The organism is Nocardia sp. XZ_19_369 (assembly GCF_015355715.1).
Taxonomy (GTDB): Bacteria; Actinomycetota; Actinomycetes; order Mycobacteriales; family Mycobacteriaceae; genus Nocardia.
In genome coordinates this window covers 1-56,244 of record NZ_JACVED010000001.1, presented here as the reverse complement: position 1 = coordinate 56,244, position 56,244 = coordinate 1, and the positions used below count along the sequence as shown (strand labels likewise).

The following is a 56,244-nucleotide window of genomic DNA, read 5'->3' as shown; positions in this document are numbered from 1 at the left end:
CCTGCGGCGACCGCGGCGACCGCGGCACGTCCCTTGAGTGCGGCGGGCGGTGCGGGAAGCCGGTGTGCGCCACCGCGCTTGGCGGCGCGCCGGCCGGGGATGACGGTGGGGGCGGCCGGGTTCTCCGGCTCGGTGTCGGGCGCCCAGGACTCTTCCGGGGCCCAGCTGCTGTCCTCGGGCGCCTGGTAAGGCTCTTCGCCCCAGGCTTCGCCCGCGTTCCAAGCAGCGCCGTCGGACCATGCGTCCTGCGGAGCCCACGAATCCTGCTGCGACCACGAGTCGTTCGCGGTCCAGGAGTTCTCGCGGTATCCGTCGTCCGGCGTGCCAGCGGCGCGGAAGTTGTAGTCCCCCTGCGGGGCTGCGCCATAGGACGGTGCGGCGTTGTAATCCGCCTGCGGCGCGGCGCTCCCGTAGGGCGCCCGCGACGCGGAGTTGTAGTCGTCCCGGGCCGGCGCCGCATTGAACAAGGAGTTCCGCTGCCGGTCCACCGAGGGCCTGCCGTGGGAAGCCTGGGCTCCGAACGGTTCGTCATCGTTGCGATAACGATGTCCGTACTGAGCGCGATCTTCAGGTTTAAGGGCGGAGCGATGGTTCATCGGCGGTGCCACATCGTGGTGAAGCGGGAGATGTTCGCGGGGCCGAGGTGCCTGCTGATCAGCGGCGTCGACGAGTCGTTTGCGGAACGGCTCTCCATCTGCGGAGTGCTGTGCTGCATCAAGCTTGCCGTCCTCCTAGTCGTGACCGTGCTGTGACATCGACCGCAATGACGGTAACGAAACGATTGCAGGGTCCGCAAGCGCTGCGGCCTTTCTGTCCGAACATGTGAGATTCATCACGGTAACACCACGGAATATCTATCTGTGCATTGGGCACGCGAGCGAGCTCGTTCGACGACGGTTTGTAGTAGACCACGCCGTCGCCCCGGGTTCGGCGGTTCTACCTGGCGTGGTGTCAACTACCTACTCGCGAGTAGCCTTGGCCAGGGGTTTTCCCGCCGCGCTTATCGGCCCGTGACCTGCGCCACTTAGGATGAACGTGGCCGATTGGCCGTCCATGTGACTGATTAGAGTCCGACCCGACCCGCTTCCGACGTCGGGCCGCCAACAAAGACGTTGTCATCACAACGCAGACGAGACGGTGAGTACATGGATCTCTTCGAATATCAGGCGAAGGAGCTCTTCGTTAAGCACGGAGTGCCTTCGTCCGAGGGCCGCGTCACGGACACGGCCGAGGACGCCCGCGCCATCGCGGCGGAAATCGGCAAGCCGGTGATGGTCAAGGCCCAGGTGAAGGCCGGTGGCCGCGGCAAGGCGGGTGGCGTCAAGTACGCCGCCACCCCGGACGACGCGTTCACGCATGCGCAGAACATCCTCGGCCTGGATATCAAGGGCCACATCACCAAGAAGATCCTTGTCGCCGAAGCCAAGGACATCGCGGAGGAGTACTACATCTCCTTCCTGCTCGACCGGTCCAACCGCACCTACCTGGCCATGTGCTCGGTGGAAGGCGGCATGGAGATCGAAGAGGTCGCCGCGACCAAGCCGGAGCGCCTCGCCAAGGTCGCCGTCGACGCCGTCAAGGGTGTCGACCTCGCTTTCGCCCGCTCGATCGCCGAGCAGGGCCACCTGCCCGCGGAGGTGCTCGACGCCGCGGCCGTGACCATCCAGAAGCTGTGGGAGGTGTTCGTCAAGGAGGACGCCACCCTGGTGGAGGTCAACCCGCTCGTGCGCACCCCGCAGGACGAGATCCTCGCGCTGGACGGCAAGGTCACCCTGGACGAGAACGCCGAGTTCCGCCACGCGGATCACGAGGCCTTCGCGGACAAGGACGCGACCGATCCCTTGGAGCTCAAGGCCAAGGAGAACGACCTCAACTACGTCAAGCTCGACGGTGAGGTCGGCATCATCGGCAACGGCGCCGGTCTGGTCATGTCCACCCTCGACGTGGTCGCCTACGCGGGCGAGCACCACGGCGGCGTCAAGCCCGCCAACTTCCTCGACATCGGTGGTGGCGCCTCGGCCGAGGTGATGGCCGCGGGTCTCGATGTCATCCTGGGCGACTCCCAGGTCAAGAGCGTGTTCGTGAACGTCTTCGGTGGCATCACCGCCTGTGACGCGGTCGCCAACGGCATCGTCAAGGCGCTGGAGATCCTCGGCGCCGAGGCGAACAAGCCGCTGGTCGTCCGTCTCGACGGCAACAAGGTGGACGAGGGTCGCCAGATCCTCGCCGATGCCGCGCACCCGCTGATCACGCTTGCGCAGACAATGGACGAAGGCGCCGACAAGGCCGCCGAACTGGCAGCGGCCAAGTAAGGAACCCGGAAATGTCTATCTTCCTCAACAAGGATTCGAAGGTCATCGTCCAGGGCATCACCGGCGGCGAGGGCACCAAGCACACCGCACTGATGCTGAAGGCAGGCACCCAGGTCGTCGGCGGTGTCAACGCGCGCAAGGCGGGCACCACCGTCGCGCACACCGACAAGGACGGCAACGCGGTCGAGCTGCCGGTGTACGGCACCGTCGCCGAGGCCATCAAGGAAACCGGCGCCGACGTCTCCATCGCGTTCGTGCCGCCGAAGTTCGCCAAGGACGCCATCATCGAGGCCATCGACGCGGAGATCCCGCTGCTCGTGGTCATCACCGAGGGCATCCCGGTGCAGGACACCGCGTACGCGTGGGCCTACAACGTCGAGAAGGGCAACAAGACCCGGATCATCGGCCCGAACTGCCCCGGCATCATCACCCCCGGCGAGGCGCTGGTCGGCATCACCCCGGCCAACATCACCGGCAAGGGCCCGGTCGGCCTGGTCTCCAAGTCGGGCACCCTGACCTACCAGATGATGTACGAACTGCGTGACTTCGGCTTCTCCACCGCCATCGGCATCGGCGGCGACCCGGTCATCGGCACCACCCACATCGACGCCATCGAGGCGTTCGAGAAGGATCCCGAGACCAAGCTGATCGTGATGATCGGCGAGATCGGTGGCGACGCCGAGGAGCGGGCCGCGGCCTACATCAAGGCCAACGTCACCAAGCCGGTCGTCGGCTACGTCGCGGGCTTCACCGCCCCCGAGGGCAAGACCATGGGCCACGCCGGCGCCATCGTCTCCGGCTCGGCTGGCACCGCCCAGGCGAAGAAGGACGCGCTGGAGGCGGCGGGCGTGAAGGTCGGCAAGACGCCGTCCGAGACCGCCGCGCTGGCTCGCGAAATCCTGGAGAAGGCAAGCGTCACCGCCTGATCCGTTCGTATGACCGAGGCCGCCTCTCCGAATCGGAGGGCGGCCTTCGTCATGCGCGGAGTACGCGGGAGACACGGGCATACCGGACGGTGCATGCTTGTCGGCGTGGATGTGCTGGTGTTGGGTCCAGTGCAGGTGTGGGCCGACGGTGTCGCGGTGACCGTCGATCGACCGCTGGAGCGGGCGGTGCTGGTGCGGTTGGCGTTGGCGAACCGCGTCCCGGTGCCGGATGGGCGACTGGCCGAGGATCTGTGGGGCGCGGAGGTCGAGCGGCCGGTTCAGCGACTGCGGGTAGTTGTTTCGCGATTGCGCGCCGCGCTCGGGCCGTTGGCGGAGGTCATCGGGCGAACGCCCGCGGGGTATCAGGTGACGGTCGCCGCGACGGATCTGCTCGCGGCCGAGGCGGCGGCGCAGCGGCTGCATACCGCGCGGCGCGCCGGCGACTACGGTGCCGTCGCGGCGGCGGCCGAGGCGGCGCTCGGATTGTGGCGGGGGCCCGCGCTGGCCGATCTGCGCACGGTGCCGTTCGCGGCCGCCGAAGGGGAGCGGCTCGATGATTGGCGGCTTTCGCTGACCGTCGCGGCGTTGGAGGCGAACCTGGAACTCGGTGCGGCAGGCGAGGTGGTGACCGAGCTGACCGGTCTGGTCGCCCGGCATCCGCTGCACGAGCCGTTGTCGTGTCTGTTGGGGCTGGCGTTGTACCGGACGGGACGCCAGGCCGACGCGCTGGACCGGCTGACACGGCTGCGGCGGGCGTTGTCCGAGGAGCTGGGTATCGACCCTTCGCCGGACACGGATGCGCTGGAACTCCGTATCCTGGAACATGATCCGGCGTTGCGTGCTTCGGCGGTCGTGTCGAGTGGTGAGTTGTCCTCGGTCGATCAGGTGACTTCCGCACCGGGCGGTACGGCTGCCGGCGCAAGCGAGTCCGCGACGGAACCGCGGCCGAGGCATAGCCCCGCGCCGGTGCTGGCGGCGCCGATGACGAGCTTCGTCGGCCGTGGTCGTGAATTCGCCACGCTCACAACGCGTCTCGCGCAACCCGGCCTGACGACGGTGGTCGGTGACGCGGGCAGCGGAAAGTCGCGCCTCGCCGCCGAACTCACGCGCTCGGTCGATCGGTCCGGCCGACCGGTCGTCCTGGTCGAGCTGGCACCGCTCGACCGCGCTGACGATGTGTTGCCCGCGGTGGCAGCGGCATTGGCGGCAGGCGAGCTGGCCGCCGACGGGTCGATCGACCCGAATGCCCCGTTGCCCGGGATCATCGACGCACTCGCCGGGGTCGGCGCGCTACTGGTTCTCGACAATGCGGAGCATGTTCTCGAATCAGTGACCGAATTGGTCATGGCAGCAGCAGGTTTCAGCATTCTGGTGACCTCGCAGCGGTCGTTGGCAGTACCCGGTGAGTCGGTATATCCGTTGGGCCCGCTGGATCGCAGTGTCGCCGTGGCGCTCTTCATCGAGCGAGCCGGACTGCACGGACTGGTGACGGCGGCGGAGCGGGACAGTCTGGTAGCCATCTGTGCGGCGGTGGACTGGCTGCCGCTGGGCATCGAGCTGGCCGCCGGTCTCACCAGGACGCTGACGATTTCCCAACTGGCCCAACGGATCGACGATCGGGTCCGGCTGCTGGTCGGCGGCGTGCGGGGTGTTGCAGGCGGTCGGCACACCAGCCTGCGGGTGGCGCTGGACTGGAGCTATGAGCTGCTCGCCGACCGGGAACAGAAGGTATTGCGCAGGCTCGGCGTCTTCGCCGGCGGCTGCACCCTGGAGGCCGCCGAGGCGGTGGTGCCGGCCGGCGACCTCGAGCAAGGCGATATCGCACCGGCCATGGTGGACCTGGTGAATCGAAACCTCGTCACGGTCCAGACAGACGGTGCGGCACGACGTTTCCTGCTGTTGGAGACCGTCCGCGACTACGCGCTGGCCCGGTTGGCGGAGGCGCACGAGGTCGAGCAGTTGCGCGCCGGACACCTGCGCTGGTGCCTGAACCTGGTGCGCGCGATCGGTGCACCCGACGGGTTCGCCGCCGCCGAGTCGGTCGCCGCGGTGTTCGCGGAGTGGCCGAACATCCTGGCCGCACTGGAGCGCGCGCCCGTAACGCCAAGGGCCACAGATGGTTTGCGGCTCGCGGTGGAGATGCATGTGCCCTGGCTCACCAGGGCCTGGTTCCACGAGGCGCAGCGCCACTACGCCGCGCTCACCGAGTCGGCCGAGGTCACCCCGCACGAGCTGGCACAGGCCTTGAGCCACTACGGTTTTCATACGCTGATGACCGGCGACCTGGAGGCCGCGGCGGTACAGCTGGCCAAGGCGGGCGAGCTGGCCGCGCCACTCTACGATGCCGAACTCGCCCAGACCGTCCGCTATTACCAGGGCATCGTCGATATCGAACGGTGCAGGCTGCCGGAGGCCGTCGCCCGGCTGCGCGAAGGGGAGCGGCTTGCCGTCCGCGACACCCAGGGCGCCTCGTTCGCCGACGCGCTCGGCACGGCACTGTTGTATTCGGGACAGCCCGCCGAGGCGCTCGCCGCCTACACCCGATCCAGTGCGGTCGACGCGGCGCACCAGGACGAGCACGGACTCTCCCGCGGCCTGAGCAACCGGGCCAAGGCGCTGCTCGGGCTCGGCCGACTGGACGAGGCACTGGCCACCGCCGGGGAATCCGACCGCTACGCCCGCCGTTTGGACGACCGGCAGATCCTGCCGCTGAACGATCTGACCCGCGCCGCCGCCGCGCTCACCGCGGGCAACCTCGACGCGGCGGAGTCGTACTGCCGCGCCGCCCTCGCCCACGAGGCGGACGCGACCGGCCTGGCCCGCGTCGACCTGGCCGACGTGCTGCTGGCCAAGGGCGAAACCGGCGCGGCGAGAACGCTGCTCGACGAGGTCTTCGCGGCCGCGCCCGGCGGCGTGCCGCTGCTGGCCGCCCGCGCCGTCTCGGTCGCGCTGCTGTTCGCCGAAGGCGACGACGCGGCCGCACGGTCGTTGCTCGCCGACGTCCGTGCCGAGTGCGCCGCGGCGGGCTTCGGCTGGCAGCGCTACACGGACCGGCTGTTCCACACCGGCTGTACCGGTGAGACGTGGCGGAACCCCTGCTGAGCGGGGCTGAGGGCGCTGCTAGCGGTTGGCAAACGGCCCGCGACCTGGCCGAACCGGGCTGATCAGGTCGTCCGCCACGTCTGTTGAGGGTGACCCGGACGGGCGAGTGCAGTAGCGTCAGGTGCAGATCCAGCAGTTGAAGACCACGTATGACTCGACCTAGGAGACGACGACATGTCATACCCGTCCGGGGGCTCCGGGTACAACACACCCGCGCCCTCCACCCCACCCAGCTCCGGTTCGACGGCGACCGGCGCCACTTCCGCCGAGACTGCGTCCGGTGCCGAGGCCAAGGGGCTGCCGTTCTTCCTGGTGGTCGGTGTCGCAGCGCTCGGCGTGCTGAACTTCCTGCTCGGTTTCCTGCCCTATGTCGGCACCAAGGCGGTCGATTTCGGCGGCGCCCGGGTGGCGAACAGTGAGACCGCGAGCCTGTTCGAGGCGGGTGGCGCGGCCCTGCTCGGCCTGCTGCTGCTCGGCGGCCTGCTCGCCGCGCTGTCGGTGCTGCCCAAGCAGAGCTGGACCGGTGCGGCCGCGGCGGCGTCCGTCGCGGGCTTCCTCGCGCTGGCGCTGCACTCGTTCACCCTCTCCGACGGCATCGAGCTGAAGTGGGGCGCGTTCGCTCTGCTCGTGCTCGCCTTCGTGCAGGCCGCGCTCGCGGTCGGCGCGGTGCTGTTCGAGTCGGGCATCGTCAAGGCGCCCGCACCTCGGCCGGCCAGCCAGCCGGGCTTCAACCAGGGCGGCTACGGCCAGCAGCAACAGTCCTCGTTCTCCGCGTTCGGGCAGAACCAGCCCGGCTACGGCCAGGGCCAGCCGGGTCAGCCGGGGCAGCCCTACGGCCAGCAGCAGTCGCCCTACGGCCAGCAGCCCGGTTACGGTGCGGGGCAGCAGGCTTCGCCGTACGGCCAGAGCCAGCCGAGTCAGCCCACCTACGGTCAGCAGGGCCAGGCCTACGGTCAGCCCGGGTACGGCCAGCAGCCGCCGACCACGGCTTTCGGTGGGCCGCAGCAGGGTTCGCCGTACGGTGCGCCGAGCCCGGCGCAGCAGCCGCGCCCGGACGAGAACGCCACCCAGCACTTCGGCTCCGCGCAGCAGCCTGCCCAGCAGTCGCCGTACGGTTCGTCGAACTACGCGCAGCCGGGCCAGCAGAGCGCCCAGCAGCAGCCGGGCCAGCCGTTCGGCGGCGAGCAGAGCGGCGACCCGTCCGCCGACGCCACCCAGGCCTTCCGCCCGTCCGACGACAACAAGTAGCAGTAGCTCCCCGGCGCGGGCCATCCGGCGCGCCTGACCCGCTCGTGCCGGGGGAGCTGCCACGCTGAATTGTCATGAGTGAGCGTCAGCGAGTGAATCAGGGATGCAGCGCGCCTGAGCGCACGATGCAGCCGAGCGGTCCCGAGGCGGCCTCGTGAATTCGTCCAGAAACTCCCTCGTCCGCCGGACCGGTGGCTCGCGCCAGGTGCCCGAGCCGCCCGAGCCCGACGAGGCCGGGTTTCTGTCGCTGACCCCCGAGCGCGCCAGGGTGCTCGTCCTGGTCGCCGGGCGTCCGACGACCTATGCGCTCGCCACCATCATCGTGCTCGTGCTCGCCACGCTGCTGACCTCGGGCAGCAACCTCGCCGGTACCTCGGGGGCGATCGCCGCGGGATGGCTTGGCGTGCACCAGGTTCCGCTGGTGATCGGCAAGACCTCGCTCGGCCTGCTGCCGCTGTTGCCGACCGCGCTGGTGCTGTGGCTGGCCGGGCGGGAATGCGCCCGCGCCGTCGAACCCGACTGCACGCGGGCCGATCTCGGCTGGATAGTCGGCGCGGCACTGGGCGGTCCACTGCTGATCACGGCCATCTGTCTCGCGGTCGCCGAGGACGCGTCCGGTGTCGTCGCGCTGCAACCGCCGAACACTCTCGCCGCGTTCGCCTGGGTATTCGGGTTGTATCTGATCGCCGCGGTGGGCGGTATCGCGACCAGGAACCGGCGTGAGCTGTTCGTCCTGCTTCGCCTGCCCGAGTGGGCGATCTCCGGTGTGTACGGCGCGGGCCGGGCCATGCTGCGGCTGCTCGGCTGCGCCGCGGCGCTGGTCGTTCTCTCGTTCCTGGTGCACATTCCGCGAGTCGGGGACACCTATCAAGGGGCGGGCAATTTCGCCGGGGTGCTCGGCCTGACCCTGCTCTCGCTGGCCTACCTGCCGAACCTGGTGGTGCAGGCGGTCGGCGTGCTCGTCGGCTCCAGCGCGCAGATCGGTGCCGCCTCGTTCGGCGTGTTTTCCGTTGTCGGCGGCCCGATTCCGGCCGTGCCGCTGATGGCGGCGGTGCCGACCGGACCGGCCGCTGGCTGGTGGCCGGTGCTGTTGCTGATCCCGGCGGCGGTCGGCGTGCTCGGCGGGCTCGACCTCGCCCGGAGCTCCACCGACCGGATCGACGCGCCCTGGGCGACCCTGTGCTCGGCGGCGCTGGCCACCGTCGGCTTGCTGCTGCTCGGCGTCGTTGCGGGCGGTGACCTCGGCACCTTCGGCCGGATCGGACTCGATCTGCCCATCTTCGCCGTGGTCACCTTCGCGTGGCTGGCCATTCCCGGCTACGTCGGGCTGGCGTTCGCGCGCTGGTTCCTCGTCCCGGTCGGTACCGCCCCCGACGGCTACGCCGACCCGTACGACGAAGACGACGACTACTACGCCGACGACAATTACGCGGACGACTACTACACCGACGACGAGTACACCGACCACCGCGACTACTTCGAGGACGGCTACGCCGACTACGACGGCGCGGACCTGGAAGTCGAGTTGGACGGCGAACTCGTCGATGAGCAAACCGCGATCGACACCGTGCGTGCGCCCGGTGCGAATACCACACCGGACATCGTCGATGCCGAGGTGGTCGAGGCGGACCTGCCGGAAAGTGGCCGGGTCGAGGGTCGTTAGGCTCTATCGCGGCGGAGCTCTTCCGTCCGCCATCCGGATCGACTCGCAGGAGTAGAGCCCTGAGCTCACCCACCGCGCCGGCCTCGCCGGCTGCCGACCCCAGCCCGTCGCCGCTCGCCGCGTGGACACCCGCCGCGGCCCCGGCGACCGTGGTCGTGCTCGCCTCGGGCACCGGTTCGCTGTTGCGCGCGCTGCTCGATGCGGCCGCCGCCGCGGACTTTCCGGCGAAGATCGTCGCGGTCGGCGTCGACCGCGGGTGCGCGGCCACCGAGCACGCCGACGCCGCGGGTGTGCCGCACTTCAAGGTGGCGCTGAAGGACTTTCCCGATCGCGCCGCCTGGGATGTCGCGCTGACCGACGCGGTCGCGAGCTACACACCCGACCTGGTGGTCTCCGCCGGGTTCATGAAGATCCTCGGCCCGACCTTCCTCGGCCGGTTCGGCGGCCGGATCATCAACACCCACCCCGCGCTGCTGCCCGCTTTCCCCGGCGCGCACGGGGTGCGTGACGCGCTCGCCTACGGGGTGCGGGTCACCGGCTCGACCGTGCACCTGGTGGACGCGGGCGTCGACACCGGGCCGATCCTCGCGCAGGAGGCGGTGCCGGTGCTGCCCGAGGACGACGAGGCGAGCTTGCACGAGCGCATCAAGGTTGTCGAGAGGCGGTTGCTGGCGCAGGTCGTCGCCGCCGTCGCGACGCGGGGCATTGTTTCCGACGGACGAAAGGCAGTTATCCCGAATGAGCGAGTTCTCCGGTGAGTGAGCGCAAGGCGATCAAAAGGGCGCTGGTGAGCGTCTACGACAAGACCGGCCTCATCGAGCTGGCGACCGGCCTGCACGCCGCGGGCATCGAGCTGGTGTCCACCGGCTCGACCGCGGGCAAGATCGCCGACGCGGGCATCCCGGTGACCAAGGTCGAGGATCTCACCGGTTTCCCGGAGACCCTGGACGGCCGGGTGAAGACGCTGCACCCCAGGGTGCACGCCGGCATTCTCGCCGACACCCGCAAGCCGGAGCACGTCGAACAGCTGGTGGAGCTGGGCGTCGAGGCGTTCCAGCTGGTGGTGGTGAACCTGTACCCGTTCACCGAGACCGTGGCCACCGGCGCGAGCCCGGACGAGTGCGTCGAGCAGATCGACATCGGCGGCCCGTCGATGGTGCGCGCCGCGGCGAAGAACCACCCCTCGGTGGCGGTGGTCGTCGACAGCGGTGACTACGACGAGGTGCTCGGCGCGGTGAAGTCCGGCGGCTTCACGCTGGCGGAGCGGACCACGTTGGCGGCCAAGGCTTTTCAGCACACCGCGAGCTATGACGTCGCGGTCGCGAGCTGGCTGACGAACACGCTGGTGCCCAGGGTGACCGAGCGTGAGCAGGCGGCCGACGAGCTGTTCCCGGCCTGGCTCGGTGGCACCTGGGAGCGCGCCGCGGTGCTGCGCTACGGCGAGAACCCGCACCAGGCGGCGGCGCTGTACACCAACAACGACGGTGGTCTCGGCCTCGCGCAGGCCCAGCAGTTGCACGGCAAGGAGATGTCGTACAACAACTACACCGATGCCGACGCGGCCTGGCGGGCCGCCTATGACCACACCGCGCCGACGGTGGCGATCATCAAGCACGCCAACCCCTGTGGCATCGCGATCGGCGCCGACATCGCCGAGGCGCACCGCAAGGCGCACGCCTGCGATCCGGTGAGCGCGTTCGGCGGCGTGATCGCGGCCAACCGCACGGTCACCGTGGAGATGGCCGAGCAGGTCGCGGAGATCTTCACCGAGGTGATCGTGGCCCCGGCCTACGCCGACGGCGCGGTAGAAGTGTTGCAGCGCAAGAAGAATGTGCGCATCCTGATCGCCGAGCCGCCGCGGCGCGCCGGCGCCGAGCTGCGCCCGATCAGCGGCGGCGCACTGTTGCAGCAGCGCGACATCCTCGACGCCGCGGGCGACGACCCGGCCAACTGGACGCTGGCCGCGGGCGAGGCAGCCGATGTCGAAACCCTCGCCGATCTCGAATTCGCCTGGCGCGCTTGCCGTGCCGTGAAGTCCAACGCGATCCTGCTCGCGCACGACGGTGCCTCGGTCGGCGTCGGCATGGGTCAGGTCAACCGGGTGGACGCGGTGCAGCTCGCCGTGCAGCGCGCCGGTGACCGCGCCAAGGGTTCGGTCGCGGCCTCCGACGCGTTCTTCCCGTTCCCGGACGGCCCGCAGCAGCTCGTTCAGGCGGGTGTCCGCGCGATCGTGCAGCCCGGCGGCTCGGTCCGTGATCAGGAAACCATCGACCTGGCTCGGGAAGCCGGAGTGACGCTGTACCTGACTGGGTCTCGCCACTTCGCGCACTGACCCCGCCCAGCCTCGAACGCCACGTCGGTTCGCCGATGTGGCGTTCGGCGTTTGGGGGGCCTGCAATCCGACTCCCGCACACCTTTTGATTTCCCGCATACGGAATGGCATGCGAATCCGTATGCGGGAAATCAAAAGGTGTGCGCCTGCATGGCAGCGGTGCGGCCGGGCGCCGGTCGGCTGGTCGGCGGCGCGGTTGTCGACGAGGCGGCTGGCGGTGGCGAATCGCGGATGGGCGTGCTGTCGGCGCTGGGTTTCGTACAGTGACCGCATGTCGATTCGTGCGGTGGCTGCCGGAGTGGTCGCGATGGTCGCTGCGGTAGCGATGTCACTCAGTGGACAGCATTCGGCCGGGGCGCAGCCGGGAGCGCCGCAGACGCTGCCTACGCTGAAAGCGTGGGAGCCCGGCAGGGGAGCGTTCTCCCTCGGCGCGCAAACGCGGGTGGTCTACACGCACGATGGTTTGCGCGACACCGCAACAGATTTCGCCGCCGGGTTGCAATCGTTCACGGGCAATACTGTTGTCGCGCAGGCAGGTTCAACCGGCAGCGCCGGTGACATCGTGCTGAGCATCGGACCGGTACCGGGCGCACCGGAAACCCCTGAGGCCTACCGCATTTCGATCGGCGAAACCCTCGACCTGCGCGGTGCCGACCTCGCCGGCGCGTTCTACGCCACCACCTCGACCCTGCAACTGCTGCGGCAGCGCAACGAGCTGCCCGGTGGCACCGTGACGGATTGGCCGCAGTACCGCGAACGCAGCCTGATGCTGGACGTCGGCCGCGAGTTCATGCCGATCGACCTGCTGCGCGCGCAGATCCGCCGCATGGGCTACCTCAAGCTGAACCTGCTGCACCTGCACCTCTCGGACACCTACGGCTTCCGCCTGGAAAGCGAACGGCATCCGGAAATCACTGCCGCGCAGCACTACTCGAAGCAAGACATCCGCGACCTGATCGAGTACGCGGCGCGATATCAGGTCGAGATCGTGCCGGAGGTCGACTTCCCCGGCCACATGAACGGCATCTTGGCCGCGCACCCCGACCTGAAACTCCGCAGCGCGAACGGGCGGGTCTCCGACGCGGCCATCGACATCGCGAATCCGCGCGCCTATGACCTGATGCGCGACATCCTCGAGGAGTTCCTGCCGCTGTTCCCCGGCCGCTACTGGCATCTGGGCGCGGACGAGTTCCTGCTCGACGGTGCCCGGGTCGCGAGCTTCGACGAATACCCGCAGATCGGCGCGTACGCGCGCGCCACCTACGGTCCGCAGGCGCAGCCGGTGGACGCCTTCCTCGGCCTGATCAACTGGGGCGCGGATATCGTCCGCGCGCACGGCAAGCGGCCGCGCGTGTGGAACGACGGATTGCACGCCGGCGCGGGCACCCTCGCCATCGGCGCCGACATCGTCGTCGACTACTGGAGCCGGGCGGGCGTCCCGCAGCTGCCCCTGCCGTACTTCGGAAACGCGCGCAGTCCAGCCGATCTCATCGCCGCGGGCCACGAGATCAGGAATACCGCGTTCACGCCGACCTACTACGTGACCGGCGGGCCGACGGCGGTGGGCAACGTGCCACCGCCCATCGCCTACCAGTTATGGGATCCCACCCTGTTCGTGGACGGCACCCGCCTGACGCCGGCCCAGAACACCCGCAACCTCGGCTCGGGTCTGTTCGTCTGGTGCGACGACCCGACGGTGCAGACACCGGACGAGATCGCCGCCTCCATCGCGATGCCGCTGCGGGTGACGGCACAGCAGACCTGGGGTCCACCGCAAGCGATCAGCTATCCCGAATTCGCGGCCCTGGCCGATGCGGTGGGCGAACCCGCGTCGTAGCGTGCTCGCCGCCTACACCGCGCTCAGGACTTGCCGGTTGCCCAAAGGTGCCTTCAGCGGAAGCTCGAGCGTGCCGAACACCGCGTTCATGGTGCACATCCGGCCGACCGCGTCGGCGCGGGTGCCGGAGCGCAGCTCGACGGTGACCGTCGAATCAGTCTCGCGCACAGTGGCGTCCACGCCGTAGCATTCGGGCGTGCCGGTCTGGAAGTTGACCGCGATCCGGTCGTCTGCCAGCCGCGTCCAGGAGTCGAACGCAATCGGGCGCGCGTTCACGATGGTCGGGTCGGCGGTGAACGGGCGGCCGCTGTTGCCGCCGGTGTCCTGGGTGGGGGTGCTCGGCGCGGCACTCGTCGTCGTACCGGTTTTCGGTTGTGGCGCAGCGTCATCCGCACCTCCGCACCCCGCCGCGGCGAGGCACCCGAGCACAACGGCAACAGCTGCGGCGGCGCGCCCGCCCGACATCCGAGTCATGCCGACAACACTAGTGGGCGCGGCCGCCGCCATCTCACACAGAACATGACACGGCAATAGGACACACCCCACAGTGAACTTTCGGCGAACCGTGCGCGTAATCCCTACGTAACCCGCGTCAGAGCAGTATCTTCGGCCTAGATGCCCGCCTGTGTTTGCGGCGCGCATCGATTGTCGGATGCTCTTCAGAATCTTCGAAAGGAAGTACCGTGGGCGACACACTGCGCGTAGGCGAAGAACTCGGACTGGGGCAGTCCCTGCAGGGTGGTGCTTACACCCTTACGTTGCAGGACGACGGCAACCTGGTGCTCGTCGAGCCGGGCGGAAATGTGGTGTGGTCCACCCTGACTCACAACCAGGGTGTTGAGCGCGCGACCCTGCAGGACGACGGCAACTTCGTGCTGTACAAGGGCGAGGGTTCGGCCTGGTCCACCGAGACCAATGGCAAGGACGCGGACCGGCTGGTCGTGCAGGCCGACCGCAACCTGGTGCTGTACGGCAAGGACGGCAGCGCGCTGTGGGCCTCCGACACCAAGACCGACAACCCGCTGCAGGCCCCGGAGCCGGAGCCGGTCGCCGAGGCCCCTGCCGCCGAAGAGGTTCCGCCGCCGCCCGCGGCCCCCGCCGCGCAGACCTACACGGTCGAGCCGGGTGACACCCTGTGGGCGATCGCCGAGCGCTTCTACGGTGACGGCAACCGCTACCAGGAGATCGCGAACGCCAGCGGCATCGACAACCCGGACGCGATCAACCCGGGCCAGGTGCTGACCATCCCGTAACTCGTTGCGGCGCAAGACAAAAGTGGGACCCCGAGCGATCGGGGTCCCACTTTTTCGTGCGGCGGCGTGACTACCGGCTGGTGAAGGGCAGCAACGCCATTTCGCGGGCGTTCTTCACCGCGACGGCGACCTGCCGCTGCTGCTGTGGGGTGAGCCCGGTGACCCGGCGGCTGCGAATCTTGCCGCGATCGGAGATGAACGTCCGCAGCAGGTTGACGTCCTTGTAGTCGACCTTCTCGATGCCTGCGGCAATGAGCGGGTTCTTCTTCGGACGGCGGGCCTGTTCGGCGCGAACCTTCTTCGACGGTGCTCGCTTGACTGCCATATAGGGATCCTTCGTACGAGAACGGTGGTTGTCTACCAGCTCGATTTGCGCACACCGGGCAACTCGCCCCGGTGGGCCATCTCGCGCACACGCACACGGGACAATCCGAACTTCCGGAGGTGACCGCGCGGTCGTCCGTCAGCGGCGTCCCGATTGCGCAATCGTACCGGACTGGCGTCCCGCGGCTGTCGTTGCAGCTCAGCGAGGGCGTCGGCCCGGTCGGCGTCGGACGTGGCCGGCTTGCGGATGAGCTCCTTCAGCTCGGCCCGGCGCTCGGCGTAGCGCGCGACGACGGCGGCTCGCTGCTCGTTGCGGGCTATCTTCGACTTCTTCGCCATGTCAGCGCTCCTCCGGAAAGACGTTGTGCGGCATTGTGTTCACCGCTCCTCGCGGAAATCGACGTGCTTGCGTACGACGGGGTCGTATTTGCGCAGCACCATCCTGTCCGGATCGTTGCGGCGGTTCTTCCTGGTCACATACGTGTAGCCGGTGCCCGCGGTGGACTTCAGTTTGACGATCGGCCTGAGCTCGGTCGATTTGGACGCCATCGGTTTCTCCTCGTCAGATCTTGTCGCCGCGGGCGCGGATCCGGGCCACCACGGCCTCGATCCCGTCCCGGTCGATCGTCTTGATGCCCTTGGCCGAGACGGTCAGCGTGATGCGCCTGCCCTCGCTGGGCAGGAAGTAGGTCTTGCGCTGGATGTTGGGGTTCCAGCGGCGGTTGGTCCGCCTGTGTGAGTGCGAGACGGACTTGCCGAACCCGGGCTTACGCCCGGTGACCTGGCAGTGGGCCGACATACGGGCTCCCTCCGGTAGATGACAATCATTTTCGACAACGATTGATCGACAATGTACCGTTGCCCTGACGCAAATGAAAATCGTTATCGAAAGGGGTGCTGTCCGTGGTCCCATCGGAGACCGACCGGCGAACACCGGTCGTGGTGCTCGCGGGATTCGCCGGGCCCGCCGCGGCGGGCGCCGAGTACGCGGCGACCGCGCTGTGCCAGGAAGCGCCCGGCACCGTGGTCGTCCATCACGACCTGAAACAACTGAACGAGGGGATCGTGCACCGCACGGTGCGCAGCGCGACCTACGAGACGTCCGACGTGCTCGAACTCGCGCACGGCTGTGTCTCCTGCACCCTGCGGATCGACCTGCTGCCGCTGCTGCGCACGCTGGCCGCGCGGGATTCGGTCGACCGCATCGTGCTGGCGCTGGATCCGGCCTTCGAGGCCGAGGCGGTCTGCCACGCCATCGAACACGTTGTGGTGGAAGGCATTCTGAGCCGGGTGGACGGACCGGCCGGCCGGGACGTGCGCATCGACGCGGTGCTGACGTTCCTGGACGCGAGCGCGTGGCTGGCCGACGCCACCGGCGAGGACACCCTCGCCGAGCGCGGTCTCGCCCGCGCCGACGACGAGCGGACGGTGGCGCAACTGGCCGTCGGTCAGGTCGAATTCGCCGACGCGGTCATCTCAGTGGGGCCCGCGGCGGCGGGGACCGAGGTCGAGCGCGGCAAGCTCGGCGCGGTGCTGGCCAGGCTGGTCCCCGACGCGCCGGTGGCCTGGGTGGACGACCCGCAGACGCTCACCGCGGCCCGGATCGAGGAGCTGCTGACCCGCATTCCCGCGCACTCGCGCCGCGGCCGGATGTTCGACGCACATGCTCCGCTGCTGCGCGGCCAGCCGCCGCTCACCAGCGATTACGGTGTCGCCCTGCTGGAATTCGCGGCAAGCAGGCCGTTCCATCCCGGCCGCCTGCACGAGGCGATCGACGTGCTGTTCGACGGCGTGGTGACCGCCCGCGGCCGGATGTGGCTGGCCACCCAGCCCGATGAGGTGGCCTGGCTGGAGTCCGCGGGCGGCGGCCTGCGCGTCGGCAGCGCGGGCCGCTGGCTGGCGGCGATGTCGGAAGCCGAACTCGCGCAGGCGGATCCGGACCGGCGGGCGATGGCCGCGCTGCGCTGGGACGACCAGTTCGGCGACCGGGACATCTCGCTGGTGATCCTGGTGCACGACGCCGACCCCAACGAGATCCGGGAGGCGCTGCACTGGGCGCTGGTGGAGGACGACGAGCTGCGCCTGGTCGAACGCGCGCCCGAACGAGTCGCGCAGTGGGAGGACCCGTTCGGCGCCTGGCATGCCGATCCGTGCGAGAGCACCGAGTCGACGCTGCCGATCGAAGACGTGAAAAGCCCGAGAGGAGAGGCGAAATGAAATCAGGAATCCATCCGGACTACCACCCGGTGGTGTTCGAGGACGCGGGCACCGGCAAGCAGTTCCTCACCCGGTCGACCGCGACCAGCACGCGCACCGTGCAGTGGTCGGACGGCAACACCTATCCGCTGCTGATGGTCGACGTGACCTCGGACTCGCACCCGTTCTGGACCGGCGCGCACCGCGTGCTGGACAGCCAGGGGCGGGTGGAGAAGTTCGAGCGCAAGTACGGCAAGCGCACGCGCCGCGGGGAGGGCTGAGATGGCGGTTCCGAAGCGGAAGATGTCGCGGTCCAATACTCGCAGTAGGCGCGCGCAGTGGAAGGCGACGCCGCCGGATCTGGTGCCGGTGACCGTCGCCGGTGTGGTGCACAAGGTGCCGCGCCGACTGGTCGCGGCGGTGCGCAGGGGACTGATCGACCTCGATCGACTCTGATACCTGAACAACAGCGGGCCCCGCAGGAAATCCTGCGGGGCCCGCTGTCGGTGTGTCCGAGCTCGCTCACCCCTCCTTGTCGGCGAGGTCCGCGAGGGTCGCGGCGAGCCGGAAGTACTTGTTGTTGGCCAGGTCGGCGATCGTCTTGATCTTGAGCGCTTCCAGCAACTGCTTGTCGTGCGCTTCGGTGAGACCGGCGAGGGCCGAGGGCGGAGCGGAGAGGATTTCGTTCAGCGACTTGTTCTCGTACGCCTTGTCGAGAGCCTTGTCGAGCACCACGTTGACGGCCATGCGAACTCCTTCGAACGAACCTGGATGTGCGGCGCTCAGTGAACGCCATGTGCCAGCCGACGATAACTCGGACGGTGCTGTTGTGGGTGACGAACGCGCCGGGCCGGGGTGGAACGGCCGATCCGGCCGTCGCGCCGGGTTGATGGCCGACTTTCGTTAGGTACCCTGAACAAATGGCAATCCGACAGCTACCGGCCTGTTCGGAGCTACGTTGCAACCTCGTGCACGATCAGATTGCGACCCGATAGCTAGCAGGTGAAATACGTACTGTTGGTTGGTTTTTGGGCGGCGGAAAAGTCTCCCGGAAGTGATGCGGTCGTGTCCTGGCCCCGGTACCCTCGTGCACGAGGGCGGGTTCTCCCGGTTTCCGAGAGAACCCGCTCATCGCCAACATTCCGGCCGCGGCACCGCCACTCCGCCCCTGCGGAACAACAGCCCGCACGAGCCGACTCACCGCTTGGCCCGCGAATCCAGCTCATCACTACTGGATGTGTGCTGCGTACCCCCACCCTGCCCCGGCAAACCGGGCAGATCGGGCAACATCGACTCCAGTCGCGCCAACTGCTCACCCACCAAGTTCGCGGGCCCCTCGACCAACGACAGCGGCCACGGCCACCGTCGGCCGCACGATCGTTCCACCTGCTCGGTCAGATCGGCGGTGGTCGCCTCCAATTCGCTGATCTCGGTGCGCAATTCACCGACCTCGCCCTCCAGCTCGCTGATCCGGGCCAGCGCGGCGGCCACGCCGTCCACCAGCGTGCGATTACGGCCCTGCTCGTCGGTGCCCAACTGCGGCCAGCCCGACAGGCCCGGCCCGCGCAACTGGATCTGGATATCGCGCAGAACTGCATCTTGCTCGGGCGTCACGTCCGCCTCCTCGGCAAAATCCCACTGACCGAAATCGGTTGTCTCGGCCACGTTCAGATCGCAGACCACGCCACCGACCACCGGCTGGCGCAACGTCTGATGAATATTGCGCCGCGTCTCGACATTGCCGCCCGACCAGGCGTCGGTCTGCCAAGCCCAGGTCGCGCTCCCCGAATCCAGCGCGCGGCTCACCGACCAATACCCGCCGTAGATACCGACATTCGCGCGACCGAGCACGGTCGCGGCGCCGTCGAGATAGGCATTGATCCGCTGCTGATCCTGCGGTGTCGCGTCGAAATCGGCGGAAAAGTAGATGGGGCGATCCTGCCTGCCACCGCAGCGCAGCACCTGCGCCAAGCCCGCCCGCGCATCGACGACCCCGGCACCGTAGCCGTCCAGCATCCTGGCCGCGGTGGTCTCCCAGTTCGACGCGATCGACACACCATGTGCGCGCAGATCATCCGCCTCGGCCGGGGTCAGCAATTTGCCTGGCAGGGTGGGACCACCGTCGGACAGATACCGGACCACGAAGTCGAAACCCGCCGCGCGGATCGCCGCACCCCCCGGCCGACCCCCGGCGTAGTCGAGACCGAAACGCATATCTCTCACTGTAAATCGGGTCGACGGGGAATTCGGCGGCATTGCCGAACCCTGGCCACCCGAATCAGCTCAGAACGCGGAACTCGGCGCGGGCGCCCGCACGGGAATCGAGGTACGCCGATCTGGCGCGATCAGGATCGCACTGATCGGGACGGCCAGCGACAGCATGCCGACCACGAACGCGGGCACGAAGAACCCGAACAGATCCTCACCGGGCGGCGTCGCGCTGGTCGTCGCGAGATCGACCTCCAGCCCGAGCAGATCGGTGTAGTGCATGCCGGTGATTCCGGCCGCGAACACCACCGCCGCGCCGATCAGCAGCGACAACGGCCGCCTCGGCTGGGTGAACCACAGGGTGGCCGCCGAGACCGCCACCGCGATCGCCACCGCGCCGGCGAACAGCAGCGGAGCCATCGTGGTCGAACCCTGAATGTGCATGGAGTCCAAGGCCAGGAAGTGCATCAGGCCGAAACCACCGCCCATGATCGCCGCGGCACCGATCAGGCGCGCGACGTTCAGTGTCCGGCCCATGATGGCCAGCGCGGCCCACACCGCGAGCACCGAGATCACCGCTCCCGAAGCGACACTCCACACGTCGTAGCGGACCAGGCTGCCCGGCACCGTGACACCGAGCATCGAGACGAACACCGGTAGCCAGACGCCGACCCCGCCGATCGAGATCGCCGCGGACGCCTGCCACACCACCCGGAACTTCGAGGTCACCGAGCGGGTCGAATGCTGGATGCAACTGAAGCCGACCAGCGCACCGACCACGGAAACCGCAACGGACAGACCGATAATCCAGTAACCCATGCTGAAATAGGTCACGACTGCACCTCGCTGACGCTCGGCTCCGTCGTGCCCAAGGGCCTGTGCCTCTGGTTCGCTCGCTGACGCTCCCTCACGACTGAGCCTCGCTCACAGCACCGCCTGTTCCTGTTCGCGCTCCTGCGCGGCGAGGCGTTGGATGGCGTACTCGGTCACCGCGGCCAGCGACTGGCGCACCTCGTTGGCGTTGCGCGCGTCGATATCGACGATCGGCACACTCTCGCGCACCGCGAGCGCCTCGCGCAGTTCGGCGATCGGGAAGCGGGGTGCGTTCGGAAAACGGTTGACCGCGACCAGGAACGGCAGCTGACGCGCCTCGAAGAAGTCGACCGCCGCGAAGCTGTCTTCCAGCCTGCGGGTATCGATCAGCACCACGGCGCCGATCGCACCGCGGATCAGGTCGTCCCACATGAACCAGAAGCGCCGCTGGCCGGGCGTGCCGAACAGGTACAGCGCCAGGTTGCCCGGCAGGATGATCCGGCCGAAATCCATGGCCACCGTGGTGGTTTCCTTCTCCGGCGTATCGGCGAGGTCGTCGATGCCGTCGGAGAACCGGGTCACCATGGCCTCGGTGCGCAACGGAACGATCTCGGACACCGCGCCGACAAATGTTGTCTTACCTACCCCGAAACCACCCGCCACCACGATCTTCGTGGACGCGGTCCGATTGTCCCCGTCGGCCTGGCCGGGGTTGGTGTCGGGCCCGATCTTCTTATAGGGCACGGAGTCCACGCAAAGTCCTCTCCATCAAAGAACGGCGCTCGTCGAAACTCGCCTCGTCAGTCAGTGTCGAATGCAGACGCACAATGCCGTCTACCACGAGGTCACCGATCATCACCCGGATCATGCCGAGCGGACGATCCAAGTGAGCGGCGATCTCGGCGACGGAAAGCCGGTGTGTCCCGAGCCGAAGGATATCCGTGCGGACATCACCGGTGGGCCAGTCGAGATGCGCAGTGTAGGACAGGGTCTCGATGACCGCTTCCAGCGGCAGGTCGACCGCGGGCTCGGTACGCCCGGAGGTCAGGGCATAGGGTCGGACGCGCGTGGTCGGTCGGGGTCCAGGTCCGTAGGGATTGGACATCTCCTGCTCAAACCGCAGTACGCGCGGTGGCGGTGACCACCGTGCCGACGCGGTCGACCAGCAGCGCCATCTCGTAGCCGATCCGCCCGATATCGTGCGACTTGTTGGCGAGCACGGCCAGGTGCGAGCCGTTGCCCACGCTCATCACCAGCAGATAGCCGCGCTGCATCTCGACGATCGACTGCATCACCTTGCCGCCGTCGAACAGCGACGCCGCGCCCATCGACAAGCTGGCCAGACCCGCGGTGACGGCCGCGAGCTGCTCGGCCCGGTCCGACGGCAGGTGTGGGCTGGTCGCCTGCAGCAGGCCATCGGCCGACACCAGCACCGCGTGGGACACGCCGGGTACGTCCCGGGTGAATCTGGCGACCAGCCAGTTCAGGTTCTCATCCGTGGTGCTGTTCGCGTTGGTCATGCAAGCCCTCCGTCGTCGTACTGCGCATTGGCCCGCCCACTGCGGACCCCACTGAGATGCCTGGTCAGGTTGTTCCGAATCTCCTCGGGATCACGGGCTCCCGATTCGTCTGCCTGGGCCAGACCGCCGGGGACGAGCTGCGCGCCCGGCGTTCGGATAGGAAGTCCACCGCTGGTGCGGCCGGTAGGTGTCGGGTGGGTCGCCTCTTCGGCCGCGGTCCAGCCGACGTCGGCGGGCGAGGTCCAGGTGCTCTCGGCGGCCTGCGACGTCGCGGGCTCGACCAGCCACTCCGACACCATGCGCTGGTAGATCGGGGTCGGCGAGGCGCCTGCCACCGGCTGCAACCGCGAGGAGGTCACCGTCGCGGGCTCGGGGGTGCGCTCGGGTGCGGGGGCAGGCTTGGGCGCTGGTTCCGGTACTGCGGCTGGGCGTCGCATGGGCAGGCCCGAGCGTGAGGTGGTGCGAGTCGGTTCCCGCTCGGCGCTCGGCCCAGCCGCCCGGTGCTGGTCGGACTCGCGCTGCTGCGGCTCCCGCGGTACCCGCTGCTGGGGCACCGTCAGTTCCGGCTCCGGCTCGCGTTCGGCCGACTCGTGCTGGGACGGTTCGCGCTGGGGCGACTCGGGTTCCGGCTCGGCCCACAGACCGGCCGGCCGCTCCGGCTCGGCGTCGGCCGCTCGGATCGGTGCGCTGACGCCCACCGTCGGCGGGCCGAAGGGGGAACGATCATCGGTCGGGGTGTTGATCGACCACGGCTGCGTCGGCGGCTGTGCGTCGGAATCGGTGTCGGGTGTGTTGGTCCGCGTCGACACCGAGACGGCGGGCTGGCCGGGCGGCTCGGCGACCCGGATGGCCGGCCTGCGCTGCGGCAGACCGGAGCTGCTCACCTCGAACCGTGGCGAGGTGTGCTGCGGCAGGCTCGGCACCGGCACCAGGGTGCGCGGCTGCGCGGGCAGGTCGTAGTCGCCGGTCAGCTCCAGCGGCTTGCCGGTCGGGTCGGTGGCGTCCAGCGGCGGCGCGACCAGCGCGCCGGGCAGGTGCACGCTCGCGGTGACGCCGGGCTGCTGCGCCGTGGTGGAGGTGCGCCGCAGGCTCGCGGTGATGGTGTGCCGCTTCGCCAGCCTGCCCACCACGAAAAGACCCATCCGGCGGGCGGTTTCGACGGTGACCTCGCCACCGGAGCTCAGCCGGTCGTTGATGGCGCGCAGATCCTCGGTCGACATACCGAGGCCGCGGTCGATGATCTCGATCAGATAGCCACCGTCGACGGCGCGCGAGACCGACAGCGTGACCGGTGTGGTCGGCGGCGAGTAGCGCAGCGCGTTGTCGATCAGTTCGGCGAGCAGATGCTCGATGTCGATGGCGGGCTCGCCGGCCACGATGCCGTCCGGGACGGCGCCGATCTCGACGCGCTGATAGTCCTCGACCTGGGAGACCGCGCTCCACAGCATGTCGGAGAGCTGGACCGGGTGCAGTTGACCACGGCGCAGCGCGGTACCGGCCAGCACGAGCAGGTTGTCGCCGTTGCGGCGCATCCGGGTGGCCAGGTGGTCCAGGCGGAAAAGACTTTGCAGCCGTTCGGTGTTGTCCTCGTCGTGCTCGAGGTCCTCGATCAGCGCCAGCTGCTGCTCGACCAGCGATTGGCTGCGCCGCGACAGGGTCTCGAACATGCTGCCGATCTGCACCCGCAGGCGCGCCTGCTCGGCGGCCAGGTGCAGCGAGGCCTGGTGGATATCGTCGACCGCGCGGGCCAGCTGGCCGATCTCCTCGGTGGTGCGGATATCGACCGGCGTGATCTTCGGCGTCGCGCCGCCGGTGCGCACCACCTCGATCTCGTTCGGCAGATCGACGTGCGCGACCTGCAACGCGTCGTGGCGCAGGCGGCGAATCGGCACGACCAGCGAGCGAGCCACCGCGAGGGCCAGGGCGAGACCGGCGAGCAGGGTGGTGATCACGATCGCGACGTCGCGCAGCACCGCGCTGCGCAGCTCGATGGTCCGGTCGGCCAGCTTGGAGTCGATGGTGCCGAGCAGCGCCGTGGTGGCCTGGCGGTAGGCGTCGGAGCTGGTGCGCAGCGAATCGGTGATCACCGGGTTGTTGCCGAGGCTGTTCGGGTTCTGGCTGAGCGCGCCGATACGGGTCTGCACCGCGTCGGTCAGCACCTGCGCGTTGGTCGCGGACGACGGACTCATCTGCGGATAGGAGTACGTCAGCATCATCTCGGCGCCGAGCGTGGTCAGCATGCCCGCGAGCGCGGCCGGGTTGCCGCCGCCCGCGGTCGCCGACATGATCTGCTCCTGGGTGAGCAGGCGAGAGGCGTTGGCGATCAAGCCCAACTGCAGGAAGTACCGCTGGATGACGATCTCTTCGATCGACGAGGACACCGAGATCGCCGTGATGATCCGGGTGCCGACCTCGTCGACCTGCCCGCCGATGGTCGCGGGGGAGGAGGTGCGCAGGCCGTTGCGCATGGTGCGGGCCACCGCGATGGCGGCGGGCAGCTCCTTGGTGGTGCCGTCGTCGGATTTCTTCGTCCGCAGCGCGGTTTCCAGATCGATGGCCGCCTGATCGAACTTGGCGGCGACCGAGTCGATCGGGTCCTCGGGCCTGGCGTTGACCGCGGCGATCGCGAGTTGTTCGGTGGCTTCGCCGAATTCGAGCATCGGGCGCAGGATGCGGGCCTGCTCGGTAGCCGCGTCGAGCTTCGAGATCACCCCGAGCTCGTCCTTGATGCGCAGTCCGGCGAAGGCGGAGGCGAGCAGCACCGGCAGCAGCAGGACGATGCCGACCTTGCGCGTGACCGACATGTTGGACAGGCTGAATTGCCAGGAACGCGGTGCAGCTTCCATTCCGCTTCCGTCGCCTCCACTCCGCGCATGGTCCCCGAATGGTGGCTGTCTAGGAGCAGTCTGGATCAACCCGCCGAGAACCAACTCAAGGTCTTCTTTTTACCGCACGGAACATACCGTGCTCGATGGCCGTCGGCAATCCGAAGGTACTGGGTCTGCTGATGGCCGAATATGGCTACGCGGAACAGGTTTCGCGCTGTTTGAGTTAGTGAGTCTACATACTTCCTGGACGATTGATCTATACGGCGTGCGATCGCTGATAGCTGACCGGCTGCTGGTGTCCGGGTACCGGGCCGAGCCCGGCGCGGCGTGTCGAGCGTCCCCTCTCAGTCACCTCTCAGTCGATACGGTCAAACTGGTCGCATGCGCATTCTGGTAGTCGACGACGATCGCGCCGTTCGGGAGTCGCTGCGCCGGTCACTGACCTTCAACGGCTACTCCGTCGACCTGGCCGTGGACGGTGTCGACGCGCTCGACAAGGCGACGAGCCAGCGGCCCGACGCCTTGGTACTCGACGTGATGATGCCCCGGATGGACGGCCTCGAGGTCTGCAGGCGCTTGCGCAGCACCGGTGACGATCTTCCGATTTTGGTTTTGACGGCACGGGATTCGGTGTCCGAGCGAGTTGCCGGACTCGATGCCGGCGCCGACGATTATTTGCCGAAACCGTTCGCGTTGGAAGAATTGCTCGCGCGTTTGCGCGCGCTGCTGCGCCGCACGACCGCCGATCCCGGCGAGGTTTCGGAGGCAATGACGTTCGCGGATTTGTCGCTGGATCCGGTGACCCGCGAGGTTTCCCGCGGCGAGCGCGGGATCAGCCTCACCCGCACCGAGTTCTCCCTCCTGGAAATGCTGATGGCCAATCCGCGCCGGGTGCTGACCCGCAGTCGCATCCTGGAGGAGGTCTGGGGATACGACTTCCCGACCTCCGGCAATGCGCTCGAGGTCTACATCGGCTATTTGCGCCGCAAGACCGAGGCCGAGGGCGAGACGCGCCTCATCCACACCGTGCGCGGTGTCGGTTACGTGCTGCGGGAGACGCCCCCGTAGGGGGAAGGCCATGGCACGAACTGTTCCCAAGCGGCCGGTGGTCGCCGGGCTCGGACAGCGTCCGCCCGATCCGGCGGAGATGCGTCCGCCGATCCCGCTCACCCGCTCCGTCTCGCTGCGCTGGCGGGTGACGCTGCTCGCCGCCTCGGTGGTGGCGATCGCGGTCGCGGTGACCTCGATCGCGGCGTACGCGCTGGTCGCGCGCGCTCTGTACGCGAACGTGGATACCGAACTGCGCAGCAGGGCGAACGCGGTGACCGCCATCGATCCGTACGGCTTCAATCTGCAGAATCTGGCGCTGGCGACCGCGTTCTACCCCGACACCGGCATCGTGCTGATCTATCCCGACATCGGCCCGTATTCGGTACCGCAGGCGACCATTCCACCGGTCGGGGCGCCGGAGTGGGCGGTGTTCCACGGCCAGGCCAGTTCGTCGTTGCGCACCGTCGCCAATCAGCGCGTGCTCGCGGTGCGCACGAACGAGGGCGCGACGCTGGTGATTTCGCAGCGGCTGGAGCCGACCCGCAACGTGCTCGATCGTCTCGCGTGGTTGCTGTTCGTCGTCGGCGGCTGCGGCGTCGTGCTGGCCGCCGCGGCGGGAACGGCCGTCGGCCGCACCGGCTTGCGCCCGATCGGACGGCTGACCGCCGCCACCGAGCGGATCGCCCGCACCGACGACCTGACGCCCATCCCGGTGACCGGCGACGACGAACTCGCCAGGCTCACCGAGAGTTTCAACGCCATGCTGCGCGCGCTGGCCGAATCACGGGATCGGCAGCGCAGGCTGGTCGCAGACGCCGGGCACGAACTGCGCACCCCGCTCACGTCGCTGCGCACGAACACCGAGCTGCTGATGGCGTCGAGTCGGCCCGGCGCCCCGCGCATTCCGGACGAGGACATGGCGGAACTGCGCTCGGATGTGATGGCGCAGATCGAGGAGTTGTCGAATCTGGTCGGCGACCTGGTCGATCTGGCGCGCGAGGACGCGCCCGAAACCGTGTACGAGCGAGTCGATCTCGGCGAGGTAGCCGAGCGGGCGCTGGAACGGGCGCGGCGGCGCCGTGGCTCGGTCGAGTTCGTCTCGGCGTTCCAGCCCTGGTTCGTCTACGGCCACGAGGCAGGCCTCGAGCGCGCGATTCTCAACGTGCTCGACAACGCCGCGAAGTGGAGTCCGGCGGGCGCGCAGGTCTACGTCGAGATGCGCGAAACCGGGCGCGGCTTGCTCGAATTGACCGTCGACGATGCTGGCCCCGGTATTCCGCCCGGCGAACGTGAGCTGGTGTTCGAGCGCTTCTACCGCACCACCGCCTCGCGCTCCATGCCCGGTTCGGGGCTCGGCCTGGCGATCGTCAAGCAGGTCGTGACCAAACACGGCGGCACGATCGGCATCGAAACCTCCAGCCGGGGTGGCGCGCGAATTCGGATCGTCCTGCCCGGTGAAGCCGGTCGGCCGGTGGAGGCCTGAAACGCGCGCTGGACAAAGCGGGGCTCGGAGGAATACGAGATCCGCATAACGGGTGTTCCAGGGACTGGGATCCGCTGAATTCGACGGCGCGCGAAGCGTGCGCCGGACCCGTATTGTGTGGCGGGGGTGGCGGCCTTACTGCCGCGCGAAGTGGGTACACAGTCTCGGACAATTGAAAGCACGGTCTCAGTCCGCTCTCAGTAGTCGCCGTCAAGCTGGTCGGCAGACGCTGAGGAGAAACGAGGAGTCCATGACCGAGGATTCGAAGGACCGGCGGGACGAGCCGGCGCACACCGCACCGGATCAGCCCAACCCGACCGATCAGATCCCGGCCGCACCGGCAAGCCCCGGCGGCGCGCCGTACGGGCCAGACGCCGGCTACTCGCCGCAGGGGTACGGGCCGTATGGGGCACCGCCGTCGCCGTACCAGGCGCAGCATTCGATGGGCCAGTATCCGCCGCACCAGCACACCCAGCCGTTCCCCGGCCCGGAGTACGGTGGGCAGCCGTTCGATCAGCAGACGGCCCAGGGCGCGCCGTTCGATCAGCAGGGCGCGCCGTTCGGGGCGCAGGCTCAGCCCGCCAAGCGTCCGTTCCGGACCGGCCTGGTGCTGGGCGCGGTCGCCCTGGCCTTGGTCAGCGGTGGCGTCGGCGGCGCGGTCGGCGCGCTGGCCACCCACTCCGACGACGGCCGCTCGACGATCAGCAACGCGCTCGATCAGCCGAAACCCAACGTCAACAACGTCTCCAACGCCCCGGCGGGCTCGACCCAGGCGGTCGCGCAGAAGGTGCTGCCCAGCGTGGTGATGATCAAGGTCGCCAGCAGCCGCGCCGAGGGCGAGGGCTCCGGCGTGGTGCTGTCCTCCGACGGCCTGATCCTGACCAACAATCACGTGGCCGCGGGCGGCGGACCCAACGCCAAGATGGAGGTGCTGTTCGCCGACGGCAGCTCCGCGCCCGCGACCATCGTCGGCGCCGATCCGGTCTCCGACCTCGCGGTCATCAAGGTCCAGGGCAAGACCGGCTTGACCCCGATCGAGCTCGGCACCTCGGAGAATCTTCAGGTCGGTCAGTCGGTCGTGGCGATCGGCTCGCCGCTCGGCCTGGCGGGCACCGTGACCACCGGCATCGTCTCCGCGCTGAACCGCCCGGTGTCGACGCAGGGCGAGGGCCCGCAGAATTCGCCGAATGTGAACCCGGTGATCGACGCCATCCAGACCGATGCCGCGATCAACCCCGGTAATTCCGGCGGTGCGCTGGTCGACGGCAACGGCAAGCTCATCGGCATCAACACCGCGATCGCCAGCCTCGGCGCAGGCGAGCCCGGCGCCGGGCAGCAGAGCGGTTCGATCGGACTCGGTTTCGCCATTCCGGTCGACCAGGCCCGCCGGGTGGCCGACGAGCTCATCAAGACCGGCCACGCCACCTACGCGCAGATCGGCGTCAAGATCCAGGCGCAGGATTCGATCAACGGCGCACGGGTGCTGGAGTCCACCCCGGACGGCCCGGCCGCGAAGGCGGGCATCCCCGCAGGCGTGATCATCACCAAACTCGACGATCGCAGCATCAACACCGGCGACGCGCTCGTCGCCGCGGTTCGCTCGCACCAACCAGGAGACAAGGTGAAAGTCACCTATACCGATGAACGAGGCAGTAACTCCAAGACCGTCGAGGTGACCCTCACCGGTGCGCCCGCGGACGGCGGCCGATGATGCGGGTGCTGCAGGGTGGCTGGACGCCGCTGCTCGACACGGCCGCAGAGGTTCTCAGCACAAGCGCTACGGTGAGCACCATGGAAATCGATGCTCCGGTGGCGGGGCGTGCTCTGGTGGTGGTCGTCGATGATCGAACGGCGCATGGAGGTGTTGACTCGCTCGGCCCGCTGGTCACCGAGCTGCTCACCGAGGCAGGGTTCCTCGTCGACGCGTCGGTGTCGGTGCAGGCCGACGAGGTCGAGATCCGCAACGCGCTGAACACCGCGGTGATCGGCGGTGTCGACCTGGTCATCTCGGTCGGCGGCACCGGCATGTCCCCGCGTGACGTGACGCCCGAGGCCACCTCGCAGGTGCTCGATCGCGAGTTGACCGGCATCAGCGAGGCGCTGCGGGCGTCCGGCCGGGTGGCCGGTTCGCTCGACGCCGGCCTCTCGCGCGGTGTGGCCGGCATTTCCGGCAGCACCCTCGTGGTCAACCTGCCCGGCACCCGGGCCGCGGTGCGCGACGGAATGGCGACGCTCGGCCCGCTTGCCAGCAAGGTGATCGGCGAACTGTCCGGATTGGTCGAATAATTTCGGGCGCCGGTTCTTCCGACGACATCCCTCGTCCGGCCGCTCGCCGGGCGAGGGATGCGGCGCGTCTCGCCGAAATATTCGGCGACACCCTCCCAGACACCACGAGCGACGAACGCGGAGATGACTCCCGCAACGAGTCCTCGTCCGATGATTGGCTGCGTGCGCAGAAGCCGCCGCACCACGGTTGATTGCCTAAATCTACGTAGTAGCTACGTATCGAGAAGCTGGCTCGCCGTAATTTACTTGTGATTGTTTCACATCGCCGTTATTCGGCCGATATATGTACGGCTTTGTCCCGTATTCAGCGCATGGCGCTTTAGTGACTTCGTCAGCACCGGCCGGTCGGTCCCGACTGTCTCCGCCACTAATAAATGCACGTCAAACGATGTTTGCATGTTAACGAATGTGATTTACATCACATTGATCTTTACGAAAGCTTGCGTTGCAGCGCCGTTACCTAGCGTTTAATGTTCGCACGAGCCACCCACACTGGACTTCCTGGGCCCGGGTGCGGCACGTACGTGTCGACCCGGCGGAACCTGGCTCGGTTCCGGTCGCCAGCCGGAGCGTCGCGCCGAACTAAATTGTCGGTTACACACTGGCAACAAAGGCGCGACAAACTGAGCTGGGCCTGCGAGGACCACCTGTCCAACCTCGATGGTCGAGGTTGACTGTTTTAACCTGATGAGGGGAAGTATGAGCGAGAACCGCACCAACGGTCTGCGCCGCGGAGCCCGCGTAGCGGGCGTCGGCGCTGCCGCTGCCGTGGCCATGGGCCTGCTTTCGACCGGCGCCGCCAGCGCCGATGTTTTTGTGCCGTTGCCGGACGGCCAGAAGAGTGGCCCGGGTGTGACCATTACCCGGACCGGAGAGCATGCCGTCGTGTCGCCGTCGCTCGCGGCCAACGGCGCGGGCCGCGTTGTCTGGGTTTCCGGCAACGCGTCGGCGGATGTCACCGAAACCCCGGAAGGCAAGGTCGGCCCGTGGAATGGCGCGACCAACAACCCCGGCACCAACAACTCCTCGACGCACGGTACGTCGCAGCTGAACACCGGCTACATCATCGGATGTCAGGTCAGCATCGCCGATGACGCGATCAGCCTCGGCCTGTCGGCCAACGCCAATCTCACCAGCGGTGGCCTCGGTGGTTCGTTCGGCATCAACCTCGGTCCGGGCGACGTGAAGTTCGTGCAGATCGAACTGAAGGACATCACCAAGCCGGGTTCCTACTCCGTGGAGTACCAGGACGTCGAGATGGAGATCCAGGGCTGCGCGGGCTATGCCCAGGCCCGCTCCTACACCGTGGTCGAGATCATCGGTGACCACTACTCGAAGACCACCCTCTACGGGATGCCGTTCAGCATTGGCTGACGACTGTCGACTGTCGAAAACTCTTCTCGCTGAAACGAACTCAACCCCTGAGGGAATTACACATGATCAACCGTAAGAACGTGGCGCGGGCAGCCGGTGTCTGTGCCGCCGCAACCATCGCCGTGGGCCTGTTCTCCACCGGTGCCGCGAACGCGGACACCTTCGTGCCGCTGCCGGGTGGCGAGATCACCAAGACGCTGTCCGACGGCACCGTGGTGACGGTCCGTCTGGTCAACGAATCCGCCAACATCAACCCGTCCCTGGGCTCGACCCCGGTGCACCGCAACGCGTGGGTGTCCGGTTCGGCGCGGGTCGAGGTGTCCGGTGACGGCGCCACGGGTGGCAAGATCCGTCCGGGCTACGTGGTCGGCTGCCAGGTCAACATCGACGGCGGCGGCGCTTCGGCCGGCGTCGAAGCCAGTGGCAAATGGGACGGTAGCGACGGTGACGTCGGCGTCAACGGTGGCGGCAACCTGAGCCTCGGCCCCGGCCAGGCGAAGGCCTTCTACCTGCTCGATCGTGAAGTGGCCGACGACTTCGGCAACGAAGATCACTCCAGCCAGATCACGTTCAAGGGCACTAACGGCTCGGTCACCTGGGCCGATTCCACCATCGGCCTGTCCGGCTGCGGCGGCTACGCGCAGGCGCGTGCGTTCGTCAAGGTCAAGGTCGAGACCGACAACGTCATGTCGTACGTGACGCTGTGGGGCCTGCCCTTCAGCCTCGGCTGACGCCGAACACTCAACTCGCACAAGTCAAGCGGGCCCGTCGCTACCGCGACGGGTCCGCTTGCTGTTGCTGTCTGCCGCCGACGGCACTGCCCACCCCGAAGGCAGCCGCGTCGGCACAGTTCTGCTCGCTGCCCGAGAATTCGTTCCGCTAGGGGTCGACAACCATGATCAACCGTAAGAAACTGACGTCCCGCGTCGGACTCGGGGTCGCCGCCACTGTCGCGTTGGGCCTGCTCTCGACCGGCGCGGCCAGCGGGGAGATCTTCATTCCGCTGCCCGGTGGCGAGACCACCAAGACGCTGGCCGACGGCACCGAGGTGCGGCTCGCGCTGGTCGACGAGTCGGTCGCTATCACGCCGACCATGGGCGCCGTGCCGGGACACCGCACCGCGCGGGTGGCGGGGAAGGCGCAGGTCGAGTTGGCCGGAACGCCGGGTGGCAAAGCCGGTTCCATCTTCCCCGGGTACACCGTCGGTTGCGAGGTGGACATCGCCGGCGGTGGTGTCACCGGTGATCTGGACTGGACCGGAGACGTGATCGATTCCGACGCCGGGGTGGTCACCGGTGCCAAGCTGGTGCTCGAGCGCGGTCAGGCGAAGTCGTTCTATGTGCTGGATCTGGAGCAGGACGAGTACTTCGGCAGTGTGGCGTACCCGACGCGTAATCAGTTCGAGGGCAACATCGGAGCGGTCAGCTGGGCCGACGAGGTCATCGACCTGTCCGGTTGTGACGGCTATGCGCAGGCGCGGGCATTCGTCAGTCTCAGCGTGGAAACCGACTCCGTCGTCACCTGGATGACGTTGTGGGGTAAGCCGTTCATCCTCGGCTGACGTCGAATATCAACTCGCCCAAGATAAACGGGTCTGTCGTCGCGCGACGGGCCCGTTTCTCGTTGCCGCGCAAGCAATTCAGGATTCGTGTTTACCGCCCGCGCTGCGTTGACCTTCGGCGAGCAGATCGCGGATCTGGATGAGCACCTCCGCGTCGCTGAGTTCGACGGCTTCCGGGCTGAACTTCCTCTTCACGTGCATGGCGGGCAGCACGAGCACGAAATACAGCACCGCGGCGATGATCGCGAAATTGATCGCAGCGGTGATGATCGGACCGACCTGGACGAAGGTCGCGGGTTTGTCGGCAACGAGCTGGAAACCGAGCCCCAGTTCGTCACTGCCGCCGAAGACGGCCAGGATCGGGTTGACGATGCCATTGGTGAACGCGGTGACGATCGCGACGAACGCGGTGCCGATGACCACCGCCACCGCCAGGTCGACAACGTTTCCGCGGAATAGAAAGTCCTTGAAACCCTTGAGCATTGCCGATATCTCCTCTACGTGTGGAGCTGACAAAGTCGTGCTCGGCGGTCGACGCCTGTGGTATCGCCGATGCTAGTTGACCTTGATGGCAAATGTGTGGACAACTCAATGGAAGACAACGGTGAGCGCGGTATGCAGGGACGCGGCCGCGACCACCGTCGCGTGTTCGGAGTCCATCGCGACCAACACCACGCGTTCCTTTGCGGCCCGTCCGTCGCCGGGGCTGGATACCAGCACGACCGCGGCATCGGTCGCCAGGGTGCGGGCCGGGCGCGCGCCTTGCTCTTCGCCGCCGACCACGTCGACTCGGTCACCGGCGCGCAGGATTTCGGCGACGGCGTTGTCGGCCAACCGGATCGGCACGATCCGCGCGTCCCGCGCACCGGTCGCGGCGGCGGCCAGGCGCGGGCCGACGACGCGGATGTCGGTGAATATCTCGCCGCCGCGCATCGCCCCGGTCAGGGTGGCGCCGATCACGTCGGCGGCATTGCGCACGACACCGGCGGGCAGGGCGGCGGCTTCGCGTGGACTCGACTGCAGATCGCTCGCGGCGAGCACGTGCCCCGGCGCGAGATCACGTCCGGCGACCACGACGGAGGTTCGTTCCGCGCCGGGATCACCGCGCAGGAACAAGGCGATCGCCAGCACGATCAGGACTGCGGCGCCGAGCCGCCGGGCGAGCAAGCTGTCGGCCCAGGGCGGTCGACGCCATACTCCGAAGCGCTGACGACCGAGCTCGGCGGGTGATCGAGTCATGGCGAAAGCCTATGACTGTGCGCGCACCCGCCAGGCCGGAAAAGGGGCTAGCTGTGGATAACTGAGCGGCTGGGGATAACTCGACGAATCAGCTGGCCACAGCGGTGCTGGTGGTCGCACTGCTGCCGTTGGACGAGCTGGAATCGGAGCTGGTGGAACTCGACGAGCTCGAGTCCTTCGAGCCGTTGGAACCGCTGTCGGACTTGGCCGGCTCGCTCGCGGTGGACGCGCCGCTGCGGCTGTCGGTGCGGTAGAAGCCGCTGCCCTTGAACACGATGCCGACGGAATTGAACAGCTTGCGCAGCTTTCCGGAGCACTCCGGGCACACGCTCAGCGCATCGTCGGAAAAGGACTGAACGATGTCGAAGCGGTTGTCACACTGGGTGCACGCATACGAGTAAGTTGGCACAGCATCCTCCGCGGGTTTCGTCATCTGGCACTCTACAGCCGACAGTGCCAACGTTGCCAATCTACCTTTCATTCCGCGGCGTGATCTTCGACAAGCCGGTGCAGACCGCCGCGCGGGGTCAGTGCCCAGCCCATTCGCACGTCGTGTGGCTGCTCGGGCAGCCGGTCGACCAGCTCGTCGTCCCGGACCACCGCGACCAGCCGCGCCTGCGGTGCCGCCGCGGCCAGCGTCCGGTCGTAATAACCCGCCCCACGACCCAACCGGACACCGCGCCGGTCCACCGCGAGCGCCGGGACCAGGACCAGATCCGCGCGGCCGATCGCATCGGTCGGTAGCACCTCGCCGGTCGGTTCGAGCAGGCCGAACCTGGCTCGCCGCAGGCTGTCCAGGCCGGTGTACTCCGCCCAGTTCAACGGTCCCGGCGGACCGGTGACCGGTACCAGCACCCGCGCACCCGCCGCCCGCAACGTGTCGAGCATCTCGGTCGATCCCGGTTCGCCACGCATCGGCACGTACGCGCAGACCCATTCGCCCACGTCGAGCCGCCCGACCGCCGTGACCAGGCCCGCGACCTCCGCAGCGTGCTCCGCGGCCGGTATCGCCGCCCGTCGAGCAAGAATTTCGGTGCGCCATGCATGTTTTTCGCGCTCACCGGGCATCTCCATGTCGATCACCATAGGCTGACCGGAATACCGGTCGGCTCGACGTCGAGTCAGGGGCTGTGACGATGGATAGGGTATGCGCATGACAGCAAAGGCCGGACAATCCGGCGATGCCACGCTGGCTTCGTGCTTCCGCACGGCCGTAGTGCCCGCCGCCGGGCTGGGAACGCGGTTCCTGCCCGCGACCAAAACGGTGCCGAAGGAACTCCTCCCGGTGGTCGACACCCCCGGCATCGAACTGGTCGCCGCCGAGGCCGCCGAGTCCGGTGCCGAGCGTTTGGTGATCGTCACCTCGCCGGGCAAGGACGGTGTGGTCGCGCACTTCGTGGAAGACCTGGTGTTGGAGAGCACCCTCGCCGAGCGCGGCAAATTCCAGCTCCTCGAAAAGGTCCGCAAGGCACCGGGGCTGCTCGATGTGACCTCGGTGGTGCAGGAGGAACCGCTCGGCCTCGGCCACGCGGTCGCCCAGGCCGAGGCCGCCCTCGACGACGACGAAGACGCCATCGCCGTGCTGCTCCCCGACGATCTGGTGCTGCCCTCCGGCGTGCTGGACGTGATGTGCCGGGTGCGCCGCAAGCGTGGCGGCACCGTGCTCTGCGCCATCGACGTACCCAAGGACGAGGTCAGCGCGTACGGCGTGTTCGACGTGGCGACCGTGCCGGACGCGGTGAATCCGAATGTGCTGCGGGTCAAGGGCATGGTGGAGAAGCCCGCGCTCGCCGACGCGCCGTCCACCTTCGCCGCCGCCGGCCGATACCTGTTGGACCGCGCCATTTTCGACGCGCTGCGCCGAATCGAGCCGGGCGCGGGCGGTGAATTGCAACTCACCGACGCCATCGCGCTGCTCATCGCCGAGGATCATCCGGTTCATGTCGTGGTGCACCGTGGGTCGCGCCACGATTTGGGCAACCCGGGCGGCTATCTTCGTGCTGCGGTCGATTTCGCTTTGGAACGTGACGAATACGGCCCTGCCCTTCGGGAGTGGCTGGAGCATCGGCTCGGTCCCGACTGGGATCCGCAGCTGACCACCTACGACTGAGGCGTGGGTTTCGTCGACAGTGGACCGTCGGGTACGAATGATGGTTCACCGTCGCGTGCGCTAATTGGTTGTGCCGAAGCGATATCGCGCGGTGCGATCGGTGGTGTGCGAAGAGATCAGGAAGGGCTGGATGCGCTCGGTTGAGGATCAGCAGATCAAGGTGACCGCCGCGGCGGTCGCGCCTCGGCCGGTCCGGGTCGCGATTTCCGAGGCCCAGGGCCTGCTGTGTGCCGAGGACGTCGTCACCGAACGACCGCTGCCCGGATTCGATCAGGCGGCGATCGACGGCTACGCGGTGCGCAGTGTCGATGTGGCCGCCGCGGGCACCGACATTCGCAACGAGGACGACGAACTGGTCGACCTCACGCTGCCGGTGGTCGGCGAGGTGATCGCCGGATCGCGTCAGCCGATCCGGCTGCAGCCGCGCCAGACTGTGCGTGTCGACACCGGCGCACCGCTGCCGACGCTCGCGGATGCCGTGCTGCCCTTGGACTTCACCGACGGCGGCCGCGCGAAGATCAAGATCTACGAACCGGTTCGCTCCGGCGACTACGTGCGGCGCATCGGCGACGATGTGCAGCCCGGCGATGTCGCGGTGCGCGCGGGCACCATCATCGGCGCGGCCCAGGTGGGACTACTAGCGGCCGTCGGACAGGACAAGGTGCTCGTGCATCCGCGGCCGCGGTTGTCGGTGATCTCGGTCGGCGGTGAGCTCATCGATATCGATCGCACACCCGGCCCCGGCCAGGTCTACGACGTGAACTCCTACGCGCTGGCCGCCGCGGCCAGGGATGCGGGCGCGGACGTCAACCGGGTCGGCATCGTGAGCACGGATCCGCGCCGGTTGCGCGACGTGGTCGAGGGGCAGCTGGTGCGCTCCGAGGTCGTCGTCATCGCGGGCGCGGTGGGCGGCTGGGCCTCGGATCAGGTGCGCGAGGCACTCGAAGGGCTCGGTGAACTCGAAATAGCCCGCGTCGCCATGCATCCCGGTTCGGTGCAGGGCTTCGGCAGGCTCGGCCGCGACGAGGTGCCCACATTCCTGCTGCCGTCCAACCCGGTCGGCGCGCTGGTCGTTTTCGAGGTGATGGTCCGTCCGCTGATCCGAATCGCCTTGGGGCGCAGGCATCCCATGCGGCGGATCATCATGGCCAGGACCATCACCCCGATCAGTTCGATGGCCGGTCGCAAGGGTTATCTGCGCGCGCAACTCATGCGCGACGAGGCCACCGGCGACTACCTCGTGCAACCGCTCGGCGGCGGCGCGGGCGCCTCGTCACATCTGCTCGCCACGCTCGCCGAGGCGAACAGTTTGATCGTGATAGACCCCGACGACACCGAGATCCGCACCGGTGACGAGGTCAGGGTCGCTTTCCTCGCCCAGCGCGGCTGAGGCGTGGAGGCGATGAACGTGTTCCGGGTGACGCAGCATCCGGGCTGGCCCGCGCGGCTCGGTCCGGTGCGCGTCGGGGCCGGACAGGTGACGCTGCGCCCGGTGCGGCTGCGCGACGCCGCCGCGTGGAGCCGAATCCGATTGCGGGACAGGGCCCATCTGGAGCCGTGGGAGCCCACCGGTCGCGGGGCCTGGGAGGCGCGCAACCACGCGTCCAACTGGCCGTCGCTGTGGTCGAGCCTGAAGGCCGAAGCGCGGCGTGGGGCGATGATTCCATTGGTGATCGAGGTGGACGGCGCGTTCAGCGGGCAGTTGACCGTCGGCAATATCGTGCGCGGCGCGCTGCGTTCCGGCTGGATCGGTTACTGGGTGGCCAAGGATCTCAGCGGCCAGGGTGTCGCGACCGCGGCGCTGGCGCTCGGCCTCGACCACTGCTTCGGGCAGGTCGGCCTGCATCGGGTCGAGGCGACGGTGCGGCCGGAAAACCTGGCCAGTCAAGCGGTCCTGCGTAATGTCGGTTTCCGGGAGGAAGGGCTGCTGCGCCGCTACCTCGACGTGGACGGCGCCTGGCGCGATCACCTGCTGGTCGGCATCACCGTGGAAGAGGTCTTGGGCACGGTCGTCGACCGGCTCGTCCGCGAGGGCCGGGCCGTTCTGCCCTGAGAATCGTGCAATACGGACACGCCCGGCGCATCCGACGCGCGGAAGAATTGGTGGCTTTGTGACAGGTGTGGCGTATGTGCACGGCGCGCCTGCCGGATCTCGACGCGTCACGGAATTAACCTACGGACGTCGGAGGTGCGTCCTGCACCCCCGGCAGGGAGCCTGCGAGGCGACCGGCGACCACGCCGCAGCGACGGATGGAAGCCGGGCGGACGCGGGGCGTGCTGCGCACCGCTCGCCGGCCGAACGGACCACACCAGGCCGGGACGGAGGTGCTGACGGCAATGCCGAATTCGATTCTGTGGATCGGCCTGGTAGTGCTCTGGGTCTTCGTCCTGTTCCCCATCCTCGCCGACCGGCACCCGAGGATTCGGCGGACCACCGACGCGGCACTCGCCACCCGGGTGCTCGTCCGCGGAGATTCCAAGCGGCGCACCAAGAGTGGACCCGCCGCAGGCCACGAAACCGACCCCAATTGGCGGCCACGCCGCGCACAGAGAAAGCATCCCCACAGCGATGATGCGGAGGACCGGATGACAACACCGGCCGACGAACCCGTCACCGAAGGTGACCTGCCCGCGATCACCGAAGGCGCGGTGCCCCACCCTGATCCCGACATCGCTGACGCCGAGCTCGCCGACGCCGAGCTGGACGACACCGAACTCGCCGACGCCGGACTGAGCGACGCCGAGCTGGACGACGCCGAACTCGCGCAGGCCGACGCGGACGCCGAGGCGGCCGACACCGAAACGGTCACCGCCGACACCGAATCCGCCGACGTGGACGAACCGGCTGCGCCGCACGACGACGCGGCCGATGATGACGTAGTGGGCGAAGAGCGCACCGAACCGACCGCGGCCCGGATACCGCCCGCGCGCTCCACCGCGCCCGCCCGCGTCACCCACGACGACGACTACCTCGACGACGAAGCCGACGACCTCGATTACGTGCCCACCCGGCGCGGCCGCGGCGGCTACGACCCCGAAGCCGACGCCATCGCCCGCGCCGCCCGCTACACCTTCCGTCAGCGCGCCGTCCTCGGCCTCGTCCTGGCCGGACTGCTATGCGGCGGACTCGCCGTCGCGGTGAGCCCACACTTCTGGTGGGGCAGCGGCCTGTCCTCCTTCGTCCTCATCGGCTACCTCACCTACCTGCGCAAGCAAGTACGCATCGAAGAAGACATCCGCCGCCGCCGCGCCGCCCGCCTCAGCCGCGCCGAACAACTCGGCGAACACCGCGCAGGCCCCCGGCAAACCCAAGCCGCCCGCGCCGCCATGGACCGCGACACCGCCCGCGCCCTGCGCCGCCGCTCCGCCCTCCTCGAAACCGACGACGAAGACCCCATGTTCGACCACCTCGACCCCTTCGACCCCGCCACCGCCCGCGCCCTCCGCGACCGCACCGGCGGCGGCGACATGCGCCGCGCCGCCGGCGAATGACACCAGCGTGACTCCGCATAATCCCAGGTAAACCGCACGATTCGGAGTCTCGCAACAACCTTTGCTAGAGTGACTGAGCGCGGTTCCCCGGAGCCGCACGGGGCTATAGCGCAGTTGGTAGCGCGTCTCGTTCGCATCGAGAAGGTCAGGGGTTCGATTCCCCTTAGCTCCACCAAAATCCCAGCTCAGGCTGGGATTTTTGGTTTCTGGACTTCCTTCGCGGTGGCTGATCTTCCAACTAAGTCCCAACTAATGCGGTCTTGGTCATCTCTGACCGCTCACGGCCCTATCGAGGGCTTCAGCAGCTGCCCGGTGAACTCGGCCACGTGCCATGTAGTGCCGTTGGGTCATGGCCGGGTCGACGTGCATCAGGACATCCGCCGTCACTCGCGCAGACAAGCCAGCGTCATCGAGAATCGTCGCCACCGCGCCACGGAAGCTGTGCGCCGTCACGTCGTCCGGAATGCCCAACGCGTCGCGAACCCGCTGCCATTCATGCCCGACGTTGCGGGAGCGTCCCGGATCAGGGCCTCAGTGCGGATAGGTGTCTCGGAACGCTTCGCGGAGGGTCATCGCGTCGGCTGCGTCGCGATCCTCGATCCCGGAGACAACTTCGGACACGCGCCAGTAGTTCGATGGAACCAATCGGCCTGATGTGACGGCCGTGAGTGCGACATTCGCCGCCTCGTCCGGCTTGTCGGCGGCGACCAGGGCCAGTCCCAAATCCAAGTTGGCCGAGGCGATTCGGCGAGGCCGGGCTGTCGCAGCGCCCATGAGGTCGGCGAGTACGTGCCGGGCGTAGGACTCCGCTGCCGGGTCGCCAAGCCACGCAAGTGTGGTGGCCACGTAGGCATCCGATTTCGCAGGGTCGTAGCGAAAGTGGTGCTCTGGTCGATCGGGAGTATTCAGTCCGGACACCAGCCTGGCTACCCGCCGCAACGTGCCGTAGGTGCCCTTGCTGTCGCCTAGTCGTGCCAGTGCGCGGCCCTCCTGGGCAGTCGCTTGGATGAACGCCGAACTGTTCTCCGGGGCAAGGGCCTGTGCCGCGCGGGACAATTCGGCCGCCGCTGCGAACTTGCCATTGGTCAACTGTTGCCATGCCCGTGTCTCCAGGCACCATGCTGCGATCTCGGGGTGTCCGGCTTCGTCCGCCAACTTCCATGCGAGGTGCCCGCGTGCCGCAGCAGCGGATGACTCGCCCAAGTCGATATGACATGTGCTCGCCAGTAGCGAGAGCCAGCCGACCGTGATGAGTAACCGGCGGTGCTGTGGCAAAGTCTTGCGGCTGTCCATCAAGCGTCCGGCGTAGCCGAGATGCTGCCGTATGCGGAGGAGTAATTCGCTCGGAGGAGTTGTCGGGTACGCCGCAGCCAAGTCGTCGACAGACAACTCCAAGCGGTCGAGGGTGTCTCCACCTAGATCCGACGCCGCTACCCGATGGACCCATTCCGCCGCTGCCTGTTCCCCATCGGCTGGCTCGACAAACAGCGCTGAGCCAAGCCCCAGCGCGTCAGAGTAGGCACTGACATGCTCCGGATAGATCGGGCGCTGTCCAGTCTCTAGCAGACCAAGGTATGGCTTGCTGTAATGCGTGCGAGCTGACAGCGCCGACAGACTCAACCCAGCGGCTTCACGCGCAGCACGGAGCTGGGCACCGTTGGGGATAGTGGCGTCAGACTCCACAGTCCCAGCCTAACCGCCGCTGGGGGGCCTGTAGACGCATGTAGACGCGAACCCATGCAATCCCAGGCATACGCGGTGGTTGTCTGAATTGGTGCCCGGTAGGTGCCTCGAGTCGGACCGAGTCACCCTCACCCTTCCAAACCGCTAGGGGCCGGGCCACCTAATCCACTCCACGCGAGCAGGGGGCCTAAAGCCGATGAAGAACATTTCGTTTGGGGATACACCAGTCTCTCGATGCGTCTACTACCGCCTGGTGTGCGGACTGGCCGCCAACATCGACCCGCCCGGCTCCGAGCCCATCACCTTCCTTGCCGGGAGTTGCGGCGCACTGACCATGCCCGGAACGTTGGGAAGCGTTCTGCGCCAACACATGCAGCGCCACGGCGTAGCAGTCGGCCCGATAGTCGCCCACGTCGGCTCGAACCGGTGGAGTTTCCTGGTTCGGCCCGATGTGCCCGATGACGACACACGTGTATTCAACGACTTGTTCCGGCTGAACGTGATGATCGTTCGGGAGGGGGCAATCCCTTTGCCGTCGCCGACAGCAGAACCCGGAGGCGGCAGCAGGCGATGGATTGAACTACCTCGCAACACATTCCGTCCCTCGGGCAGGGCCGTAGTGCATTCGATACTGGCGTGCACCGGTATCAATCGCGATCCGCGATCGTTGGCGGTGCATCGTGTCTGATGAAGCGACCGACCGCACGGTGCTGCTGTCGCAATGTCGGGCAGCGGTATTCCGTGCAGCCACAGTCACTTTGATGGCAGTGACGTGCCCGTCCCGCGAATGCGGGGTGACGGTATCGGTAGTCGACGGAGTGATCGGCGCACATCTCGGCATGTCGGGTGAATGCCCGCTGGGCGAAGTCCGGGTCGTTGATGACCGCGTCGCGGTTGCTGACACATCCGAAGCGGCGGCGTCGTCATGAGGGACCGGGGCGAGCTCACCAAGACTCAGCTGTTGGTCATGCGCGCGATGGACGACGGACGAGCCCACGATATCGATGACCTGGCAGCAGATTTGGGGCGTTCGAGCCGCGTCATCGCGCGGACGATGACCTGGCTTCAACAGGAGGGCTACGTGCAGGTCGCGCGGTCGTGGCGGCTGGCGCCGGTCGCGCACCGGGAACTGGCCTCACTCGATATCGAATCCTGCACCAGCGCGGAGGTGCGGAGGTGAGCACACGCCAGTCCCCGCACCCCGAGGAGCCGGACGTCCACCTACGCGTCACGCTGCGGGGCGAATCGCTCGACTTCGCAGCATGCCTTACCTCGGCGCTGTTCTTCCTTCAGGAGCAACGCCAGCGGCACTTTATAGATGATGTCGACGTAATCGCCGGAGACACAACAGGTTTACGTCGATTGCCGGGCGAACGACTCTACGACGGACCATGAACGAAGGTGAGTTGCTTGTATCTTGACCCGTGGACGCGCGACACTGGCTCGTTCGGGCCACGACGAGAGGGGTAGCCCGTGGGTGACGACGAACAATTGAGTATGGACCTTGGTGTCGAGCGGACCGAGTGGGGTAAGTGGGTCGACCCCGAACGCCGCACGGCGCAAGCTCAGAAGTTCATGGACTACGCGGGCGTAACCGACTTTCCGTCTGAGCCGTGGCCGGAAGACTCATCAGAGATAAAGCGACTTAACCCCATCGTCGCAGAGTTGTTTCCCGACATGGCTACCGCAAAAATCTCCGACTGGGGTGACGCCTTCATCTGCTTCGTCGGCGAATGCTACGTGAGGTTTGCTGGCGCTCGTTGGATTGAATGGGATTGGGCGGATGATGAAGACACGTTTTATGACAAGGTGAATCCCGCCCTCGAATGTGACACCGAGGATGAGGACGAGATATCGGCTTGGGCGTTGATGAACGACATGATCAACTACTCGCCTAACAGTTACGACGGCATGTTCTCCTACGCAGCTGCGGCGCTGCGTGAATATGCGACCGACCATGAAGCTAAACGCCGCGGCGAGTCCTAACTGTCACGTGGCGGGAGGCTGCTCGACTCCCTTCCCTTGAGTTCCATACACCGGGGGGTGTGGTTAGCGATGGATGGATACGATCGAGACCGGTATGGGATCGATCCGAATACGCGTGGCCGGATCTTTGAAAACGGCACGTACAAACATTTCCGTGATCGCGAGAACGGCTATGTGCAGCAGTCGGAGAAATACCGTGCCGCAGGCGTAAAGATCCGCTTCGACAAAGTCAAGGACCTTCAGGGGAAGATCCACAGCATCGAAGAGAAGTCCGGCAGGATGGATACCCCTAAGGACGCTAAGCAGTTAGAGGCTGTACGCGAACTTATCGAGAAGGGTGTCATCCAGCATCACACGCTAAGGACTGTCGCTGGTGAGCTAAAGTCTCAAGAAGTACAGCAGCTGATCGCTGGCCTGGTTCGCGACTTCCCGGATAAATTCACACACCATGTCATCTCACGAGAGACTGCCCGTGAGATTTGGGCTAAGGGGCTCCAGCGGGAACAGGGTACGCAGCTCGAGTTACCGGGCGTAGCGCAGAAGGCACGTGAACAAAAGGGCGTCGACCTTCAAAAACGTCGGGAGAAAGTCGCTGACATTGCCAAAGTGCGCGACCGTAAAGAGCGCGCCCGCGAGCGGCTCGCGAACATTCGTCAAATCGTTAAGGCGCGGGAGGAACAGGACCGTGCCAGAGCCGCTGGCGAGGCAGCCGCTAGACGAGTAGCGCTGGATTTTCCCGCGCCTGAACATCTCCGACGAGTTGAAGCGCCTACGGCTGACCGAGCCCCGGCACGCGAAGCGCCCGCGAAGACCACTCAAATACGTGGATCACCCGAAGCAGCGGCCCTGGTCGAACTAGTGGAACGTGACGCCGCCCGTCTCGCGGCGCGGGATTTCCCGTTCCCAGTGCCTGATAAGCCCCGGGAGCAACAAACCGTCGAGATTGGGGGAGAATCTACCCGGGAGGTGGCCGACACCGTCCGAGTAGAACGTGCGGCAGAGAAAGCCCGAGTCGAGCGTGACGCGGCCGATAAGGCAACAGCCCGGGAGCGGGCAAGAGCAATGGAACAGGCTCAACTGCAAGGCATTTCACCCGAAGTCAGGGATCTCCTGAAGTTAGGTCAAGCCCAACCTCCAACGGCGGCAGTGGAAACGAAACCGGGCTACGCGCCCGGTGTCGAGCGCGGCGGTACCGGCCAAGGGCGAGACCTACGCACACCCGAAATAGGGCCACGCAGCCACTGAATTCCATCCCGAACGACTCACGTGATCCAGTTCGGGTAATGCGGCAGTCAGACTTGGAGCCGGCGCATCACCGCCAGCCCCAAGCGCGTGTCTGGACGTATGTTACTTAATCCATCGTTGCGTGCCGCTCGAGAGTCATGCGACAGGACTGAGGTCGACGCTCGATGACGCGCCCGAGCCCACTATACGGTAGGGGATGCTGACGCCCTCTTCGCAATACGGTTTCCCATTGAACGCCATTGCATCGTGCTCACCTCGATACACTGCCATGCCTATTGAGCCATCTTTGTTTATAGAATAGTCACCTTTATATGGCGTTTTCCCCGGGTGCTTCATGATGACTTCTCCATGTTTTGGATCAGATCCTTCGTCGGGCGGATTGAATGTCACCTCGTAATCTTTTATGCCGTACCGCATCGACCCGCTCCAGTTGCCGTAGTAGTCCTCGATCTTTGCTCCGCACTTTGGCGCTGCGGAGGCGGATGGGGCTATTATGACCCCTGCTCCAGCAGTCAAGATGCAAGCGGAGACAAGGACGACAGTTCGTGCTCGGTCAAAGCGCATAGCAATCCCATCCGTAGAGGTGGACCAGCCGATCCGGTTCACCGTATCCCCACGTATTCGGACCAGCGACGACTCCGGATGGGAGTGTCACGCTCGGTCGCGACGCGCCAACGCACGGCTTCCTGTCGCGCTGAGCATGCTCGATGATGTGAGCGAGGCAACGAGCACACGCGGGTCGCCGGTACTTATCGCTCACCAGTGCTAACTGAAGTCAGCCTAGGTGGGGCGCGGCGCAGAACGTCTTACGCTGATTATGGTGCGTCGACAACCGCTTCGCGCGAAGCTTGTTCGCACGCTCGACCTACGGCAAGTGAACGTGTGCCGTCCGAATAGCGCTGGCAACCAGCGAGGCGCTGGCTGCTCGAACACGAGCCACAACTTGTGCAGAACGATACGAAGCGGTAGCCGCCACTTCGACATGCGACGAAAGCCATAGCGGGCGAAGTAGTCCGGCTTCTCGGTCGCAAGCCACACGAACGTGGCGCCGGCCCTTGCGGCCTCGGTCATACACGCCCGCACGAGCATCCCGCCGGCACCTCGGCCCTGTGTGTCCGGAACGACCGCCACCGCGAGAATTTCCGCATTCGTTCGCGTGTGATGTTGCAGCGCAGCACAACCGACATGCTGCCCAGCCTTGACCGCGACTACGAAGTCGTCGAGGTTGCGGCGGATCCGACCGCTGGACTGCTGGAACAGCGACGCATCGGCGGCGTTCGCAGCGAGCTGTCCGCTCATACCACGACCCGGGCGGTTATGACTGGTCAGAGGTGCCGGTCGGCGAATGCGTCATGGTGCCCGCGTACTGCGGCGCAACCTCCTCCACTCGCCGCGCGGCACCACGCCGCACGCGGGTAAAACCACATGAGGCAACGAAGCGACTACTCGGCATTTCGACGAGTCAGCGGGGCGGATTGACAAATGCCGGACCTTAGGTGATGATCTTGGAGGCGCTATAGTTGTGCCTTCATCTTGATTCGCGGGACCTCTCCCCTCACGGTCGGTATGTCGCCGAACTTCGACTGTTGTTGCCGTGCAGCTACTTTGGTGGATGCGCGAGGCGTGCTCGGTCCCTGCGCTGCGTTTAGCTCCCCAGTCGGCATGGTCGTTGTCTCCCCATTTGATCCAACTGTACCGTTGTCCGGGTGGCAGGGGGTCTTCATCCTAAAGTCGTTCGGTATCAGTCAATCCCGTGTGGTGGAGCGTGCATCGATGAATGACGTCTTAAAGTAAGAGTCTCCAAACAAGTTGCGCAGCAATGCTGTACGACTGTATATCCTTGGCGTACGCGACCGGCAAGACGCTCGATTCTGTGAGATGTCCTCCTGTTAAGGCTATTTGAGCCCTGGGGTCCTTCTGTTGCTGCGTGGGATGACTGCCTGGTGTGTCGAATCCCCATGGACTACATGCTGGTTTCGGGCGAAACGCAGGCCGATCGACACGTAGACCCCAAACGCACTGTCCTGGTATCGAATTGGAGGATCAGCTCTGAACGGGAACCTGAGGTAGGGCACTGAAGTCGCGACTTGTAATAAGAGTCGCGGCGCGTGTAGTTCCGGCGTCACGAATTACGTCTGGAATGGATTGATTCCGGTGCTGCTGTTCTGTCAGATTTACGCCCGTCTATGGGCTCGGGGATTGTGGAGTGTGATGAAATATCGCCGTCAGAGCGACGCCTCGGTGCGTTGGCTCCTTGCTAATTGGTATCGCTGGAGCGCGGTGGCGCTGTCAATTCTGCTGGTCGCGACATTGGTGCAGATAGTGGTGTCGCCGCCAAGTGCGGCGGCTCCGTTGACGACACGGGCTGTGCCGTTGCTGGCGGCAGGGGACAACCCGTCCTCGGCGCTCGAGCGCGAACCGGAGCCCCCTCTGCCTGACGCCGATTTCGTGCCGTTGGCGCGCGTTGGGGCGGTCGATGGTCCTGGTGTGAGTTCGCGGCAACGGGCGCAAGAGGAGCTGAAGACGGTGCTGGTCGCCCCGGCCGATAACGCAATTCTGGCTTCCGAGACACCCCTGTTGAAGGTTGCCGTAACCGGCGCCGCGGAAGGCGCGAAGTATTGCTTCAAGGTGTCGACCGGTTTCGACGGCCGCACCGGCAGCGTGGCGCAGTCGGGGTGCCTGCCGGAACCGCAGTGGACGGTTCCCCGCAATGTGGTGGCGAACGGCGGCCGATACACCTGGACCGTCGAGACCGTCGCCAAGGGTGCGCAGACGCCGACACCGGCGAGCTGGGTCGGTCATTTCACGATCGATCAGCGCACAGGTGACCCGAAACCGACCCCGACAGATTCGCTGGGGCCGGTGACGGTGAACCTGTTCAACGGCAATGTCCGTCTCGATGCCTCAGGCCCGATCTTCTCGGCGCTGGGTGGGCCTGCGGGGGTCAATTTCGCCTACAACTCGCGCCAAGGTGAGTCCCGGGGTGTGCGGGCCTCGTATTTCAACGATGCCAACCGCGATGGTTCCCCCGACGACGCCGCCGCTGTGCTGGTGCGGGCCGAATCTCAGGTGGATCTGCACTGGAGCAACAAGTGGCACGACGAAACCAGCCGGGATCCCGTGCCGCCAGGGCTGAGTACCGAGGGGTTCATGGTCCGGTGGGAGGGGTATTTCCGGGCCCCGGTCGCTGGCGACTACCGTTTCGCTGGCGCGCACACCCCTGGAGCGAAGATCTGGGTTGGCGATCGGCTGGTCTACGACAATCCTGAAGCCGGGGGCATCTTCCATGACAAGTTCACCGAGGCTGGTCCGAAGCGTGACGACGAGGTGTCTCTGAGTGATGGTCAGCGGGTGCCGATCAAGGTTGAGCTGTATCACCATTCCGCTGATTCACCGGCAATGGTGTTGTGGGTCAAGAGCACTCAGGGCACCGCTGGTGGTATGCGTATGCATAACCTGATTCCGCGGATCGCGCCGGCTCAGTGGCTGTACCCCGCTGACCCGCCACCGTTGCCGGCGGGCTGGACATTGTCGATGCCGGCCAGTAGCTACAGCCACGCCGCGATGCTCGACGGGGCGGTGGTACTCACCGACGGTGCGGGCGGCAAACATAGCTGGGCTCGCACCTCGGGTGGATACGTTCCGCCACCTGGACGCGACGGCGTCGTGGCTTTCGACGCCCGTGGCCGACTCTCGGTGACCGAGAACGGGGTGGTGTCGCTGTTCAATCCCGACGGCAGTCTCGCTGAGGTGTCGACCGTGCTCGATAGCAAGAAGCCCGCGTCATTGCAGTACCGCTACCGAGGTTCTCCGTCACGGCTGTCCGAGATTGTCGACCCGGTGTCGGGGCGCTCGCACACCCTGCACTACAACACTGATGGCAGTAACAGTTGCTACGGCGGGGCGTCGCTTCCTGCGGGGGCCAATTCCGCTCCCGCGCAACAGTTGTGCCGCATCACTTATTGGGACGGCACCGAAACCCGGCTGTGGTATCTGCTGAACGTAGTCGCTCGGATCGAGAACCCGGGCGCGGCTATGCAGGACTTCAGCTACACCAACCTCGCCGATGTCCAGAAGGAATATCGCAAGACCAGCAGCGAAGTCAAACGCCAGGAACTCCTCGCCACTATCGGACCGCTGAGCTTTGTTCGCGGGAACCTGGGCCACGACTGGGCTTCGATCCAACAGTTCCCCTCCCAGGCACTGGTACACACGGCGATCCAGTACAAACAGTTCGTCGAAGAGCCGGGGGTGCCCGAACGCCTGCGGGCTGTCGCTGTCACCGGACCGTCCTCCGATGGCGGTTACATGGGCAAACGGCCCACCCACTATTACGGCTACGACATCGGCGGCAGGCAAGCGATCGTCAACGTCGACGGGATCGGCGGGTTCAACTCGCCACCGGAAAATACTGTCACCTGGGATGATGCTGGTCGCCTTCTTGCCTCGACTAACGCCGTTGGCGACACCGTCCGCAGCGAATGGAACGCTAAAGACCAGCGAACAGCCACGATTGACTCGACCGGTCGCCGCTCGACGGTGATCTACGACCACACGGACCGGCCGACCGACAGTTATGGTCCGGCTCCAGCGGCCTGCTTCACCGGGCAGTTGCCGACCCCGCAGTGCGCGAACACGATGCCCCACACCAATACTCGGTACGACAAGAATCTGGCCGGGTTGGAGGCCGCCTACTACGACAACCCGTTCACTTCCGGAGTCCCGAAAGACTGGGCGACCGGTGTCGGCTCCGCCGACGGCAGCCTGAAACGTAGCTGGGGATCCACCCCGCCGGTGGCGAACAAGGGCGGCTGGTCGGGCCGATTCACCGGCGAAATCAAGTTCCCTGCGACCGGCGCTTATGCACTCGGGTTCACCGTCGTCGATGGTGTGCGGTTGTGGATCGATGACGTACTGACTGTGGACAGCTGGACCGACAAGGCCGCCACCGCTGTCCCGGGCACCTACACCAACACCACAGCCGGTAGCTGGCATCGAGTCCGGGTCGACTACTACAACCGCAGTGGCACCACCGGGGCACTCGATTTCACCTGGAAACCCCCGGGCGCCGGCTCCGCTGTCACAGTGCCAGGGCAGAACCTGGCACCCCGCTACGGTCTCCAAACCGACCAGATCGCTGAGAACACCTCCGGCGGCGACACCGAACGCGCACCCGCGAAGAAACTCGAGACAAGCTACTCAGACCCCAACAATGGGATCGACCCCGTGTTCGGGCTGGCAGTGTCCAAAACCGGAGACCCGGGCGGCATCAACCTGACCGGCCGGACGCTGATCGAAAAGCCCGGCCAAGGCTACCTGCGCCAACTGGCCGCAACCCTGCCTGGCGGTGACCTCACCAATCCCGACAAGCGCGGCACTGTCACTTACTACGGGGACCGCGAAACCCGCTCGAACCCCTGTAAATCGAACTCCCCAGCTGCCAACCAGGGCGGCATGGTCAAAACCGTTCGGGGACCCAAGAACTCGGACGGATCAGCCAACGCGGTCGAGTCGGTGTACGACGGCGCAGGCCGCCTTGTCGCCGCCCGCACCAACACTGAGCCCTGGTCATGCATGAGCTACGACGCCCGCGACCGCATTGTCGAGAAGTCGTTCCCGGCGATGGGTGACAAACCGGCCCGCACCATCACCTACGACTACGCCATCGACGGCAACCCGCTGAAACTGAAGGCCAGCGACAACAGCGGATCGACCACCACCACGATCGACCTGCTCGGCCAGACCGTTTCCTATATCGACGCAAGTGGGGTCACAACCGCCAGGGAGTACGACATTGCCGGACGCACGGTCAGTGAAACCACGACCGCCAAGGCGACTACTTCAGCCCTGAAATATTACTGGGATGACGCGTCGCGGCTGACCGGCTTAGACCTTGACGGGGCACGGGTTGCAACCCCGGGCTACACAGCGGGAATCCTGGACAAGGTCGCCTACGGCAACGGATCCAACCTCGCGATCACCCAAAACGATGCCGGCTCAACGACCGGCCTCTCATGGAAAGTAGCCGGGTCCACCGTCGCCAGTGCGGTCACCCGATCCCGTGACCAACGCATCACCGACGAAACCATCACCGACACCGCTGGATCCGGCGCCACTTACAACAGCTCCTACACCTATGACGGTGTCGGCCGCCTGGTCGCGGCTGCCGTGCCGCACCATAAGCTCACGTACAGCTTCGCTGGTGACAACGGGTGCGGGCCGAACAAGAAAGCGGGGTTGAATACCAACCGCACCGCTTTCACCGACAGCTTCAACGGTGCCCCTGCAACCACCACCAACTACTGCTACGACGACGCCGACCGGCTGCTATCCACCAACGGTGCCACCACCCTGTCGTTCACCTACGACACATACGGCAACGCCACCAAAATCGGTACCGACACCCTCGGATACGACTCCACCCTCCGACACATCTCCACCACCACCGCGGCCGGACGCTCCGTCGTCTACACCCGCGACGTCACCGACCGCATCACCAAGCGAACCGTCCGCGACAACGCCAAACCCGCACAGGTCACCCGCTACGGTTTCACCGCCGCCTCCGGGGGCCCCGATTTCGTCCTCGACGATTCCGGAACCCTGCGCCAACGAGTGCTGAAACTGCCCGGCGGCGCTCTGCTCACCAAGAGCTATACCGACACCAAATCCGCCAACTGGTCCTACCCCAACATCCACGGCGACATCCTGCTCACCACCGACCACACCGCTACCCGCACCGGCGCACTCCATCTCTACGACCCCTACGGCCAAAACATCGACCCCGTCACCGGCGTCATCGGTGACATCCCGATCCCCGCCACCGCCGAAGGCGGCATGGACTTCGGATACCTCGGCCAGCACACCGTCCCCATCGAACACGTCGCCAGCCAACAAGCCCTCGAGATGGGAGCCCGCACCTACCTACCCATCCTCGGCCGGTTCCTGCAAGCCGATCCCGTATCCGGCGGGTCAGCAAACGCTTACGACTATGTCAATGGCGACCCGATCAATAGCCTGGACCTCAGCGGCAGATGCCCCACGTGCGCCGTGGCGCCGGCCATACCGCCCCTGGTGGGCGCCGGTCCGCTCGGGTGGGCGGGTCTCGCGGCTCTCGGAGCTGGTGCCGTCATCGTAGGCATCTGGGCCGCGGCGGAAGCTGGCGATGCTGCCGCTGGAGGAGAAAAAACGGCAGAGTCGCCATTAACCGACAAAGCTTGGGCTCACATTAAGGCCCGCCACCGTCCCCTCGGGGATGAGGTCGATGAGGAGTCGAGTATCTTTACGGGCAAAGAAGATAAGGTAATAAAGAAAATCTACGATACTCTTCAACGGGCGACCCCTAAAAAGAATACTCCGGACCCTAAAACCGGGGAGCCTCGAGAAGGATTGGTTTATGAATGGGATTTCGGCCAAAAGGTCGGAAAGGCGGGCCCCGCGAACGGAGGCGGTGACTTGACCGGTGTTCGCGTAGTTGTGGACGAGGTCACCGGAAAAGTCATAACCGCTTTTCCGGTCTAGTGGGACTATTTCAAATGAATATAACTATTATTCAGTTCAAGAAGGGAAGGGTAGCGATGGGAATTCGGCGACAGAATGAGACACATAGCAGTCGGGCGTCACAGAAGTCGGATGCCGCCAATTTCTCTATAAGCAGTAGGGGATAATGTCAGCGTGTCGAATATTCAGAGCTTCACGCCAACGGGCTGGATCGCCATCTTCACTGGGACCGATACGCTCGTAGGCCGGTCGGTAGAGGTGGATGCATGGGATACATCGACGGGAACCGCGCTGGTTGTCGATGCTGAACGTGGAGTCCGGCGCTTGGTCACGGATTACCCCGACTTCTCGCATCTCGAACGGGCGAACCGTGTAATCGCGGCGCTGCCCGGTGCGGGGTGGCGCGTCCGTGATCTTTATTGGGGGAAGGAGAAATCTCCGGTTGAGGAGGTGCTCGCGTGGCTGGTTAAGTCGAATGGTGAGCTTACTGCGATTACCGTGGATGAGAACGGCAACTTCGGTTCGGCTGAGGATGCCCACTGGTGCTACCCCCCAGGGGTGGAACCAGATCAATAACGTTGTCAGCGGTCACGTAATTGGTCTACCGGGTCAGGGCTGGGTTCAGCGTCACGGGGTGGCGCAGCTGGCGAACATCGCGCACGAAAGCTGAATGCAGGACTGGCCATCGAGGTATTCGATCCGGCACGCCTAGATGAGTTCGAGCTTGGGGCCGTGCTAGTTGTTCGTGACACCCACTGACTCCTCTACATGACTTGAGCTTTGGGGGAGAGGTGCTCAGCGTCCCTCTCTCGGGGACTCCGTACCTACTGATATATCGGCTGGTCAGGGTGAGTGTTCTGGACTTGATTGGCCTCGGAGCCGGACGCTCCTGAGTTCGAGTAACGTGACATATGGTCCACTCGTTTAAAAGCCGCAGGTCAGAGACCTGCGGCTTTTTTGATCGGTTGATCCAGATTGGTTGATTGCACGGCTGACCTGCGTCGATGGTTGCAGGTCGGGGTTCGAGTGGCGTTAGGTGTCTGGCATCCAGCCGGTCAAAGTGGCGTGAACTCAGGGCCCTGCGTGCTTCTTGTCGGTGGGCGCCTTTGGGGTGATCGGCGGGTGAGGCAGAGCCCGGCCTTCCGTGATCTGTTCGATGTCGATTGTGCTGTAGTCGCCGGTGGCATACAGCTCGAACGCTGTCTGCAGCAACGGCCCCTGCTTCGGGTCGACCTCCACGGTACGGATCTTGCGGCCGTCCTCGGTCTCCAGCATCACGTTGAGAAAGCCGAGCGCTGCTCGGCCGAGTGTGCCGCCCTTCCAACCTCGGCCACATCAACCCAAGTGCAGCTCTATCTGGTGGAATAGTTCATGTTGTCCCGCATCGGCTGATACATGACCTCATCAACCCAGTGACAATAGATCGAGGGCGTACCCTGGAGCGTGAGTTTACTGCAATACATTTTGTCGTTACGCCACGCCGCGACCTCTGCGCGAGGCTTACCCCAAGCTCTGGTGAAGTCTCTGACGACTTCGAGAGCTGGCTTAAGGTCGGTGTCGAGTGACATCAGGATGCCAACCTCGTACTCATGACGATGCGCCATCAACGCGAGGTCGATCGCCAGCTGCACGTCGATGCCCTTTTCGCTGGGTTTCTCGCCCGGAAGGCAGTCCGGCCAGTTGTGCGGATACCTCAGTGGCCTCGTGATGACAGTTACCGACGGAAGTGCGCCCCAGGTCGCGATCTGCTTGCGTGCCGCACCATGGCCCTTCGGATCCTTGGATGAGGGGAGTCCGCGGTAGATGCGTACTTCGTGCAGCACGCGATCATAGGGGCTGTCGGCTGCCAGGTGTTTCCCTAGCGCCAGCGGGTCAACTTGCCCACACCAGTGCGGGTCAGTCAGATGATCGTGAAAGACTGATCTCGCAGCTCTATAGGTGTTCTGGTAGTCGACGAAGACTACGACGCGATCCGTCATAGGACCTCTTGAGGGCAAAATAAACCCCGCCAGTGCGGCCCCAGAGGGCCGGACGGCGGGGAGGAGTGGCTTCCAGGTTAGTCGCGCAGTGGTTGCTGGGTCAAGGGGCAAGCTGGTGTGAAGCTGGTTCCGCCTATGAGTTGGCCTTCTCTTACCCGTCGACAACTTCGGCAGCAATCCGTCCCCGACTCGACACCTCGTGGCCTTTCTTGCGCGCCCACTCACGGATGGCGGCGGAACGATCCCGGTCGATCGCCAGCCGGGTGTTGATCTGCTTGCCCCAGCGAGTGACGGCGCTGAGTCGAGCCCAGCTGCGACTTTTGGCCCGTCTGCTCTCGGTACGAACGCGGGCCGCCGGCGGTCGAAAGTTGTTCGGCCCGGGGGTTTTCCACGCGACCACCTGGCCGGTTCGAAACGTGTGGGTCGAGACAGATGAGTGAGCGGTTCTGCGGCACGACCTGCCGAGTGCGCGCTCACCGATCGGGAAGGATGAAGGATATTGCGGAGTCAGCGCGGCATGCGTGGCCGTTCGGAAAGGGTCGAATGCCTTGAACCAGGTCATCGTGTTGCGTTCCGACGGGATGCGGCACGTTTAACGGGGACCGTCGCTGCATCGGGCGTCGTGGGCGCCGAATCGTCTATGGGCTGGAGCGGATAATGCCCTTTGCCCAAGACGAGCCGCCATACGCTCATGACCAGCCCCAGCGTATCGACGAACAGCGTTGCGGTTGCCGCCGTTACCGTCGCCGGCTCGAAGTCGCTGAAGTTAAAGATGATGTAGCCGGACGTAATCGCGATTCCCGGTAAAAGCACTACCGAGATCCATCCCATCGCCAGCTTCAGGACGAACCATCGGCCATCCTGCTTTTTCCGCTGGTTGAATGTCTCGCGCAGTTGACGAACTTGTTCTTGCTTCCGCGCCAGCTCGATCGCTACACCGGCAAACTCATCTGGCTGTTCACTTGTCACTTCGAGGCCGCCTACTGGAGATGTTCACCAGGACTGCGATTGACGTTGAAACGGCGGAAGCAACTGCGATGACAACGAGGTTTGCGATGTTCGACTCCGTATTCCAGGCCAGAACCACCGCTAGCGTTGTCCCCACGACACCCATGAGTAGCCCTATGGCAGCCGTCGTTCGTATCAAAAAGGACGACCACTTGGCAATGGCTTGATCTTGTTCCTTTAATCGTCTCTGCAGATACGATCGCTCGGCTTCAAAAATCTCGCGCTCAAGATTAAGGTTCGGGGAAGGTACCGATGTGTCGAGGCTTTCCTGGATCAAGGCAGCTGTTCGGGCGGGATCTCTGGCATCGTCTGGGCCGATAAATTGGTAACGGGACAAGAGCGGAGGGAGCTCCGCGTGTCGGTCGAGAACTATAGGGATGAGCCGAATGTTTCGATCTCGACCTGCTCGCGTCGCGGCAAAAGCGATTTCCTGATCAATCGCTGAACTCGCCGATGATGACTTAGAGGTAATCAGTGCAAACCCGTCGGCGTCGTCCATCATCCGGTGGAGTGCGGAGGCCCAGCTTGTGCCTGCCATCAGCGCCATGTCCCCTGTCACTTCAATACCGCGCTCCCGCAGAGCTTTTGAAAGTTGTTGGGCATAGGCGGCGTCGTGCCGCGCATAGCTGACGAATACTCTCATAAGGCCCTTCCAGTTACCGGCTGATCTAGAACAACTCAGTCTCGTCTATTCTCCCTCAATCTCCGGCACCTGCAGCCCTCTTCGTCCGCTTTCACCAACCCCTCTGGCACAGAGGCTGTTTCGTCCCACGTCATCATCCACCGCGCCCCCTTACATTCTCTAGCAAGCCTCCCTACAAGACGATCTGACCTGCCCGGAACGTGCCCTTAAAGTGAACCGTCACGGGTAAGGGATCGGCTTCGGGTTCAGACCAGCGCCGGTCGGCGTGGTGAGTGTTGAGAGTAGGACGCGGCTTCGTACTCGACGGGTGTCAGGTAGTCCAGCGTGGAGTGCAGGCGGGCGTTGTTGTACCAGTCGACCCATTCCATGAGGGCGAATTCGACCTCGGCGAGGGTTTTGAACGGCCCGTGCTGGTTGACGACCTCGGTTTTGAACAGCCCGGTCGTCGATTCGGCGAAGGCATTGTCATAGGTATCGCCAACCGAACCTATTGATGCTGAGAGTCCTTGTGCTGCAAGTGATTCAGTGAACTTCAGCGATGTATATTGCGACCCGGCGTCGCTGTGGTGGATCAGGCCGGGCTCGACTGGATGCCCGTAGTGATCGCGCCGCCAGATCGCCATGGTGAGCGCTTTGGACACCAACGCGGTCGTTTTCGTGCCCGCGACGGTCCAGCCCACGATCGCGCGGGAGTAGGCGTCGAACACGAACGCGACATAGGCCCACCCGGTCCAGGTCGAGACATTAGGTGAAATCGGCTACCCACACCAGATTCGGTGCGACCGCGGTGAAGTCGCGGTTCGGTTTTGTCCCCGGCGCGCGCCCCGTCCTTAGCGGCGATGGTGGTGCGCAGTCGCCGGCCTCTGATCGCTCCGTTGAGGCCGATTTCGCGCATCAGCCGATCGACGGTGCAGAAGGCTGGGCTGTCCTGATCTTCTGTCCGCTGGGTTGTGAGATTCCTACCCGTGGAAGGATCTCCGCCCGTGCCGATGATGTACTCACCGCAATTTCGTGAGCGAGCTGTCGCCTTGATCATCGATGAAGGT

General features: G+C 66.1%; 56 protein-coding genes, 1 tRNA gene and 3 pseudogenes (1 of these 60 only partly in view). 32 read left to right on the top strand and 28 right to left on the bottom strand.

The window, feature by feature from the left end; translation table 11 throughout:
- A protein-coding gene (locus IBX18_RS00295; RefSeq protein ID WP_228540234.1) for a peptidoglycan DD-metalloendopeptidase family protein crosses the window boundary here: on the bottom strand, positions 1-467 show its start. It extends 658 nt beyond the left edge of the window; the window shows 467 of its 1,125 coding nt (coding positions 1-467); it begins with the start codon at positions 465-467; the stop codon falls past the left edge of the window.
- A 33-nt stretch (positions 468-500) separates the two neighbouring features.
- Between IBX18_RS00295 and IBX18_RS00290 the strand changes: the two genes are divergently transcribed.
- The 9 genes from IBX18_RS00290 to IBX18_RS00250 all read left to right on the top strand — a co-directional run bounded on the left by IBX18_RS00290 (position 501) and on the right by IBX18_RS00250 (position 13,420).
- Positions 501-752 carry a hypothetical protein gene (locus IBX18_RS00290; RefSeq protein ID WP_194832782.1) on the top strand — a complete coding sequence of 84 codons (252 nt, stop codon included), beginning with the start codon at positions 501-503 and terminating at the stop codon, positions 750-752.
- A gap of 393 nt (positions 753-1,145) precedes the next feature.
- The gene (sucC, locus tag IBX18_RS00285; RefSeq protein WP_107659371.1) at positions 1,146-2,312 is read left to right on the top strand and encodes an ADP-forming succinate--CoA ligase subunit beta; all 1,167 of its coding nucleotides are present in this window, start codon (positions 1,146-1,148) and stop codon (positions 2,310-2,312) included.
- 11 nt (positions 2,313-2,323) lie between these two features.
- Positions 2,324-3,238, top strand: coding sequence for a succinate--CoA ligase subunit alpha (gene sucD, locus IBX18_RS00280; RefSeq protein WP_069161670.1), 915 nt, complete (start codon positions 2,324-2,326; stop codon positions 3,236-3,238).
- Between the two features lie 105 nt (positions 3,239-3,343).
- Positions 3,344-6,340 carry a BTAD domain-containing putative transcriptional regulator gene (locus tag IBX18_RS00275; RefSeq protein WP_194831820.1) on the top strand — a complete coding sequence of 999 codons (2,997 nt, stop codon included), beginning with the start codon at positions 3,344-3,346 and terminating at the stop codon, positions 6,338-6,340.
- A gap of 174 nt (positions 6,341-6,514) precedes the next feature.
- Entirely contained in the window at positions 6,515-7,588 is a 1,074-nt protein-coding gene (locus IBX18_RS00270) for a DUF5336 domain-containing protein (protein WP_194831819.1), read from the top strand.
- Between the two features lie 154 nt (positions 7,589-7,742).
- Positions 7,743-9,251 (top strand): DUF6350 family protein, encoded by a 1,509-nt coding sequence (locus IBX18_RS00265; RefSeq protein WP_194831818.1) that lies wholly within the window; start codon positions 7,743-7,745, stop codon positions 9,249-9,251.
- Between the two features lie 59 nt (positions 9,252-9,310).
- Complete coding sequence (purN, locus tag IBX18_RS00260; protein ID WP_228540331.1) at positions 9,311-10,009, top strand: phosphoribosylglycinamide formyltransferase; 699 nt, start codon at positions 9,311-9,313, stop codon at positions 10,007-10,009.
- Positions 10,006-11,583, top strand: coding sequence for a bifunctional phosphoribosylaminoimidazolecarboxamide formyltransferase/IMP cyclohydrolase (gene purH / locus IBX18_RS00255; RefSeq protein WP_194831817.1), 1,578 nt, complete (start codon positions 10,006-10,008; stop codon positions 11,581-11,583). Before purN ends, purH begins: the two co-directional genes overlap by 4 nt.
- 271 nt (positions 11,584-11,854) lie before the next feature.
- The gene (locus IBX18_RS00250; RefSeq protein WP_194831816.1) at positions 11,855-13,420 is read left to right on the top strand and encodes a beta-N-acetylhexosaminidase; all 1,566 of its coding nucleotides are present in this window, start codon (positions 11,855-11,857) and stop codon (positions 13,418-13,420) included.
- Positions 13,421-13,432: 12 nt separating this feature from the next.
- Here the strand turns inward: IBX18_RS00250 and IBX18_RS00245 are convergent, their stop codons facing one another.
- Complete coding sequence (locus IBX18_RS00245) at positions 13,433-13,894, bottom strand: hypothetical protein (protein ID WP_228540233.1); 462 nt, start codon at positions 13,892-13,894, stop codon at positions 13,433-13,435.
- Positions 13,895-14,103: 209 nt separating this feature from the next.
- Between IBX18_RS00245 and IBX18_RS00240 the strand changes: the two genes are divergently transcribed.
- Positions 14,104-14,673, top strand: coding sequence for a LysM peptidoglycan-binding domain-containing protein (locus tag IBX18_RS00240; protein ID WP_194831815.1), 570 nt, complete (start codon positions 14,104-14,106; stop codon positions 14,671-14,673).
- A gap of 70 nt (positions 14,674-14,743) precedes the next feature.
- On the opposite strand, the gene rpsR is transcribed toward IBX18_RS00240, so the two are convergent.
- Genes rpsR through rpmB form a run of 4 tightly spaced genes read right to left on the bottom strand, consistent with a single transcriptional unit; the run spans position 14,744 to position 15,796 of the window.
- The gene (rpsR, locus tag IBX18_RS00235) at positions 14,744-14,998 is read right to left on the bottom strand and encodes a 30S ribosomal protein S18 (protein ID WP_040738992.1); all 255 of its coding nucleotides are present in this window, start codon (positions 14,996-14,998) and stop codon (positions 14,744-14,746) included.
- A gap of 32 nt (positions 14,999-15,030) precedes the next feature.
- Positions 15,031-15,336, bottom strand: coding sequence for a 30S ribosomal protein S14 (gene rpsN / locus IBX18_RS00230; RefSeq protein WP_194831814.1), 306 nt, complete (start codon positions 15,334-15,336; stop codon positions 15,031-15,033).
- Positions 15,337-15,375: 39 nt separating this feature from the next.
- Positions 15,376-15,546 (bottom strand): 50S ribosomal protein L33, encoded by a 171-nt coding sequence (gene rpmG, locus IBX18_RS00225; protein WP_011211511.1) that lies wholly within the window; start codon positions 15,544-15,546, stop codon positions 15,376-15,378.
- 13 nt (positions 15,547-15,559) lie between these two features.
- Positions 15,560-15,796 (bottom strand): 50S ribosomal protein L28, encoded by a 237-nt coding sequence (rpmB, locus tag IBX18_RS00220; protein ID WP_194831813.1) that lies wholly within the window; start codon positions 15,794-15,796, stop codon positions 15,560-15,562.
- A gap of 95 nt (positions 15,797-15,891) precedes the next feature.
- On the opposite strand from rpmB, the gene mrf reads away from it, so the two are divergent.
- From mrf to rpmF, 3 genes are read left to right on the top strand one after another with little or no spacing between them, the layout of a single operon-like run.
- Positions 15,892-17,214 carry a ribosome hibernation factor-recruiting GTPase MRF gene (gene mrf / locus IBX18_RS00215; RefSeq protein WP_194831812.1) on the top strand — a complete coding sequence of 441 codons (1,323 nt, stop codon included), beginning with the start codon at positions 15,892-15,894 and terminating at the stop codon, positions 17,212-17,214.
- Positions 17,211-17,474: a type B 50S ribosomal protein L31 gene (locus IBX18_RS00210; protein WP_194831811.1), complete on the top strand. Its 264-nt coding sequence runs from the start codon at positions 17,211-17,213 to the stop codon at positions 17,472-17,474. Before mrf ends, IBX18_RS00210 begins: the two co-directional genes overlap by 4 nt.
- 1 nt (position 17,475) lies before the next feature.
- Positions 17,476-17,649, top strand: coding sequence for a 50S ribosomal protein L32 (rpmF, locus tag IBX18_RS00205; protein ID WP_107659359.1), 174 nt, complete (start codon positions 17,476-17,478; stop codon positions 17,647-17,649).
- 66 nt (positions 17,650-17,715) lie between these two features.
- Here the strand turns inward: rpmF and IBX18_RS00200 are convergent, their stop codons facing one another.
- From IBX18_RS00200 to IBX18_RS00170, 7 genes are all read right to left on the bottom strand, one after another.
- The gene (locus IBX18_RS00200; protein WP_107659358.1) at positions 17,716-17,940 is read right to left on the bottom strand and encodes a hypothetical protein; all 225 of its coding nucleotides are present in this window, start codon (positions 17,938-17,940) and stop codon (positions 17,716-17,718) included.
- 450 nt (positions 17,941-18,390) lie between these two features.
- The gene (locus tag IBX18_RS00195; protein WP_194831810.1) at positions 18,391-19,407 is read right to left on the bottom strand and encodes a glycoside hydrolase domain-containing protein; all 1,017 of its coding nucleotides are present in this window, start codon (positions 19,405-19,407) and stop codon (positions 18,391-18,393) included.
- A 69-nt stretch (positions 19,408-19,476) separates the two neighbouring features.
- A complete protein-coding gene (locus IBX18_RS00190) occupies positions 19,477-20,235 on the bottom strand; it encodes an MHYT domain-containing protein (protein WP_194831809.1) in 759 nt (252 codons plus the stop codon).
- Positions 20,236-20,325: 90 nt separating this feature from the next.
- Positions 20,326-20,958, bottom strand: a complete 633-nt coding sequence (locus tag IBX18_RS00185) for an ATP/GTP-binding protein (protein ID WP_370465408.1) — start codon at positions 20,956-20,958, stop codon at positions 20,326-20,328.
- Entirely contained in the window at positions 20,948-21,319 is a 372-nt protein-coding gene (locus IBX18_RS00180) for a DUF742 domain-containing protein (RefSeq protein ID WP_107659355.1), read from the bottom strand. The genes IBX18_RS00185 and IBX18_RS00180 overlap by 11 nt, the downstream gene beginning before the upstream one ends.
- A gap of 7 nt (positions 21,320-21,326) precedes the next feature.
- Positions 21,327-21,734: a roadblock/LC7 domain-containing protein gene (locus tag IBX18_RS00175; RefSeq protein WP_107659354.1), complete on the bottom strand. Its 408-nt coding sequence runs from the start codon at positions 21,732-21,734 to the stop codon at positions 21,327-21,329.
- Complete coding sequence (locus tag IBX18_RS00170) at positions 21,731-24,580, bottom strand: sensor histidine kinase KdpD (RefSeq protein ID WP_194831808.1); 2,850 nt, start codon at positions 24,578-24,580, stop codon at positions 21,731-21,733. Before IBX18_RS00170 ends, IBX18_RS00175 begins: the two co-directional genes overlap by 4 nt.
- Before the next feature lie 363 nt (positions 24,581-24,943).
- Between IBX18_RS00170 and IBX18_RS00165 the strand changes: the two genes are divergently transcribed.
- From IBX18_RS00165 to IBX18_RS00135, 7 genes are all read left to right on the top strand, one after another.
- On the top strand, positions 24,944-25,630 hold the full coding sequence (locus IBX18_RS00165) for a response regulator transcription factor (protein ID WP_135233448.1): 687 nt from the start codon (positions 24,944-24,946) through the stop codon (positions 25,628-25,630).
- Between the two features lie 10 nt (positions 25,631-25,640).
- Positions 25,641-27,095 carry a HAMP domain-containing sensor histidine kinase gene (locus IBX18_RS00160; protein WP_107659351.1) on the top strand — a complete coding sequence of 485 codons (1,455 nt, stop codon included), beginning with the start codon at positions 25,641-25,643 and terminating at the stop codon, positions 27,093-27,095.
- A 250-nt stretch (positions 27,096-27,345) separates the two neighbouring features.
- Positions 27,346-28,806 carry a S1C family serine protease gene (locus IBX18_RS00155; protein ID WP_194831807.1) on the top strand — a complete coding sequence of 487 codons (1,461 nt, stop codon included), beginning with the start codon at positions 27,346-27,348 and terminating at the stop codon, positions 28,804-28,806.
- Positions 28,807-28,886: 80 nt separating this feature from the next.
- Entirely contained in the window at positions 28,887-29,381 is a 495-nt protein-coding gene (locus IBX18_RS00150) for a molybdenum cofactor biosynthesis protein B (protein WP_040739017.1), read from the top strand.
- 699 nt (positions 29,382-30,080) lie between these two features.
- Positions 30,081-30,755, top strand: coding sequence for an MspA family porin (locus IBX18_RS00145; RefSeq protein WP_135237613.1), 675 nt, complete (start codon positions 30,081-30,083; stop codon positions 30,753-30,755).
- A gap of 62 nt (positions 30,756-30,817) precedes the next feature.
- Positions 30,818-31,486 (top strand): MspA family porin, encoded by a 669-nt coding sequence (locus tag IBX18_RS00140; protein ID WP_194831806.1) that lies wholly within the window; start codon positions 30,818-30,820, stop codon positions 31,484-31,486.
- A gap of 164 nt (positions 31,487-31,650) precedes the next feature.
- The gene (locus IBX18_RS00135) at positions 31,651-32,316 is read left to right on the top strand and encodes an MspA family porin (protein ID WP_194831805.1); all 666 of its coding nucleotides are present in this window, start codon (positions 31,651-31,653) and stop codon (positions 32,314-32,316) included.
- A 78-nt stretch (positions 32,317-32,394) separates the two neighbouring features.
- On the opposite strand, the gene mscL is transcribed toward IBX18_RS00135, so the two are convergent.
- The 4 genes from mscL to IBX18_RS00115 form a co-directional block, all read right to left on the bottom strand.
- The gene (gene mscL / locus IBX18_RS00130; RefSeq protein WP_107659346.1) at positions 32,395-32,799 is read right to left on the bottom strand and encodes a large conductance mechanosensitive channel protein MscL; all 405 of its coding nucleotides are present in this window, start codon (positions 32,797-32,799) and stop codon (positions 32,395-32,397) included.
- Positions 32,800-32,904: 105 nt separating this feature from the next.
- A complete protein-coding gene (locus IBX18_RS00125; RefSeq protein WP_194831804.1) occupies positions 32,905-33,555 on the bottom strand; it encodes an SAF domain-containing protein in 651 nt (216 codons plus the stop codon).
- An 88-nt stretch (positions 33,556-33,643) separates the two neighbouring features.
- The gene (locus IBX18_RS00120; protein ID WP_135237612.1) at positions 33,644-33,964 is read right to left on the bottom strand and encodes an FmdB family zinc ribbon protein; all 321 of its coding nucleotides are present in this window, start codon (positions 33,962-33,964) and stop codon (positions 33,644-33,646) included.
- Between the two features lie 68 nt (positions 33,965-34,032).
- Positions 34,033-34,629, bottom strand: a complete 597-nt coding sequence (locus IBX18_RS00115; protein ID WP_228540232.1) for a 5-formyltetrahydrofolate cyclo-ligase — start codon at positions 34,627-34,629, stop codon at positions 34,033-34,035.
- A 79-nt stretch (positions 34,630-34,708) separates the two neighbouring features.
- Here IBX18_RS00115 and IBX18_RS00110 point away from each other — a divergent pair, with 79 nt between their 5' ends.
- The 5 genes from IBX18_RS00110 (at position 34,709) to IBX18_RS00090 (ending at position 39,332) form a co-directional block, all read left to right on the top strand.
- Entirely contained in the window at positions 34,709-35,665 is a 957-nt protein-coding gene (locus IBX18_RS00110) for a UTP--glucose-1-phosphate uridylyltransferase (RefSeq protein ID WP_107660953.1), read from the top strand.
- 130 nt (positions 35,666-35,795) lie between these two features.
- Positions 35,796-37,055 carry a gephyrin-like molybdotransferase Glp gene (gene glp, locus IBX18_RS00105; protein WP_107660952.1) on the top strand — a complete coding sequence of 420 codons (1,260 nt, stop codon included), beginning with the start codon at positions 35,796-35,798 and terminating at the stop codon, positions 37,053-37,055.
- 12 nt (positions 37,056-37,067) lie between these two features.
- Positions 37,068-37,718 carry a GNAT family N-acetyltransferase gene (locus tag IBX18_RS00100; RefSeq protein WP_194831802.1) on the top strand — a complete coding sequence of 217 codons (651 nt, stop codon included), beginning with the start codon at positions 37,068-37,070 and terminating at the stop codon, positions 37,716-37,718.
- A 284-nt stretch (positions 37,719-38,002) separates the two neighbouring features.
- Positions 38,003-39,157, top strand: coding sequence for a gephyrin-like molybdotransferase receptor GlpR (gene glpR / locus IBX18_RS00095; protein WP_194831801.1), 1,155 nt, complete (start codon positions 38,003-38,005; stop codon positions 39,155-39,157).
- 99 nt (positions 39,158-39,256) lie between these two features.
- Positions 39,257-39,332 (top strand) — tRNA-Ala (locus tag IBX18_RS00090).
- An 89-nt stretch (positions 39,333-39,421) separates the two neighbouring features.
- Here the strand turns inward: IBX18_RS00090 and IBX18_RS00085 are convergent.
- From IBX18_RS00085 to IBX18_RS41850, 3 genes and pseudogenes are all read right to left on the bottom strand, one after another.
- Positions 39,422-39,679: pseudogene (locus tag IBX18_RS00085) on the bottom strand (tyrosine-type recombinase/integrase); the annotation flags it as partial.
- A gap of 9 nt (positions 39,680-39,688) precedes the next feature.
- Positions 39,689-40,552 carry an XRE family transcriptional regulator gene (locus tag IBX18_RS00080; RefSeq protein ID WP_228540562.1) on the bottom strand — a complete coding sequence of 288 codons (864 nt, stop codon included), beginning with the start codon at positions 40,550-40,552 and terminating at the stop codon, positions 39,689-39,691.
- A 105-nt stretch (positions 40,553-40,657) separates the two neighbouring features.
- A pseudogene (locus IBX18_RS41850) lies at positions 40,658-40,840 on the bottom strand (helix-turn-helix domain-containing protein); the annotation flags it as partial.
- A gap of 680 nt (positions 40,841-41,520) precedes the next feature.
- Here IBX18_RS41850 and IBX18_RS00075 point away from each other — a divergent pair.
- The 5 genes from IBX18_RS00075 (at position 41,521) to IBX18_RS00055 (ending at position 44,071) form a co-directional block, all read left to right on the top strand.
- Positions 41,521-41,769, top strand: a complete 249-nt coding sequence (locus IBX18_RS00075) for a hypothetical protein (RefSeq protein ID WP_194831800.1) — start codon at positions 41,521-41,523, stop codon at positions 41,767-41,769.
- The gene (locus tag IBX18_RS00070) at positions 41,766-42,020 is read left to right on the top strand and encodes a hypothetical protein (protein WP_194831799.1); all 255 of its coding nucleotides are present in this window, start codon (positions 41,766-41,768) and stop codon (positions 42,018-42,020) included. Before IBX18_RS00075 ends, IBX18_RS00070 begins: the two co-directional genes overlap by 4 nt.
- Positions 42,017-42,235 (top strand): hypothetical protein, encoded by a 219-nt coding sequence (locus tag IBX18_RS00065; protein WP_194831798.1) that lies wholly within the window; start codon positions 42,017-42,019, stop codon positions 42,233-42,235. Before IBX18_RS00070 ends, IBX18_RS00065 begins: the two co-directional genes overlap by 4 nt.
- A 78-nt stretch (positions 42,236-42,313) precedes the next feature.
- Positions 42,314-42,826: a hypothetical protein gene (locus tag IBX18_RS00060; protein ID WP_194831797.1), complete on the top strand. Its 513-nt coding sequence runs from the start codon at positions 42,314-42,316 to the stop codon at positions 42,824-42,826.
- A gap of 69 nt (positions 42,827-42,895) precedes the next feature.
- Positions 42,896-44,071, top strand: a complete 1,176-nt coding sequence (locus IBX18_RS00055) for a hypothetical protein (RefSeq protein ID WP_194831796.1) — start codon at positions 42,896-42,898, stop codon at positions 44,069-44,071.
- Between the two features lie 135 nt (positions 44,072-44,206).
- Here the strand turns inward: IBX18_RS00055 and IBX18_RS00050 are convergent, their stop codons facing one another.
- Both IBX18_RS00050 and IBX18_RS43340 read right to left on the bottom strand, forming a co-directional pair.
- A complete protein-coding gene (locus IBX18_RS00050) occupies positions 44,207-44,587 on the bottom strand; it encodes a hypothetical protein (RefSeq protein ID WP_194831795.1) in 381 nt (126 codons plus the stop codon).
- Positions 44,588-44,851: 264 nt separating this feature from the next.
- Positions 44,852-45,370: a GNAT family N-acetyltransferase gene (locus IBX18_RS43340; RefSeq protein WP_194831794.1), complete on the bottom strand. Its 519-nt coding sequence runs from the start codon at positions 45,368-45,370 to the stop codon at positions 44,852-44,854.
- 912 nt (positions 45,371-46,282) lie between these two features.
- Between IBX18_RS43340 and IBX18_RS00040 the strand changes: the two genes are divergently transcribed.
- Together IBX18_RS00040 and IBX18_RS00035 are read left to right on the top strand one after the other, a co-directional pair.
- The gene (locus IBX18_RS00040) at positions 46,283-51,589 is read left to right on the top strand and encodes a PA14 domain-containing protein (RefSeq protein WP_194831793.1); all 5,307 of its coding nucleotides are present in this window, start codon (positions 46,283-46,285) and stop codon (positions 51,587-51,589) included.
- A gap of 153 nt (positions 51,590-51,742) precedes the next feature.
- Complete coding sequence (locus tag IBX18_RS00035; RefSeq protein WP_194831792.1) at positions 51,743-52,144, top strand: hypothetical protein; 402 nt, start codon at positions 51,743-51,745, stop codon at positions 52,142-52,144.
- 495 nt (positions 52,145-52,639) lie between these two features.
- Here the strand turns inward: IBX18_RS00035 and IBX18_RS00030 are convergent, their stop codons facing one another.
- From IBX18_RS00030 to IBX18_RS00005, 6 genes and pseudogenes are all read right to left on the bottom strand, one after another.
- Positions 52,640-52,843 (bottom strand): hypothetical protein, encoded by a 204-nt coding sequence (locus IBX18_RS00030; protein ID WP_194831791.1) that lies wholly within the window; start codon positions 52,841-52,843, stop codon positions 52,640-52,642.
- Between the two features lie 77 nt (positions 52,844-52,920).
- Positions 52,921-53,547, bottom strand: coding sequence for an NYN domain-containing protein (locus tag IBX18_RS00025; protein ID WP_194831790.1), 627 nt, complete (start codon positions 53,545-53,547; stop codon positions 52,921-52,923).
- A 151-nt stretch (positions 53,548-53,698) separates the two neighbouring features.
- Positions 53,699-53,881 (bottom strand): annotated as a pseudogene (locus tag IBX18_RS43335) (histone-like nucleoid-structuring protein Lsr2); the annotation flags it as partial.
- Positions 53,882-54,105: 224 nt separating this feature from the next.
- Entirely contained in the window at positions 54,106-54,516 is a 411-nt protein-coding gene (locus tag IBX18_RS00015; protein ID WP_194831789.1) for a hypothetical protein, read from the bottom strand.
- The gene (locus tag IBX18_RS00010; protein ID WP_194831788.1) at positions 54,506-55,198 is read right to left on the bottom strand and encodes a toll/interleukin-1 receptor domain-containing protein; all 693 of its coding nucleotides are present in this window, start codon (positions 55,196-55,198) and stop codon (positions 54,506-54,508) included. The genes IBX18_RS00015 and IBX18_RS00010 overlap by 11 nt, the downstream gene beginning before the upstream one ends.
- A 245-nt stretch (positions 55,199-55,443) precedes the next feature.
- Entirely contained in the window at positions 55,444-55,953 is a 510-nt protein-coding gene (locus IBX18_RS00005; protein WP_306796159.1) for an IS3 family transposase, read from the bottom strand.
- Between the last annotated feature and the right edge of the window lie 291 nt (positions 55,954-56,244).

Excerpts from the sequence above, each read along its gene's own strand:
- sucC (WP_107659371.1), top strand. The coding sequence starts at position 1,146 with ATGGATCTCTTCGAATATCAGGCGAAGGAGCTCTTCGTTAAGCACGGA.
- sucD (WP_069161670.1), top strand. The coding sequence starts at position 2,324 with ATGTCTATCTTCCTCAACAAGGATTCGAAGGTCATCGTCCAGGGCATC.
- IBX18_RS00270 (WP_194831819.1), top strand. The coding sequence starts at position 6,515 with ATGTCATACCCGTCCGGGGGCTCCGGGTACAACACACCCGCGCCCTCC.
- IBX18_RS00250 (WP_194831816.1), top strand. The coding sequence starts at position 11,855 with ATGTCGATTCGTGCGGTGGCTGCCGGAGTGGTCGCGATGGTCGCTGCG.
- IBX18_RS00245 (WP_228540233.1), bottom strand. The coding sequence starts at position 13,894 with ATGACTCGGATGTCGGGCGGGCGCGCCGCCGCAGCTGTTGCCGTTGTG.
- rpsR (WP_040738992.1), bottom strand. The coding sequence starts at position 14,998 with ATGGCAGTCAAGCGAGCACCGTCGAAGAAGGTTCGCGCCGAACAGGCC.
- rpsN (WP_194831814.1), bottom strand. The coding sequence starts at position 15,336 with ATGGCGAAGAAGTCGAAGATAGCCCGCAACGAGCAGCGAGCCGCCGTC.
- rpmG (WP_011211511.1), bottom strand. The coding sequence starts at position 15,546 with ATGGCGTCCAAATCGACCGAGCTCAGGCCGATCGTCAAACTGAAGTCC.
- rpmB (WP_194831813.1), bottom strand. The coding sequence starts at position 15,796 with ATGTCGGCCCACTGCCAGGTCACCGGGCGTAAGCCCGGGTTCGGCAAG.
- IBX18_RS00210 (WP_194831811.1), top strand. The coding sequence starts at position 17,211 with ATGAAATCAGGAATCCATCCGGACTACCACCCGGTGGTGTTCGAGGAC.
- rpmF (WP_107659359.1), top strand. The coding sequence starts at position 17,476 with ATGGCGGTTCCGAAGCGGAAGATGTCGCGGTCCAATACTCGCAGTAGG.
- IBX18_RS00200 (WP_107659358.1), bottom strand. The coding sequence starts at position 17,940 with ATGGCCGTCAACGTGGTGCTCGACAAGGCTCTCGACAAGGCGTACGAG.
- IBX18_RS00195 (WP_194831810.1), bottom strand. The coding sequence starts at position 19,407 with ATGCGTTTCGGTCTCGACTACGCCGGGGGTCGGCCGGGGGGTGCGGCG.
- IBX18_RS00180 (WP_107659355.1), bottom strand. The coding sequence starts at position 21,319 with ATGTCCAATCCCTACGGACCTGGACCCCGACCGACCACGCGCGTCCGA.
- IBX18_RS00175 (WP_107659354.1), bottom strand. The coding sequence starts at position 21,734 with ATGACCAACGCGAACAGCACCACGGATGAGAACCTGAACTGGCTGGTC.
- IBX18_RS00170 (WP_194831808.1), bottom strand. The coding sequence starts at position 24,580 with ATGGAAGCTGCACCGCGTTCCTGGCAATTCAGCCTGTCCAACATGTCG.
- IBX18_RS00165 (WP_135233448.1), top strand. The coding sequence starts at position 24,944 with ATGCGCATTCTGGTAGTCGACGACGATCGCGCCGTTCGGGAGTCGCTG.
- IBX18_RS00160 (WP_107659351.1), top strand. The coding sequence starts at position 25,641 with ATGGCACGAACTGTTCCCAAGCGGCCGGTGGTCGCCGGGCTCGGACAG.
- IBX18_RS00155 (WP_194831807.1), top strand. The coding sequence starts at position 27,346 with ATGACCGAGGATTCGAAGGACCGGCGGGACGAGCCGGCGCACACCGCA.
- IBX18_RS00150 (WP_040739017.1), top strand. The coding sequence starts at position 28,887 with ATGGAAATCGATGCTCCGGTGGCGGGGCGTGCTCTGGTGGTGGTCGTC.
- IBX18_RS00145 (WP_135237613.1), top strand. The coding sequence starts at position 30,081 with ATGAGCGAGAACCGCACCAACGGTCTGCGCCGCGGAGCCCGCGTAGCG.
- IBX18_RS00140 (WP_194831806.1), top strand. The coding sequence starts at position 30,818 with ATGATCAACCGTAAGAACGTGGCGCGGGCAGCCGGTGTCTGTGCCGCC.
- IBX18_RS00135 (WP_194831805.1), top strand. The coding sequence starts at position 31,651 with ATGATCAACCGTAAGAAACTGACGTCCCGCGTCGGACTCGGGGTCGCC.
- mscL (WP_107659346.1), bottom strand. The coding sequence starts at position 32,799 with ATGCTCAAGGGTTTCAAGGACTTTCTATTCCGCGGAAACGTTGTCGAC.
- IBX18_RS00125 (WP_194831804.1), bottom strand. The coding sequence starts at position 33,555 with ATGACTCGATCACCCGCCGAGCTCGGTCGTCAGCGCTTCGGAGTATGG.
- IBX18_RS00115 (WP_228540232.1), bottom strand. The coding sequence starts at position 34,629 with ATGGAGATGCCCGGTGAGCGCGAAAAACATGCATGGCGCACCGAAATT.
- IBX18_RS00110 (WP_107660953.1), top strand. The coding sequence starts at position 34,709 with ATGACAGCAAAGGCCGGACAATCCGGCGATGCCACGCTGGCTTCGTGC.
- glp (WP_107660952.1), top strand. The coding sequence starts at position 35,796 with ATGCGCTCGGTTGAGGATCAGCAGATCAAGGTGACCGCCGCGGCGGTC.
- IBX18_RS00100 (WP_194831802.1), top strand. The coding sequence starts at position 37,068 with ATGAACGTGTTCCGGGTGACGCAGCATCCGGGCTGGCCCGCGCGGCTC.
- glpR (WP_194831801.1), top strand. The coding sequence starts at position 38,003 with ATGCCGAATTCGATTCTGTGGATCGGCCTGGTAGTGCTCTGGGTCTTC.
- IBX18_RS00070 (WP_194831799.1), top strand. The coding sequence starts at position 41,766 with ATGAGGGACCGGGGCGAGCTCACCAAGACTCAGCTGTTGGTCATGCGC.
- IBX18_RS00055 (WP_194831796.1), top strand. The coding sequence starts at position 42,896 with ATGGATGGATACGATCGAGACCGGTATGGGATCGATCCGAATACGCGT.
- IBX18_RS43340 (WP_194831794.1), bottom strand. The coding sequence starts at position 45,370 with ATGAGCGGACAGCTCGCTGCGAACGCCGCCGATGCGTCGCTGTTCCAG.
- IBX18_RS00040 (WP_194831793.1), top strand. The coding sequence starts at position 46,283 with ATGAAATATCGCCGTCAGAGCGACGCCTCGGTGCGTTGGCTCCTTGCT.
- IBX18_RS00030 (WP_194831791.1), bottom strand. The coding sequence starts at position 52,843 with ATGCTGGAGACCGAGGACGGCCGCAAGATCCGTACCGTGGAGGTCGAC.
- IBX18_RS00025 (WP_194831790.1), bottom strand. The coding sequence starts at position 53,547 with ATGACGGATCGCGTCGTAGTCTTCGTCGACTACCAGAACACCTATAGA.
- IBX18_RS00010 (WP_194831788.1), bottom strand. The coding sequence starts at position 55,198 with ATGAGAGTATTCGTCAGCTATGCGCGGCACGACGCCGCCTATGCCCAA.